This is a genomic window from Desulfosporosinus burensis, assembly GCF_054657535.1.
On record NZ_BAAHYN010000024.1, the window covers coordinates 1 to 47,204 of the forward strand.

Annotated in this window: 41 protein-coding genes, 7 tRNA genes, 1 pseudogene and 2 other annotated features; of the genes and pseudogenes, 3 read left to right on the forward strand and 46 right to left on the reverse strand. The window is 43.3% G+C overall.

From position 1 onward, the window contains the following. Positions 1-415: 415 nt before the first annotated feature. Positions 416-1,681: a tyrosine--tRNA ligase gene (gene tyrS, locus ACYQ3Q_RS26785; RefSeq protein ID WP_459931472.1), complete on the reverse strand. Its 1,266-nt coding sequence runs from the start codon at positions 1,679-1,681 to the stop codon at positions 416-418. Between the two features lie 488 nt (positions 1,682-2,169). On the opposite strand from tyrS, the gene ACYQ3Q_RS26790 reads away from it, so the two are divergent. Further along, positions 2,170-4,806 carry a transglycosylase domain-containing protein gene (locus ACYQ3Q_RS26790; protein WP_459931473.1) on the forward strand — a complete coding sequence of 879 codons (2,637 nt, stop codon included), beginning with the start codon at positions 2,170-2,172 and terminating at the stop codon, positions 4,804-4,806. Positions 4,807-4,904: 98 nt separating this feature from the next. Here ACYQ3Q_RS26790 and ACYQ3Q_RS26795 read toward each other — a convergent pair whose 3' ends face one another. The 23 genes from ACYQ3Q_RS26795 to ACYQ3Q_RS26905 form a co-directional block, all read right to left on the reverse strand. After that, entirely contained in the window at positions 4,905-7,268 is a 2,364-nt protein-coding gene (locus ACYQ3Q_RS26795) for an endonuclease MutS2 (protein WP_459931474.1), read from the reverse strand. 112 nt (positions 7,269-7,380) lie between these two features. Beyond that, the gene (locus ACYQ3Q_RS26800) at positions 7,381-9,945 is read right to left on the reverse strand and encodes a U32 family peptidase (protein ID WP_459931475.1); all 2,565 of its coding nucleotides are present in this window, start codon (positions 9,943-9,945) and stop codon (positions 7,381-7,383) included. A gap of 357 nt (positions 9,946-10,302) precedes the next feature. Then, positions 10,303-10,770 carry a response regulator transcription factor gene (locus tag ACYQ3Q_RS26805; protein WP_459931476.1) on the reverse strand — a complete coding sequence of 156 codons (468 nt, stop codon included), beginning with the start codon at positions 10,768-10,770 and terminating at the stop codon, positions 10,303-10,305. Positions 10,771-10,778: 8 nt separating this feature from the next. Continuing rightward, positions 10,779-12,038 (reverse strand): hypothetical protein, encoded by a 1,260-nt coding sequence (locus ACYQ3Q_RS26810; protein WP_459931477.1) that lies wholly within the window; start codon positions 12,036-12,038, stop codon positions 10,779-10,781. After that, a complete protein-coding gene (locus ACYQ3Q_RS26815; protein WP_459931478.1) occupies positions 12,019-12,642 on the reverse strand; it encodes a polyprenyl synthetase family protein in 624 nt (207 codons plus the stop codon). The genes ACYQ3Q_RS26810 and ACYQ3Q_RS26815 overlap by 20 nt, the downstream gene beginning before the upstream one ends. Positions 12,643-12,685: 43 nt before the next feature. Further along, positions 12,686-12,919 carry a hypothetical protein gene (locus ACYQ3Q_RS26820; protein ID WP_459931479.1) on the reverse strand — a complete coding sequence of 78 codons (234 nt, stop codon included), beginning with the start codon at positions 12,917-12,919 and terminating at the stop codon, positions 12,686-12,688. 6 nt (positions 12,920-12,925) lie between these two features. Then, positions 12,926-13,120, reverse strand: a complete 195-nt coding sequence (locus ACYQ3Q_RS26825) for a hypothetical protein (RefSeq protein ID WP_459931480.1) — start codon at positions 13,118-13,120, stop codon at positions 12,926-12,928. A gap of 66 nt (positions 13,121-13,186) precedes the next feature. Further along, positions 13,187-13,330, reverse strand: coding sequence for a hypothetical protein (locus ACYQ3Q_RS26830; RefSeq protein WP_459931481.1), 144 nt, complete (start codon positions 13,328-13,330; stop codon positions 13,187-13,189). A 369-nt stretch (positions 13,331-13,699) separates the two neighbouring features. Next, a complete protein-coding gene (locus tag ACYQ3Q_RS26835; RefSeq protein ID WP_459931482.1) occupies positions 13,700-14,374 on the reverse strand; it encodes a uracil-DNA glycosylase in 675 nt (224 codons plus the stop codon). A 163-nt stretch (positions 14,375-14,537) separates the two neighbouring features. Beyond that, positions 14,538-15,785 carry a benzoate/H(+) symporter BenE family transporter gene (locus tag ACYQ3Q_RS26840; RefSeq protein ID WP_459931483.1) on the reverse strand — a complete coding sequence of 416 codons (1,248 nt, stop codon included), beginning with the start codon at positions 15,783-15,785 and terminating at the stop codon, positions 14,538-14,540. A 300-nt stretch (positions 15,786-16,085) separates the two neighbouring features. Then, positions 16,086-16,637: a helix-turn-helix domain-containing protein gene (locus tag ACYQ3Q_RS26845; protein WP_459931484.1), complete on the reverse strand. Its 552-nt coding sequence runs from the start codon at positions 16,635-16,637 to the stop codon at positions 16,086-16,088. Between the two features lie 15 nt (positions 16,638-16,652). Beyond that, positions 16,653-16,910 carry a cell division protein ZapA gene (locus tag ACYQ3Q_RS26850; RefSeq protein WP_459931485.1) on the reverse strand — a complete coding sequence of 86 codons (258 nt, stop codon included), beginning with the start codon at positions 16,908-16,910 and terminating at the stop codon, positions 16,653-16,655. Positions 16,911-16,938: 28 nt separating this feature from the next. Beyond that, complete coding sequence (locus ACYQ3Q_RS26855; RefSeq protein WP_459931486.1) at positions 16,939-17,142, reverse strand: hypothetical protein; 204 nt, start codon at positions 17,140-17,142, stop codon at positions 16,939-16,941. Positions 17,143-17,191: 49 nt separating this feature from the next. Further along, positions 17,192-19,597 (reverse strand): phenylalanine--tRNA ligase subunit beta, encoded by a 2,406-nt coding sequence (gene pheT, locus ACYQ3Q_RS26860; RefSeq protein WP_459931487.1) that lies wholly within the window; start codon positions 19,595-19,597, stop codon positions 17,192-17,194. Positions 19,598-19,609: 12 nt separating this feature from the next. After that, entirely contained in the window at positions 19,610-20,632 is a 1,023-nt protein-coding gene (pheS, locus tag ACYQ3Q_RS26865; protein ID WP_459931488.1) for a phenylalanine--tRNA ligase subunit alpha, read from the reverse strand. A 415-nt stretch (positions 20,633-21,047) separates the two neighbouring features. Then, positions 21,048-21,842, reverse strand: a complete 795-nt coding sequence (locus ACYQ3Q_RS26870; RefSeq protein ID WP_459931489.1) for a TrmH family RNA methyltransferase — start codon at positions 21,840-21,842, stop codon at positions 21,048-21,050. 81 nt (positions 21,843-21,923) lie between these two features. Beyond that, positions 21,924-22,283: a 50S ribosomal protein L20 gene (gene rplT, locus ACYQ3Q_RS26875; protein WP_034144089.1), complete on the reverse strand. Its 360-nt coding sequence runs from the start codon at positions 22,281-22,283 to the stop codon at positions 21,924-21,926. 28 nt (positions 22,284-22,311) lie between these two features. Next, a complete protein-coding gene (rpmI, locus tag ACYQ3Q_RS26880; protein WP_034144088.1) occupies positions 22,312-22,509 on the reverse strand; it encodes a 50S ribosomal protein L35 in 198 nt (65 codons plus the stop codon). Positions 22,510-22,530: 21 nt separating this feature from the next. Next, complete coding sequence (gene infC, locus ACYQ3Q_RS26885) at positions 22,531-23,046, reverse strand: translation initiation factor IF-3 (protein WP_459931509.1); 516 nt, start codon at positions 23,044-23,046, stop codon at positions 22,531-22,533. Between the two features lie 29 nt (positions 23,047-23,075). Then, positions 23,076-23,207: a sequence feature (ribosomal protein L20 leader region), on the reverse strand. A 164-nt stretch (positions 23,208-23,371) separates the two neighbouring features. Then, a complete protein-coding gene (gene thrS, locus ACYQ3Q_RS26890; protein WP_459931490.1) occupies positions 23,372-25,294 on the reverse strand; it encodes a threonine--tRNA ligase in 1,923 nt (640 codons plus the stop codon). Positions 25,295-25,342: 48 nt separating this feature from the next. Further along, positions 25,343-25,566 (reverse strand) — a binding site (T-box leader). A gap of 47 nt (positions 25,567-25,613) precedes the next feature. Next, positions 25,614-26,486: a sporulation protein YtxC gene (gene ytxC / locus ACYQ3Q_RS26895; RefSeq protein WP_459931491.1), complete on the reverse strand. Its 873-nt coding sequence runs from the start codon at positions 26,484-26,486 to the stop codon at positions 25,614-25,616. A 405-nt stretch (positions 26,487-26,891) separates the two neighbouring features. Next, the gene (gene speE / locus ACYQ3Q_RS26900; RefSeq protein ID WP_459931492.1) at positions 26,892-27,746 is read right to left on the reverse strand and encodes a polyamine aminopropyltransferase; all 855 of its coding nucleotides are present in this window, start codon (positions 27,744-27,746) and stop codon (positions 26,892-26,894) included. A 3-nt stretch (positions 27,747-27,749) separates the two neighbouring features. Beyond that, positions 27,750-29,201 (reverse strand): aminotransferase class I/II-fold pyridoxal phosphate-dependent enzyme, encoded by a 1,452-nt coding sequence (locus tag ACYQ3Q_RS26905; protein ID WP_459931493.1) that lies wholly within the window; start codon positions 29,199-29,201, stop codon positions 27,750-27,752. 245 nt (positions 29,202-29,446) lie between these two features. On the opposite strand from ACYQ3Q_RS26905, the gene ACYQ3Q_RS26910 reads away from it, so the two are divergent. Together ACYQ3Q_RS26910 and ACYQ3Q_RS26915 are read left to right on the forward strand one after the other, a co-directional pair. Next, complete coding sequence (locus tag ACYQ3Q_RS26910; RefSeq protein ID WP_459931494.1) at positions 29,447-29,659, forward strand: hypothetical protein; 213 nt, start codon at positions 29,447-29,449, stop codon at positions 29,657-29,659. A 262-nt stretch (positions 29,660-29,921) separates the two neighbouring features. Next, a complete protein-coding gene (locus tag ACYQ3Q_RS26915) occupies positions 29,922-30,437 on the forward strand; it encodes a hypothetical protein (RefSeq protein ID WP_459931495.1) in 516 nt (171 codons plus the stop codon). A 317-nt stretch (positions 30,438-30,754) separates the two neighbouring features. Here the strand turns inward: ACYQ3Q_RS26915 and ACYQ3Q_RS26920 are convergent. The 22 genes and pseudogenes from ACYQ3Q_RS26920 to ACYQ3Q_RS27025 all read right to left on the reverse strand — a co-directional run. Then, positions 30,755-31,183 (reverse strand): annotated as a pseudogene (locus ACYQ3Q_RS26920) (DUF3231 family protein); the annotation flags it as partial. Positions 31,184-31,869: 686 nt separating this feature from the next. Then, positions 31,870-31,946: transfer RNA gene (locus ACYQ3Q_RS26925), tRNA-Val, on the reverse strand. 4 nt (positions 31,947-31,950) lie between these two features. Continuing rightward, a tRNA-Leu gene (locus ACYQ3Q_RS26930) sits at positions 31,951-32,037 on the reverse strand. Positions 32,038-32,045: 8 nt separating this feature from the next. After that, positions 32,046-32,120 (reverse strand) — tRNA-Cys (locus ACYQ3Q_RS26935). 10 nt (positions 32,121-32,130) lie between these two features. Then, positions 32,131-32,205 (reverse strand) — tRNA-Gly (locus ACYQ3Q_RS26940). 1 nt (position 32,206) lies between these two features. After that, positions 32,207-32,282 (reverse strand) — tRNA-Phe (locus tag ACYQ3Q_RS26945). Positions 32,283-32,290: 8 nt separating this feature from the next. After that, positions 32,291-32,366 (reverse strand) — tRNA-Asp (locus ACYQ3Q_RS26950). Positions 32,367-32,484: 118 nt separating this feature from the next. Beyond that, positions 32,485-32,560 (reverse strand) — tRNA-Val (locus tag ACYQ3Q_RS26955). A 222-nt stretch (positions 32,561-32,782) separates the two neighbouring features. Then, positions 32,783-34,063, reverse strand: coding sequence for a glycosyltransferase family 2 protein (locus ACYQ3Q_RS26960; protein ID WP_459931496.1), 1,281 nt, complete (start codon positions 34,061-34,063; stop codon positions 32,783-32,785). Between the two features lie 322 nt (positions 34,064-34,385). Further along, complete coding sequence (locus ACYQ3Q_RS26965; RefSeq protein ID WP_459931497.1) at positions 34,386-34,658, reverse strand: hypothetical protein; 273 nt, start codon at positions 34,656-34,658, stop codon at positions 34,386-34,388. 661 nt (positions 34,659-35,319) lie between these two features. Next, positions 35,320-36,150 (reverse strand): methyl-accepting chemotaxis protein, encoded by an 831-nt coding sequence (locus ACYQ3Q_RS26970; RefSeq protein ID WP_459931510.1) that lies wholly within the window; start codon positions 36,148-36,150, stop codon positions 35,320-35,322. Between the two features lie 433 nt (positions 36,151-36,583). Beyond that, a complete protein-coding gene (locus ACYQ3Q_RS26975; protein ID WP_459931498.1) occupies positions 36,584-37,123 on the reverse strand; it encodes a carbonic anhydrase in 540 nt (179 codons plus the stop codon). An 87-nt stretch (positions 37,124-37,210) separates the two neighbouring features. Next, positions 37,211-38,437, reverse strand: a complete 1,227-nt coding sequence (larC, locus tag ACYQ3Q_RS26980) for a nickel pincer cofactor biosynthesis protein LarC (protein ID WP_459931499.1) — start codon at positions 38,435-38,437, stop codon at positions 37,211-37,213. After that, the gene (gene larB, locus ACYQ3Q_RS26985) at positions 38,434-39,195 is read right to left on the reverse strand and encodes a nickel pincer cofactor biosynthesis protein LarB (protein WP_459931500.1); all 762 of its coding nucleotides are present in this window, start codon (positions 39,193-39,195) and stop codon (positions 38,434-38,436) included. The genes larC and larB overlap by 4 nt, the downstream gene beginning before the upstream one ends. Then, complete coding sequence (gene larE / locus ACYQ3Q_RS26990; protein ID WP_459931501.1) at positions 39,192-40,016, reverse strand: ATP-dependent sacrificial sulfur transferase LarE; 825 nt, start codon at positions 40,014-40,016, stop codon at positions 39,192-39,194. The genes larB and larE overlap by 4 nt, the downstream gene beginning before the upstream one ends. Positions 40,017-40,405: 389 nt before the next feature. Further along, positions 40,406-40,972, reverse strand: coding sequence for a UbiX family flavin prenyltransferase (locus tag ACYQ3Q_RS26995; protein ID WP_459931502.1), 567 nt, complete (start codon positions 40,970-40,972; stop codon positions 40,406-40,408). 66 nt (positions 40,973-41,038) lie between these two features. Next, a complete protein-coding gene (locus tag ACYQ3Q_RS27000) occupies positions 41,039-42,382 on the reverse strand; it encodes a UbiD family decarboxylase (protein ID WP_459931503.1) in 1,344 nt (447 codons plus the stop codon). Positions 42,383-42,457: 75 nt separating this feature from the next. After that, positions 42,458-43,891 (reverse strand): hypothetical protein, encoded by a 1,434-nt coding sequence (locus ACYQ3Q_RS27005; RefSeq protein ID WP_459931504.1) that lies wholly within the window; start codon positions 43,889-43,891, stop codon positions 42,458-42,460. After that, positions 43,891-44,511: a 4Fe-4S binding protein gene (locus ACYQ3Q_RS27010; RefSeq protein WP_459931505.1), complete on the reverse strand. Its 621-nt coding sequence runs from the start codon at positions 44,509-44,511 to the stop codon at positions 43,891-43,893. Before ACYQ3Q_RS27010 ends, ACYQ3Q_RS27005 begins: the two co-directional genes overlap by 1 nt. Before the next feature lie 18 nt (positions 44,512-44,529). Further along, entirely contained in the window at positions 44,530-45,534 is a 1,005-nt protein-coding gene (gene dmpG, locus ACYQ3Q_RS27015; RefSeq protein ID WP_459931506.1) for a 4-hydroxy-2-oxovalerate aldolase, read from the reverse strand. After that, positions 45,531-46,406: an acetaldehyde dehydrogenase (acetylating) gene (locus ACYQ3Q_RS27020; RefSeq protein WP_459931507.1), complete on the reverse strand. Its 876-nt coding sequence runs from the start codon at positions 46,404-46,406 to the stop codon at positions 45,531-45,533. Before ACYQ3Q_RS27020 ends, dmpG begins: the two co-directional genes overlap by 4 nt. 27 nt (positions 46,407-46,433) lie before the next feature. Then, positions 46,434-47,204, reverse strand: a 771-nt coding sequence (locus ACYQ3Q_RS27025; protein WP_459931508.1) for a 2-keto-4-pentenoate hydratase, incomplete at its 5' end; no start/stop codon positions are given.

Sequence of the window (47,204 nt, forward strand, 5' to 3'; positions counted from 1 at the left end):
TAACTTGAAGAAGATGATTCGCTCATGATTTATTTTGAAACTCTCTCGAGTTTCTCTCATTGGCTGTCCTTGTTGTTTAGTTTTCAAAGACCATTAATTTTTCTCAGCCGTTTGCGGCCGGATTTACATCTTAGCATTTTCAACTCTCGTTGTCAATAACTAATTATGTCGGCCATTCATTTAACTTTACTAAGCAAGATTCGCTTTACCTCGTTAATTTTGCGGCACTTGGATATATTAACATTTGATAACTGCCTTGTCAACCGTTTTTTTGTATACTGTATCAAGAAATCGGGAATCCCTACGAAATTTGTTTTTTTGATTGCTAGCAACATTAGACAGGTACCTGAACGACTATCGACTATTTACTAGTTGTTTAAGGTACCTGTCTAATTTCTGCCTTGTAAAAAAGGTTTTACTGAACTTTAATCAGATAATAGTTTTTCTTTCCGCGGCGAGTGACAAGATATTTTCCATCTAAACGTTCCAGTTCGGAAACGCTTGTCTCTACATTTGTATGTCGAATATCATTGATATAGATGGCACCGTTCTCTATTGCCTCTCTAGCTTGACGTTTGGAAGACACTGCCCCCACTTGGACTAACATATCAACCAGGCTGGTTTGAGGATCTTCGATAGTTGTCGAAGGCACATCGCTAAAACCTTCTTCCACTTCAGCAGAAGTTAGCTTCCCTAAACCTCCTCCGAAAAGTGCACTTGAGATTTTTTCTGCCCGCTCAAGCGCTTCTTGTCCGTGAACCAACTTTGTCATATCGATAGCCAAAGCCCGTTGTGCGCTCCGCTTCTCAGGCTCTTTTTCTACGGCTTGTGCTAGTTCCTCAATTTCAGTCATTGTTAGGAAGGTAAAGTATTTCAAGAACTTAACAACGTCTTGGTCATCTGTGTTAAGCCAAAATTGATAGAACTTATAGGGAGACATCTTTTCGGGATCCAGCCAAACTGCTCCTGATTCCGTCTTGCCAAACTTAGTTCCATCACTTTTCGTGACGAGTGGTAAAGTTAGCCCGTAAGTCTCTTTTTCTTGATTAATTGCAGTCCGTCTAATTAGATCGATTCCAGCGGTGATATTACCCCATTGGTCACTTCCACCAATCTGCATCTCACATCCGTACATTTCGTTCAGTTTTAGGTAATCGTAGGATTGCAAAATCATATAACTGAATTCTGTGAAGGATATCCCTTTAGTCATGCGCGATTCTACCGCATCCTTGGCCAGCATGGCACCCAAGGGAAAGTTCTTGCCAATATCTCGCAGGAACTCAATGACTTGAAGCGACCCTAACCAATCATAGTTATTAGCAAGGATTGCTGGGTTTTCGCCAACTTCAAAGTCTAAAAAACGACCTAGTTGATTCTTGATCTTTTGAGCCCACTCTTCCACTATTTCTTTAGGGTTTAATGTGCGCTCAGCGGCCTTACCACTTGGATCCCCGATTAGACCCGTTCCTCCTCCCACCAAGGCAATCGATTTATGTCCTGCAAGTTGAAACCTCTTTAGGACTAAAATGGGCAGCAAGTGTCCAATATGCAAGCTGTCTGCAGTTGGGTCAAATCCACAGTATAATGTCATCGGGCCCGTTGCTAATCTTATGCGTAATGCTGTTTCGTCCGTGTGTTGATAAATTAGCCCCCGATCTTGTAGCTCCTTAAAAATATCCATACAAAATATCCCCCTTTGTTAATCTGAATCCACGTGATCGGTATTTTCAATTCCTCATTGCAGGGTTAGAAACGAGGAAAAGTCCCCCAACCCACCCAAGGTTGAGGGACGAAAATACTTCCGCGGTACCACCCACATTGAATCCGTATAAGAACGGATACCAGCTTCACCAGCGATAACGAGCTGATCCGAGAGTTTTTGACTCTAGTCCTGAGGTGTAACTCTTGGTTTCTGGGTCGATTTGCACCTTACACCGACTCTCTACTACCGTACGCCAAGTTCCTTCTCAATCATTCCATTATTTTAATGCACTTGTGTAATTGACTATATTATACAGTTTCTCCTGCAAACCCGCAACTATCTTGAACCTAAAGAGTCTTGATTTAACTCATACTTATTTAGAATTTCCTTGTCGCTATAAAAGTATGATATAATTTCATAGATTAGACAGTTACAGGGCCTCATTTTTTACTTTAGGAGGTTTCATTATGCCATCGTCTCAAAGACCAAAGGGTTCAAGGCGCCCTAAACACTCATCAAGGTTACGGGTTGCTTTCAAGTTATTGACAATCTTTATAGCTCTCTTCACACTTGGCTTAGCAATTTTCGTTGGTATCGCCGTAGCCGGTACTCCTAAATGGGACCCCGTCTTACTAGGTGACAAAAAACAAACATCTTATGTATATGACAAGGACGGCACCGAATTTGCCCTGTTGCATGGATATGAGAATCGTCAAACTGTTGAGTATTCTGAAATTCCTGATCTTGTTAAGAATACGTTCATTGCGGTGGAGGATAAGCGCTTTAACGAGCACATTGGTGTTGACCCGATTCGGATTATCGGCTCTGCTTTGAATGATATTCGTTCAAGAAGTGCTAAAGAAGGGGCTAGTACCATTACCATTCAACTTGCCAAAAATGCCTTTATCGAAGATCCTACAGCCAAAAAATTATCTCGAAAGATTCAAGAAGCAGTTCTTGCCATCCAACTGGAACGCGAATACACCAAAGAAGAAATCCTAACCTTTTATCTCAATAAAATCTTTCTTGGTGAATCGTCGTTTGGAATCCAAGCTGCTGCCAAAACTTATTTTGGCGCAGATCTTAAGGATCTAAAGCCTGCTGAAGTCGCTCTTTTGGCCGGGTTACCCCAGGCTCCCAGTCAATACAATCCTTATATTCATCCTGATTCTGCCAAAACCAGGCGTACCACTGTGCTCGGAGTAATGCGGGATGCTGGAATTATCTCCGCTGAAGAGTATAACACGGAGAAAGATGCCCCCTTCACCTACGTTGAGGAAATGAAGAAAAACCGCGGTGGGGCTCAAAAAGCTGCAGTAACCAATGCGAGCTACAAATTCCCCTATTTTGTTGATTATGTTATTGAAGAATTGGAAACCACTTACAGTTTAACTCCTGAACAAATCTTTAGTGGTGGTTTACGCATTTATACTACGGTTGATCCAAAAATCCAAGGGGCTGCTGAAGCGGCTTTTGCTAACCCAGCCAATTTCCCCAAAAGCATGGACAATACAAAAGTTGAAGGGTCCATCACAATCATAGAGCCTTCGACAGGTGCCATTCAGGCCATGGTCGGTGGGCGAGACTATACTCCCCGAGGACTGAACAGAGCTTGGCAATCCAAGCGCCAACCCGGATCAACGATTAAGCCCTTGGTTGTCTATGGACCAGCCCTCGAGAAAGGTGGATATTTCCCTGGTAGCGTTCTTGACGATATGCCAGTAACCTACAGTGGTGGCAATGGCAAGTCTTGGGCACCTACTAACTTTGATACTGAGTCTAAAGGTTGGAAAGGCCTTATTCCCATGCGTTATGCCGTTGAACAATCTGTGAACATCTATGCTGTCAAACTCCTGAACCTTATCGGGGTCGATTACGGTTGGTCGTTTGGTAAAAATAATCTTGGACTCCCGCTTGAACCGGAAGATCGAGTCTTGAGTCTAGCCTTAGGGACTACTCATGTAACCACGCTGGACATGGCAACCGCCTATGGGGTTTATGCTAATAACGGAGTGAAGGTGACTGATCACGCAGTCCTAAAAGTCTTAGATGCTAAAGGAAATACAGTGATCACGCCGAAAATTACAAAAAACCGAGTCATGAAGGAAACGACTGCCTATCTTGTCAATAGTATGTTACGAAGTGTTGTGACCAACGGAACAGGCGTCAGCGCTCAAATTGGGAACTGGGCTGTTGCAGGTAAAACTGGCACCACTTCTTTGGATCCTGCTAAATATGGCAATAAATCCGGTAATCCTGACGCGTGGTTTGCTGGATATACTCCGAACTACGCTGGGGTTGTTTGGATGGGCTACGATTCCGACCCAGATGGGCAGCATTATTTGCGCAGTGTCTATGGCGGGAGCTATCCTGCTCAGATCTGGAAGAGCGTTATGTCGGCAGCTCTTAAGGATCTCCCCGTTAAATCAAAGTTTGAACAGCCTTCAGGGATTATTAGTGGCACGTTTGATAAGAAGTCGGGACTCCTTCCCAGTAGTTTGACCCCCTCGGAATTCGTCGCTACGGAAATAGCAGCCCAAGGAGATTTTCCCACGCGGATTAGTGACGTCTGGTTTCAAAAAGATGTCGACGCTGATTTTCCGACTATGTTAGCAACCCCAAGTTCGAAGAATACTTTAACCAAGACATTCTTGAATTTACCCGATCGTGATGCCTCGTGGACATGGCCCTCTAATGAGATCCCCTACAAACCGCCTACAGAGATAGCACCTGAGCCAGTTACCGATTCAATCCTTGATCCTGATCCTTTAGCACCTCCACAAGATACGATACCCCAGGAGACATTGCTTCCTGCGCCCGTACTTGGACAAGTAAGTTACGATCCCAAGACCTCAAAGGTGACCATCCCTATCATTAACTGGTCAGGAAATGAGGTATATTCTACAATTGTCTATATTCAACGTCCTGGTCAACCTGTCGGAAGCATTCCAATTAAGATTTCAAAGGGATCCCTTTCCTTTTCACTAGCGATAAACGATGAAGCTCCTAGTCCAGGTTCTTACTTCTTCCGTGCCTCCTTTAAAAAGTCAAAAGAATCAGAGGCTGGACCGTCTTCGAATAGCGTGAAATTAATACTCACTTAATATTAAGGCCTTAACACGTGGCTATAACAAAACAACACTGTATCTCCAAAAGATACAGTGTTGTTTTTGTGTTTAATTAAATATTAATTTAGGGTTTATTACTTCAACTCAACAACTGTGACTCCTGAGTCCCCTTCTCCATATTCCCCGATCCTGAAACTGCGAACATGCGGGTGCCCTCTCAAGAAATCCTGAATCCCCGCGCGCATAGCCCCTGTACCCTTGCCGTGAATGACGTAAATTAGACCGATGCCTCCGAGAACGGCGTCATCAAGATACTTGTCTAAGGCTTCTGTACCCTCCTCAACAAGCATTCCTCTTAGATCAATTTCACTACGGATGTCCTCCGCCTTTCGAAGTCCAATCCCCATTTTTCTTGAATATTTGGGTGTGGTCTTCTTCTCCTCCTGAGCTAATTTCAATTCTGACAGTGGCACCATTACTTTCATGATCCCCGCTTGAACTAAGACATCGCCATTGGCATTAGGGAGTTTAATAACTTGCCCTTTCTGCCTAAGCTTCGTGAGCTGCACGGTCTGCCCAAGCATGATCTGATCAGCTGTCAATTCGCTTCCTGAGCGTTTCACTGGCCGGCCTTGATCCAGTTTCGCTGAAGCCCGGCGGAATCCTTGACGGGCCTTTTCAATATCCTGTTGCTGTTTAGTCTCTTTCTTTAGAGCCGCTTTTAACTCTTCGATTAAAGCCTCTGCTTCACGTTTCGCCCCCCGAATGATTTCGCTGGCTTCATCCTTAGCCAAGGCTAACAAGAGTTCGTATTCTTCATCTAAACGGATCGTCTTTTCTTCTAAAGCCTTACTTTGGTTTTCGACCGCTTGCCGACCCGTAGCAGCTTTTTGCTTTTCTAACTCAATTTCTCGGTGGGTTTCTCCTAAATTTTCAATGAGATCGGCCACCTGCATTTCCCGCTCCGTCACAAAAGTGTTAGCTTTTTCGAGGACTTGCTCTCTCAAACCCAGCCTTCCAGCAATCGTAAACGCATTGCTTTTACCGGGTATCCCGATTAATAGCTTATACGTGGGACGTAAAGTCTCCGTATCAAACTCCACTGAAGCATTCTTAACCCGTGGGGTTTCGTAAGCAAACGTCTTTAATGCCCCATAGTGAGTCGTCGATACCGTTCGGCAACCTCGTTCATGCAGTTCCGCCAAAATTCCCATCGCCAAGGCTGCCCCTTCTGTTGGGTCGGTCCCAGCCCCCACTTCATCGAGCAAGACCAAGGAACGTCCGTCTGAGCAGTTAATTATTTCGACGATATTCTTCATGTGCCCTGAGAAAGTGCTTAAAGATTGCTCGACACTTTGTTCGTCCCCAATGTCCGCAAAGATCTGGGTAAATACCCCCATGCGAGAGTCACTTTCCGCGGGAATGTGGAGACCAGATTGATTCATGGCCGCCATAAGGCCGACTACTTTTAGGGCCACCGTTTTTCCCCCAGTGTTTGGCCCGGTAATCACTAACGTATCGAAATCAAGCCCCAATTCCAAGGAAAGCGGAACAACTTTTCCACCGATTAACGGATGTCTTGCCTGAACTAATTTCATTTGTTGCCCTGAGAGCAATTCTGGAGCGCCAGCGTTCATCGCCACACTTAAATGCGCTTTGGCAACCACTAAATCTAGTTGAGACAAAACTTCGTGAATATCCGCAACCGCATCCGCCCGTACCTCAATTTGAGCAGAAAGCATTTGGAGAATTCGCTGGACTTCGCGTTGCTCTTTTAGGATGACTTCACGAAGCTCATTACCCAACTGAACGACAGGCATAGGTTCGATAAACAACGTTGCTCCGCTCGCCGATTGATCGTGGACAATACCGGGAAACGCCGTGCGGTATTCCTGCTTGACCGGTACAACGTAACGATCCGAACGTTGTGTAATAATAGGGTCTTGGAGCATCTTCTGATAGCTTGAGTTGCGTAAAGTCCCTTCCAAACTTTCTCGAATGCGGTGCTGCAGGCGGTTTACCGCTCGCCTAAAGTCCGCTAGTTCCGAGGAAGCATTATCCGCAACCTTGCCATCTTCCGAGATGCAACGGGAGATCTCATCCTCAAGATCCTTTTGTGGTTCGATCGGTAAGGTAATATCCCATAATCTAGGGAATTGCTCTCTGGATTCCATAAGGAGTTGTTTTATTTTCCGTCCTACTCCTAATGTATCACGAATCTCAAGTAGTTCTTCTCCATGTATTACTCCACCGCGTAGACAGCGCTCGATATAGGGACGGATTTCTTTGGCTCCTCGAACTGAAAAAAGAGGATTTCCGCGCAAGAGATCCTTTCCCTCGTCCGTTTCTTGTAACCCCAAGCGAACCAATTCCAAATCAACAAAGGGTTTTAAACCAATAGCCAGTTCTTTGGCCCTTGGTAAGATACAATAATCCGCCAAACGTGACAATACTTTTGGAAAATCCAGTTTACTTAGAACTTTATCTTCAATTCCCATAGCTCCTCCTCTATTCATTCAAACCCCATAATAAATATAGAAAACTCGTATTAATCAATTATTCAGGTGCAGACGATCCAACGAATGCTCAGGCCATCTTAGCGCTATGAACCTATAACACTCCCCGGAAGAAATGCCCTTTTGTGAAACCTTCTGGGAAAAGAGCACCTAACTCATTCATCCCTTCATCTGACGTCACTGCGCCCCTTTTGCCTCCCTGTAAGATATCCCAAGCCTCACTAAATAGACGTACAATCTGTCGAACTTGGCTGGGGGATTGCCGAGTCAATTGAAGACGGACGGTCGAAACCCCCATACGCCGAATCTGAGCAAGTTCTTCATAAAGATTAAGAATCTTAACATTGAAAAGATGCATCCGACACTCCTGGTCTGTCTCCACGGGGAAATCATAACGCATACGATCGCGTAGGTAATGCGGTTCTTTCACGCACGTTCCAGCACAGTGTTCTCCTTTTTTTCCACCTAGCGTAGCCCCTACCGGACAGTATTCGCTCACCATCATTTCGAGATCTCCGAACGAGATCACTTCCACCCCTGGCCATTTAGCTAAAGGAGCAAGTTGTTCGTGGTGCAGTTCTGGGGAAAGCGTCACCTTTTTTGCACCGAGACGCAAAAAATGAGCTAAGCTGGCTTCGTTGAATACATTTAAAGAGTAATCTACTTCAAATTCCCAATCCGGATCTATCCCCTTCAGGATCTCCAGTTCTCCTAGGTTGGCAACCATCACTTTCGGTTTTTCCGCCCATTCCTTCGCTTTTTTTAGAGCTGCTAAAAGATGTTTACTCTGATCCTGATTTAAGATGCGGGGTAACCGCCATACACAATCAATTCCCTGCTTACGGCACCTCTCAAAACTATTACGAATTTCTTCCAGCGTAAACCCTCGCCGAGAACGCCAATGCTCTCCACCAATGAGAACTCGTTTGGCTCCTGCTTGAATGGCAGCTTGCAGTGTTTCCTGATCGCTCACAGCCACCGAAACTTGGGGAACGACACTCTCGCTAGTTTGTAAGCCTGCCCTTTCCTCTGCTTGACGATGTTTCCAGCGTTCTACCCTTTGACGATAGGTTTGTCGATCAAGCATTTGCCTAGGGCTGTCCTGTAATAATTCTTCAACCACCAAGCGACGCATTTCATTTAAGTCACTGACTGGAAGCATGATGCCCTCATCGATTTCTAACTCCAGCTTATCGAGCCAAAAGGGAGTTGTCCCCAATCGCCCTAACTGTTGGAAAGCGTAGTCCCACGTTAGTGGTCTTTTCAAGGCCTTTTGAGCAGGGTTCGTCGAATAAACGGTAACGTTATGCTCGCTGTCTATAACCTCTAAACGCAATTTTTCCCCAATATTCCCCGAAAGACGCAGGTTCAACGGGTTTTTGCGTTGCTCTCGCCCCTCTTGAAAGCTTAGCCGAGCCTTTTCCATGAGTAAGGCGTCATTGGTCTTGAAAACTCGGTCCCCTGGCTGTGCAACTCCCGAAAATTCTATCTGGACAGTTTCCCCCGGTAATCCTTCAATGACCTCTGTTTGATCCTTCCAGATCAGGCCAACGGTTACCCCTTCTCGCCCACGCCCTGTCCAGAATTCGATTCCATCCCCAGGGTGCAAAGCAGCCTCTAGTTTGAGCGATAATCGCCCGGCATCTAAGCGTGCCACTCGGCCGAGACGTGTCCCCCGGTTGTTCGGACGGCTATAGCTCATAAGTTCTGCGCCGAGGTTTTGCCTAAAATACCCGCTTGTAAACTCTCGATTAAACACCTGCAATAATTCCTGATGCTCACCTGGGGTTAGCAAGGGAGTCACTGCGCTACCTTCTCGCTGGTCTCCGATCCGATCTATTGCTTGCCGGTAGAGACGAATGACAGTCGCTACATACTCTGGTCGTTTCATTCTACCCTCAACTTTAAGAGAATGAACTCCGACTTGCTTTAACTCTGCCAATTCCTCAGCCAAATTCAAATCCCGAGGGCTTAATAAGTGTTCTCCGGTGTTTTTCTGGACTAAAAGGTTCTCTTTTCCTTCATTTAAGAGCTGATACGTCATCCTGCAGGGTTGAGCACACGTGCCGCGGTTTCCGCTCCGCCCTCCAATAAAGCTCGACATCAGACATTGTCCTGAATAGCCGATACAAAGTGCGCCATGCACAAACACTTCAAGATCTAGTGGCGTCTTTCCAGCAATCTCTTGCATTTCAGTCGCCGAGGTCTCCCTTGCCAAGACTACTCGGCTAAAGCCAAGCGACTCGAGATGTTGAACTCCCCAGCTTGTATTCACCGTCATTTGTGTGCTAGCATGGGTTTCCATTTCCGGAAGAATCGTATGAATTAATTCCGCGACCCCAACATCTTGCAAGATCACGGCATCGACACCTATTTCATGTAAGGCGTAAAGATAGTTCAACAGTTCCTGAAACTCCTGGTCTGCAATAAGGATATTTACTGTGACATACACCTTAACTTGCCGTTCATGAGCATAACGAACGGCCTTTTGCAGCTCTTCTATCTCAAAATTTGCAGCACTTGCCCTAGCACTAAAGCTTTTCCCTCCGAGATAAACCGCATCTGCGCCGTTTTCTACTGCCGCCTTAAAGGCTTCGTAACTACCTGCAGGAGCCAAAAGCTCTAGCGGTCGGGATTGTTCTTTTATTATTTCATCCATGTCATTACTTCCTCTGTTTCTACATTGTGAACATATTTAAATAACCATCTGCCAAAGGCTGGACAACAACTTCATTATAATTGTTTAATTTTGATTTGTACAATTGGTCTTTCTGTAGCTCAGAGTGACTTTAAGACATCGCGTTGTGGCCAATTTCCGCAATAATGTTGGCGTTACGCCACGTGAGTTTAGAAACACACCATTTTAATCACAACACCATGATTTGGGAGCAGTTGCTACCTGAAGCATCTTAATCCTAGCGATGAGAATGATCTCTTTGCTTTTTATATATGCAAAGGGATCATTCTCACCTATTAGGTAAGAATCCCTTGTATTCTAGAGTTTTTTTGCGTTTTTCTATCTATTATTGAAAGGCCAAACTTCCCTATCAACATATGCCCAATTTAAGACAGCTTCCAAACGGGTGCTTACCCCAAATTTATGTAGAATATTACTAACGTGAAAATCCACAGTTCGTACATTAATACCTAAAGCCAAGGCAATTTCTTTGTTATGTAAGCCTCTTGAAACTAATTCTATTATTTCTATTTCTCTTTTGGTCAGTAGTTTACGTAGCGTTTCTACAGGCTTCACTGGGAAATGTAAGTTATTATTCTTATTTACCGGTTGAAGGAAAGCCTCTAACCCTTGCGAAAAATTGACTCCACCTTGATAAACATTTAATATTCCCTGAATCATCTCCTTGACTGAACAGTCTTTCAGTAGAAACCCATTGGCGCCCTTACTTATCGACTTAGTAACATAGCCTTGTGGATTTTGTCCGGTCAGCATAAGAATCTTTACTTTGAATTGAAGCTTTTTCATTTTATCTATTAAATCAGTCCCACAGGTATCTGAACTCGTTCTCTAAAACCTTGCTTTCCTTCAAATAAAGCAAGGTTTTTTAATAGCATACTTATTATAACTCGCATAAAGTAAATGCAAGCCATGAACAGCATGGTTAAAGATAGCGAAACAAGATATACCTCTAGATTTAAGGTCTTTACTAATTTGAAAAAGTAAAATACATACGAGAGAATAAAACTAATAACTACTCCTGAAATAAAAAATGAAATTATTGTCTCAAATAGCCGACGACTATCCGGTAAATATCGATTGACTATGACATAATACCAAGCGACTGGCACAACGGAGAGAAATAAAGAACTGAAATCGAAGTACCTCATCGGGTGAAAACCAAATAAAAGAGGAACTGCCGTCAAAATGACAAACGGAAAGAAGCCTATTACCATGCCCAAAAAAAGTATACCCGCCTGGTTCTTTTCCGGGTTATCTTTGGGCAGCATTATTAGCGAACCAAGATTTCCGAGTACTAAAAGTAGGGCTATCATATCAGTCAATAATATTATTTTCATCAATAAACTACTTGCATTGTTGATGATCCCAATGGATTGTAAAACAGTCAAAGTCATTAGGACAATAGCTGTTATGGCAAACGTATGAATGCTTAACCTGTTTGCCCTGTTTCTATTCTCTTTTGGAAAAACCGAGATCAGATTAATAAGAAATACAGGGACTAAAGACATGCTTATATAGCATAACTCCTTGGCAAAAAACAAACAGCGACCTGAAGCAGAAGAAAAAACTATTACCAAGCCGATAATCCAGTTCAACCAAAATATAGCACGTGCTTGAGCCAAAAAAGGGCGTTTAAGCCATGTCATAAATCCCAACAGCCAGAAAACAAAACCTAAAATATGTAGAGGAATTTCTTTTAATTTATTTTGCCAATTTGAACGTGTGGGCAATTTAATATAGTAATCTATTGGCTGATTAAATCTGCGGACTTCTATAGACGAAGCCCCTTCCGCTACCCTCCATTTTTTAAATAAAGGGTAATTGCTTGGAACATCCTCATTGATTTTTATGACTATGTCCCCGACTCTTACCCCTGCTTGGTACCCCTCGCCCTCAGGATCACTAACCGTCACAAGCCATTGTCCTTTATCATTCTCAAAGTCAAGACCAATGCAAGGTTGATTGATAGTAATAATAAAATATACAAATCCTATTACTATGAAAACGACGCTCGCAATATAATATGCCTGCCGTCTAAACACTTTCTTCCACAAGTTTAATCATCTTCTCCTTGCCTTTTTCCAGAACTGGTATCGCTAAAATTATCTCCATAGCCTTTTGCCGAAATATTTCGTACATAACTTTGCAGTAATGGGCAACCCCTTCATCGATGGCTATTTGTTTTAGATAGTCTCGTTCTTCGTTTCCGAACCTGTGTAACCCTTGGCCTTGCATCTGAGTTAGTTCCTTGAACCGCTCGGGCTGCCCTTTTAGAATACTTAAAAGATAGACATAAGGCAGGGTTTTCGTTCTATTAAGGAAATCCTTTTTCTTTTCGAAATCTAAGAAATCGTTTAAATCGTTTCTGATTTGGCTCATTACCCCAAAGTTTATTCCAAACTGGTCTAATTGGAAGATTAGCGCTTTCGACCCACCGCCTAAGGTTGCCCCAATTTTACAGGCACAGGCCATTAAACTTCCCGATTTTCGCTTAACTAACTCAAAATATTGCTCTAGAGAAATTTGCTCCCGACTATTATACTGGAACTCCTGGAATTGACCCTCTATAGCACTTATTCCCGTACGATTTAAGATTGAGCTAACTCCTCTAAAGAGTCTATCATCTTGAATATTTGCTACTGCCTCATTGCTCAGCATAAGTAGACAAATGGCTAAGTTGATAGCGTTAGCATTGGAGAGTTTACGCCAGGGCAAATAGCTCCATTGCTATTGCCCCTGGCAGCGCAACTTTAGGTACCCTGCTTACACATTCACAACTCAATAAAGTTAAGTTTGCCCACGGAAATAATTCACCAGTCTTGCCTTCAGCGTTAAGCGTGGACTTGATCAGGTGTAACATTTCTGCATTCAGGTGAGCTCTAATAAGAATTTCATTTATTTCTGTGGAAATAGTTTGATCAAGCTGAAGGCTCATCTCCTTTTACCACGTAAACAAAGGTTGTATACCAATCGTTAGCGTATCCCCAGATACCTCGTACTTGGAAAATACGTTTTGAATGATCGTGAATTCATGAGTCTTAAGTTCTGTTGAAGGTAGCCCGTTTTCTAACGACAACAAACTTTTCGGGTTCTTGACTAGGCCGTTGACCAGTTCCGCAATACTATCATAGCTCATTTTTCATAACACCCTTTCTTATTCTGTTAACTAACAACATTTACTCATTTTCCTAATTTTTTAAGGTTAAAGGATTTTAGATATTTCAATTATTTCTTCTTTAACTATCTCTAATGGCAGTGCAACATCCCTTACTAAAGAGTGAACCTCAGATATGGCGTATTTATCATTCGATAGGCACCCCTCCTTCGGTTTCTTCGTTTTCTCCATTATTATTCATTTATCCTTATAACTTCCTTTTCCTGCTGTGAAATTTAACTTATACTGTCGTACCATGACAAAAGAATGCTTTATTGAAGAAAATCGACTGTGAGGGCTCCTTTCTTCTTCCCCTATCACCAGTAAGGTACAGATTTGCATTAGAAATCTCCTTAAAAGTTGCCGAAATTCCAAATCTCGATCCAAAGTCCATAAGCTCTTTGTCGATGCAAAAATCTATTTGACCCCTAAATTCTGCTCCCAATTCTCTCAGTAATTGTATTTTCGGTTAAAAACCAAACCCCTCAGATGCCTTCTTTTCGCTCTGAGGGGTTGTCATATGTGCCATTTATTTTATTGTACACTGCCTTCTTTATTACTTCATAGGTTTTCAATTTGCCAGTCTATGGGGTTTTTTTCCATAGAAATTAAATAATTGTTGGTTTTAGAAAAGGGTTTACTCCCCAGAAAACCGCGAGACGCCGAGAGCGGACTAGGGTGGGGGGATTTTATGATAGTGTGGCTCGGGTTAGTTATTATGCCTGACTTGGAAAGAGCATTGTTTCCCCATAATATAAAGACGATCGGATCCTGACGTTCGTTTAACAAGGTAATCACTTTGTCTGTAAATAACTCCCATCCCATATTCCGATGCGAGTTTGCCTGTCCAGCAATCACGGTCAGTGCTGTGTTTAATAATAGTACTCCTTGATCTGCCCACTTTTTTAAATAGCCATTATTCGGAATAAAGCAATTCAAATCACTCTTAAGTTCTTTGAAAATATTTAGCAAGGATGGCGGCGGAGCTATTCCTGGTTTTACCGAAAAACTTAGTCCATGAGCCTGATTAGGTCCATGATAGGGGTCTTGTCCTAAAATAACTACCTTAATATCTTTATAAGCGGTGTAATGAAGGGCATTAAATATATCATGCATATCCGGGTAAATTGTCTTGGTCTTGTATTCCGTTATCAAAAACTGCCTTAATTTTTGATAGTATTCTTTGCTGAACTCATCATATAATAGGCTTTGCCAGTCATTATTAAAAATAATCATCTTATCACCCAGATAAATTATATCATATTTAGGTAAAGGAACTAGCCCCCAGTCTCAATTCTTCTATTCAATCATTACTTCGCTAAATCAATGGCTTGAAATACTGAGTACTTCTTCAAGGGTATCCCATCTCCTCTTTAGTTGAACGAGTTGACTTAACCTCTCAACCTACTCTCCGATGTTTTCCTCGCATTTGTAGAAAAATCTTTGAAGAGAACATTTTCCTTAGATCTCCCGATAGCATATAATCAGTAACTATACCCGCAATTAATCCCCAAAAAGGTGATCCGACTCCGGCAATTGAAATGCCCGATAAAGTAACCAGAAAAGTAATCAACGCAGCTTCCTTTTTTTCGTCTTCTTGCATCGCTGAGGTAAGACTTGAACCTATCGACCCAAATAGCGCTAATCCCGTTATTACAATAATCAATTCGCTAGGGAAGATTGCAAAAACAGAAACAATAGTTGCACCAAAAATGCCAAATATAAGATAAAAAAGACCCGCAGAAATTCCAGCAATATATCGTCTATTTGGATCAAGATGGGCCTCCTTCCCGGTACAGATCGCAGCTATTAAGGCTGACAAATTGATACCATGGGCTCCAAACGGAGCGAAGAGGATTGATGCAGCCCCGGTAGTAATAATGAGTGGATTTGCTGGAGTATTGTATCCATCAGCCCTTAGCACCCCAAGGCCCGTTGCATTTTGCGAGGCCATCGTTACAATACAGAGTGGTATTCCTAACCCTATTAGCGAACTAAGTGAAAATGTAGGCTTAGTAAAGATGGGTTGGACAAGAAAAACGCTGACCCCTCCTAAGTTTACTATGCCTAGACTATAGGAAATCAGGAGACCTAGGAGTAAACTTGTAACGACCGCATAGCGTGGAAACCAGCGCTTGGATACCAGATAACCCAATATCATGGGTATCGCTAACATAGGCAACTGTTTTAAGGAAACAAAGACATCTACCCCAAATTTAAGTAGAATCCCGGCGAGCATTGCAGTAATGATTGCGTAAGGGATCCGTTTCATAAAGGAAGAAAAAAGACCTGTAAATCCAAGTATCGTAATAAGTATCCCGGAAAAAATGAATGCGCCAATTGAGTCTGAATAGGCATAAGCACTCCAACCTGAGATTAACATTACAGCCCCTGGTGTTGACCAGGCAGTAATCACAGGTGCCTTGAATCGAATACTTAAAATAATGGATGTCAGTCCACTAGCAATAGAAATCGCCCATATCCACGATGATAGCTGTAAATTGCTTAAGTCTGCGACCTTTGCCGCTTGGAAAATCAGCAGTACAGGTCCAGCAAAGCCAACAGTAACAGCAATTAGCCCCGCGACAACGGCGGAGATCGAAGAATCTGATTTTATTTTTTTTAGAAATACTATAAAAGAACTCATTCTTGAACATACCTTTCTAATAGTTGTATCATTGAGCGTTATAACGCACATTTGTGTAAAGTATACCACGTATGCGTTATAACGCTCAATAGTTTAGAAACAAAATCTTGCAATCTTTTTATTAAGGAAACGATCAAAGATTTTGACCGGCGGCAAGTCGATTATACTTTTTCCCATGAAAATAGCGTTTTTTCATTGATCAGTGCCACTTTTAGAGGCAGGGGGGTCTGACTAGTGCATAAAAAACACGACTTAACAGGTTGTTAGTCGTGTTTTAATCCATATCTACAGCCAAATTTTTTAGGAAAAATAGTAAATTAAATGCTGAAAACTGGTGAGTTGATCGGAAAGATTGCGGTAAATATGTTCTTTATTGGCCAGATAACGGATAGCATCCCCTTTATTTAACACATAAACATTATCTCCGATATCTATTTGTAGGACTCCTTCGATAAGGCAAATATATTCTTCAACCCCCTCGTCATGCGGGGGTGATCTATGGGTACAGCCTGGTTCAAGGTCAATGATAAACACTTCAAAGCCTCTATTGCTATCGAACATGAATTGTGGATAGATTCTCATTTGCCCATTTTCTTCAATAATTGGTTTAATATCTGAATGATGTATAAAAAGAGTCTCTTTACCTTCCACCCCATTTGCTAATAGCGAGGAAAATGAGACTTTCAGACCTGTCGCGATTTTCCAAAGAGTGTTAATTGTAGGAGTAGATTCTCCTCTTTCGATCTGCCCTAACATTGCTTTGCTGACACTTGTTAACTCGGCGACTTTGTCTAAACTCAGTCGCCGTTTTTTCCTAACACTATTTAAGTTTTTTCCAATAGTAAATCTCATTTTCGGTACTCCATGCTACTCAGTTTTTTCTCCAAGTAGCTGCATTAAGGTCTCTTGTTCCTCTTTCAGTTTTGCAAGGTCATCGGCTAGATTCAGGGCAGTCAAAATTGCAACCTGGTGTGCACTTAAGCGAGGTAGCCTTTGCGCAATCAGACGCATCTTGTTATCGACATCATGCGCTAACCCTAGGATATATGATGCTGTCCCATCACCGCGGACCACATGCTTTTCCCCAAAAATCTCAACGCTGATTTTGACTGATTCATGTGCCACAAATTCCCCTCGCTCTCTTTTTGTCCAACTAGTCAGAAAGCATAACTTTCTGGAAAGTATCTTCTCGGTCATCACGGCACCTTGCCATCCATGGCGGTGCTCTAATCTCAACCATCCTTGGTTGAGTCTTGGCTACAGGGACACTCGGCCGTCCATGGCCAGCGGTCCCTTCTCGCCATCCTTGGCTACAGGGACACTCGGCCGTCCATGGCCAGCGGTCCCTTCTCGCCATCCTTGGCTACAGGGACACTCGGCCGTCCATGGCCAGCGCATCTATTTCTTTATTTTCGCCACTCCGCGCCAAACTCCTGCTGAATCCCTTCTAAGATGCGCGAATTCAGTAGGTTTACTTCCTCATCCGTTAGAGTCCGTTCTAAGGATTGGTAACGTAATGAGAACGCTAAGCTTTTGTGATCGTCAGGGATAGGCTTTCCAGTATAGACATCAAAGATCTTGACTTGTTGCAATAATTCCCCACCGAGCTTGCGTATCTTAGCCATTACCGCTTCAGCTGAAATTTCCATAGACACGACTACAGCCAAATCTCTTTGTATCGCTGGGAAACGCGGGATGGAGTAAGCACGAACGGTTTGCCTCATCTGCTCGATCATTGGAGTCAACTCTAATTCAAAGACGACCACCCGCTCAAGCCCCCACTCCTTTTCCAGAGATGGATGCAGTTCACCAAGGAATCCTAGGCATTGATTCTTCAAATAGATATCGGCTGAGCGCCCAGGGTGCAGCAAATTTTTACTTTTTGCTAAACGATACTCCAATTTAAGTCCGAATCCCAAGGCCATTTCTTCTACGATACCCTTGAGATAGTAAAAATCCTTATTGACTGACTGATTAAGCCAATGCCTTCCGCTCTTACCCACCGCAACTCCGGCCACACGCAATTCTTCTCGTGGAAGCTCCCGCAAGGGTTGTTCTTCTCCCCAATACGTATTCCCTATCTCAAAAATACTTACTTCCATGTTGCGGCGTGCTACATTGCGAGCTGCTACATCAAGGAGTCCCGGTACTAAAGAGGTGCGCATGACACTGAGTTCATCCCGCAAGGGATTAAGCAATGGAATTGAATGTTGGGCACTTCCCCATTGTGCATCCGATTCTGCGCGAGTAAAGGTATAAGTCAGTACCTCATCCATTCCAGATTGAACTAGGGTTCTTCGCAAGCGGCGGCGGAATTCCTGCTCTGGGGTTCTACTGCCTTGAGTCAGATCTCCTTGAGGAAGGGTCGTTGGGATTTTGTCATAACCGATTAAGCGGGCCACTTCTTCCATAAGATCTTCTTCGATCTCAATGTCCGAGCGGTAAGCTGGAATCTCGACCTGGAATAATCCTTTTTGTTGCTTATACTCAAAGTTCAAATCCTCCAGGACTTGACGTATCTCATCTGTCTTAAGTATCACACCTAGCACGGTTGAAGCATGCTCTGCTGAGAGGCTAACTTGACGGCTAGAGGGAAGCTTCTTCACTTCATCGACGAAGGCAACAGGACGTCCAGCCCCTAATTCAAGGAGTAAATCACAAACTCGGCCGAGTGTAGCCACCATTCCGTGCGCATTAAGACCCTTTTCAAAGCGATTAGAGGCCTCCGACCTAAGTCCTAGTCGACGACTGGTGCGGCGAATGCTGACCTGAGAAAAATGAGCCGCTTCGATCATCAGCCGCTTTGTATCCTTCGTCACCTCACTATCTAAGCCACCCATGACGCCAGCCAAGCCCAAAGGAACATGGTCGTCTGCAATAAGCAAGGTGTCTGTTTGAAGGTTCCGCTCCACTCCATCTAAGGTGACGATTTTTTCCCCCGGATACGCACATCGGACGTGAACATCCCCCTGTATCTTATCTCGGTCGAAAGCATGCAGTGGTTGTCCCATTTCCATCATGCAGTAATTCGTAATATCGACAATATTATTAATGGGACGAACTCCAGCAGCCTTCAACCGTCTCTGCATCCATTCTGGAGAAGGTTCTATATGAACATCTTCAACCACTAGACCTGCATATCGCCAGCATAACTCTTCATCTTCGATGATAATCCGTAGATCCGTAGCCGTTGGCAAGGACAGTTCTTGATGATGGTCCGCCCATTTCGGCAAATGGGGCTTTTTCCTGGTAAGAGAAGCGACTTCACGAGCAACATTGATCATAGCTAAACAATCTGGTCGGTTGGGATATAGTTCCAAGTCCAAGACACTATCTTCACGTCCTAAATAACTGCCAAAGTTCTCTCCGACGGGCGCCTCAGGTGACAAAATAAGAATCCCGTCCACACTGCGCTCTAATCCTACTGTCTTATCCAGCAAAAGCTCTTCACGGGAACATAGCATACCCAGGGAGACAACCCCTCTAAGTTTTGACTTCCGAATAGTAAGCTCATTGGGAAGGGTTGCTCCCACCATAGCAACAGGAATCCGATCTCCTACTAATAAATTCTGCGCTCCAGTGACGATCGTCACCGATTCTTGACCCACATTAACGTCACATACTAAAAGTCGATCGGCATCCGGATGCTTCGTAAGACTGACTAGTTCTCCGATCACCACTTTTTCGAAACCTTTATTTAGATTCTCGACACCCTCTACTTCAATCCCACCACGGGTTAGGGTTTCCGCTAATTGTTCGGCACTCTGATCGACATCCACCAGCTCACGCAACCACTCCATACTGACTTTCATGACATTTCCCCCTTAAAACTGCTGCAAAAAGCGCAAATCATTATCAAATAAGAGTCTCATATCTTCAATCCCAAACTTCAGCATGGCAATACGCTCAACTCCCATACCAAAGGCAAAACCCGTCACTTCTTTTGGATCGTATCCGCCTGCTTCTAAAACCTTTGGATGAACCATTCCCGACCCCAAGACTTCAATCCAGCCGGTCCCTTTACAGAGACGGCATCCTACTCCCGCGCAAAGCATACAGGAAACATCCACTTCTGCACTGGGCTCTGTAAACGGGAAAAAGCTGGGTCTTAAACGAATCTCTCTAGATTCTCCAAACATTTGGCGAGAGAAATTTAAGAGAATCCCCTTAAGGTCTGACATGCGAATCCCATGATCCACTACAAGTCCTTCTACCTGGTGGAACATCGGAGAATGGGTTGCATCATCATCATTTCGATAGACTTTTCCCGGAGCAATGATTTTCACTGGAAGATGAGGAAAGAGCTTCTCCATCGTTCGAACCTGAACTGGAGAGGTTTGAGTGCGAAGCAAAATTTCTTCGGTAATATAGAAGGAATCCTGCATTTCACGAGCTGGATGTTCCTTCGGTAGATTAAGGGCTTCAAAGTTATAATAGTCCGACTCAATTTCGGGTCCTTCAGCAATTTGGAATCCCATACCTAAAAAGATATCTTCAATTTCTTCCATTACTTGGGTCAGAGGGTGATGATGTCCACGCGGAATACGCATTCCCGGTAATGTTATGTCGATGCGCTCCGAAGTCAACCTTTTCTCTAAGACCAAGGCTTCGAGCTCCGCACTACGCTCCTCCCAAGCTTGTTCTAAACGACTACGTACTTCATTAACCACTTGCCCCATAATCGGCCGTTCCTCAGGACTTAAGCTCCCCATTTGACGCAACATTGCAGTTAAAGTACCCTTTTTCCCGAGAATTTTCACTTTGAGCTCTTGGAGCGCTTCCGAACTCTCCAGCTCCTTCAGTACCCGTAACGTTTCCTCTCCAATGCGCTGTATTTCCTTTTTCAAGTTTAACCACCCTTTCCATTCAGACGCATTCCAACCCGATACATTCGGTGTCGTCGCCTTCGTTATATTGTTATTTTTAAAAAAGTCTTTAGATTTAGCTAAATAAAAAACACCCGCCCCTGCGAAAGGGACGAGAGTTCATTCTCGCGGTACCACCCTAGTTTGACCAAACCGGCCACACTTAAGTTCCTGTTAACGGAGGAGACCGGGTCTACCTACAAATCAGCAGACCACTCCCAGGTGAATTTTAACCTCTTCACATGATGAAGGAGGTGGATATCTTCTTAGCTGGCTCACAGTCTAGGCCACGCCTCCCTGAAAAGAAAAGACTCCATTTTAACCTGATCATCGTATTGTTATATGTAAATTTACGAAGAGAACGTTCACAGAAAATTATAGCATTCTCTACAGAGTTTTACAAGAAATCCCTTTGGCGTACAATTTCGTAGAGTAAGATACCCGTAGCCATGGCTACATTAAGGGACTCCACATTTTGAGCCATCGGTATCGTAACACGCTGAACATCCTCCGTTTTAAAGGATCGCGAAGGACCCTTGCCCTCATTCCCAACAATCAGCGCCAGTGGACCCTCTGATAAGGTGGTGCGGTAAACCGCTTCTCCCTGGATATCCCCCATGAAGACACTCAAACCGTGTTGATGACAAAATTCTAAGATATCTCCCGGTTGGCTTGAAGGCAGGATAATTAGCGAAAAAATAGCCCCCATCGTGCTGCGCAATACTTTAGAATTATAGACATCTACCGTCCCTGGGGTCATACAGACATAACGGACTCCTGCCGCCAACGCTGTACGCAAAATTGTGCCCAGATTTCCCGGATCCTGAATACCATCAATAATTAGCAAGACTGTTTGCTGGTCAATGGTTACCTCTGACCACGAGTGATTGGTTTGGCGTACAACCGCTAAAATCCCTTGCGGTTCTTCTGTCGCACTCATCTTGCGCAGAACCCGCTCATCCACTTCCTCAAAAGGGATACTTCGATCCCGTAACCCTTTTAGCAGAGACTGCCCGTCTAGTGGCTCACGGTCTAAACAAACATAGACCTTTTTGATCAGAGCATTTCTAGAAACTGCCTCCTCGACAAAGCGCCATCCTTCGACCACGAACAACTGAGCTTCTTCGCGAGCTTTACGTCGCTGTAAGGAGACAACATATTTTACCTGTTCATTCTGTAAAGACTCAATCATCCATGCACCTCCAGGAGCGAGTCAAGAAAGTTATACTTTCTGCCTAGTCCAAAAAGAGGATGCCTTCGCACCCTCTCTGTTTTAAGCCTTGATTTGTACCTTAGCGACATTGACAATTTCCGTAAACGCTGCAGCATCGCTGATTGCGAGTTCCGCCAGCATCTTGCGATTGACTGTAACTCCGGCTTTCTTCAAGCCGTCCATCATGCGACTATAGGATAAACCATTTATGCGGGCAGCTGCGTTGATTCTGGCGATCCAGAGCTTACGGAAGTTACCTTTGTTATCTTTTCTATGAGCATAGGAATAAGCTAAGGATTTTAGGACTTGTTCATTAGCTGGGCGGTAGAGTTTACTTTTTGCTCCACGGTATCCTTTAGCTAATTTTAATATTTTCTTGTGGCGAGCATGTTTGGTCATGCCTTTTTTTACACGGGCCATGTCAAAGACCTCCTTTTAACTCCAGTTTTTATAGATAAGCAATTAAATTTGCAATTCGTTTGGCATCAGATTTATGCATCACCGTAGATTTGCGCAAATTGCGTTTTGCCTTCGGCGACTTCTTCTCTAACATGTGGCTAGTGTATCCATGCATACGGATAATTTTGCCGGTTCCTGTTTTCTTAAAGCGCTTTGCTGCGCCTCGGTGGGTTTTCATTTTTGGCATTTCGTAATCCCCCTTTTGCTATTAATCGTGTTTGATTGAAGCTAAAATCATGATCATGTTTCGACCCTCAAGTTTTGCTTCGCGCTCAACCGTAGACTCGGCCTTACAAAACTCGGCGAGTCTCACGCATAAGGCTTTTCCAAGTTCCGGGTGGGTAACTTCCCTTCCACGGAACATGATCGTTACCTTTACTTTATCCCCCTCCAACAAAAAGCGTTGGGCGTTGCGGGCTTTGGTTTCGAAGTCGTGGTCCTCAATATTGGGACGCAACTTGACTTCTTTGATTTCCATGCTTTTTTGTTTTTTACGAGCTTCTTTGTCCCGTTTGGCTTGCTCGTATTTGTACTTGCCATAGTCCATTAGTTTGCAGACTGGGGGTTTGGCCGTCGGTGCAATCTCAACAAGATCTAACGATTTCTCGATTGCGAGGGTCAAGGCATCTCTAGTCGCCATGATCCCCAGTTGTTCCCCTTCTTCTCCGACGAGACGAACATCCCGAACCCGGATTTCGTCATTGAGTCTTAAGTCCTTGCTAATAAGAAACCACCTCCAAAATATTTATCAGCTCAAAACAAAAAAGACGGATGAATTACCACCCGTCTTCTATACAATCACGAGCAAAAATTAAGCTCAGGACCAGAAGATACCTTAACGACGAACGTCGTAAGGTGAGAAGCGGATGGCTTCTACTTGACTTAAACATCTTACATCAAAAGCTCTCTCCTGTCAATATAGTTATCTTTGGCATTTATTTACAAGTTACATCCAGATCTATTATCTTGACATCGGTTAATGATGCATGACCACACAATGGACATGCATCATCCTGCCATGTAATCCCTCAAATGCTTTTTTCTTAGGATTAGCCTTTTACAAGAAGTTTCTTACTCTTAATTTCTTCCAGGATTAACGTACTAAAGGCCTCAACCGCCATTTTTTCTCCGGCATCCCCCTGACCGTATCTGCGCACGGCCACCATATCAGAGTCAGCTTCCTGGTCCCCGACGACTAACGTATACGGAATCTTTTCAGTTTGAGCCTCTCGAATCTTATAGCTGATCTTTTCTTTGCGATCATCCGTTTCCACCCGAATATCCAGTTCATTGAGACGCGAAGCTAGGGATTTGGCATACTCATGGTGCCGCTCACTGATCGGCAGAATTCGAACCTGAGTTGGTGCCAGCCAGACAGGAAAGGCCCCTGCATAGTGCTCTGTCAGAAGTGCAATGAAGCGTTCGATACTTCCATACACAACCCGGTGAATCATGACTGGGCGATGCTTTTGACCGTCTTCACCGATATAGGATAAGTCAAACTTCTCAGGCATTTGAAAATCAAGTTGAATCGTTCCACACTGCCAGGTCCGATCGAGGCAATCCTTGACATGAAAATCGATTTTAGGTCCATAGAACGCTCCATCACCCGGATTAATCTTGTATTCGATTCCCTTATCTTCTAAGGCATCTTGAAGCGCCTTGGTGGCGGTTTCCCAATCCTCATCTGAACCCATGGAATCTTCAGGCCGGGTCGACAATTCCACTTTATACTCAAAACCAAACACTTTATAGAAATAGTCAACTAGTTCTATAACCCCAATGAGTTCTTCATTGATTTGAGAAGGAAGCATGAAAATATGCGCATCATCCTGAGTAAAGTTTCGAACACGTAGTAAGCCGTGGAGTGCACCCGAAAGTTCATGGCGATGTACAAGGCCCAGTTCCCCGACACGAAGCGGGAGGTCACGATAACTGCGCATTTTTGTCTTATACATGATCATGCCACCTGGACAGTTCATGGGTTTTACGCAAAAGTCCTGGTCATCAATTTCTGTGAAATACATGTTTTCCTTATAATGATTCCAGTGACCGGATTGTTCCCACATCGAACGATTCAGAATAATTGGGGTCTTAATCTCCTGGTACCCGCGTCGACGGTGTTCCTGTCGCCAAAAATCCTCCAGCGCATTGCGTAAGATCATGCCTTTAGGATGGAAAAATGGAAAACCGGGGCCCTCTTCGTGTAGGCTAAAGAGATCAAGCTCTAGACCGAGCTTACGATGGTCACGTCGCTTGGCTTCTTCCAACTTGAACAAGTGGTCTTCCAGATCTGCTGGTTTAGCAAATACGGTTCCATAGATGCGTTGAAGCATTTTATTCTTTTCACTCCCGCGCCAATAAGCACCCGCTAAGCTCATCAGCTTAAAGGCCTTAATATTAGCCGTGGAGGGAAGATGTGGCCCTGCACAAAGGTCTGTGAAGTTCCCTTGAGTGTACATTGAAATCGTAGCATCCTCAGGAAGGCCCTCAATGAGTTCAACCTTATATTTCTCTCCCAATGCACCAAAGTGAGAAAGTGCCTCAGCTCGGGTGACTTCTCTCCGTTGGAAAGAATGCTTTTCCTTGATAAGACGGTTCATTTCCTTCTCTATACTTACCAGATCCTCAGGAGTAAACACATGTTCAGAGTCAAAGTCATAGTAATACCCCTTGGCAATCGCAGGTCCAATTCCAAATTTTGTCCCTGGAAAAAGATTCCCTACGGCCTCGGCCATTAAATGGGCTGTGGAATGCCTTAAAACGTCTAACCCTTCGTCACTATCTATGGTTATGATCTCCACCGCCGCATCTTCCGTAAGTGGATAGGAAAGGTCCTTCGTCTTATCATTGACTTTCCCGGCTACCGCAACTTTCGCCAGTCCCCGAGAGATAGAAGATGCGAGTTCTACTATTGTCGTTCCTGGTTCAACCTCGCGAATTGAGCCGTCTTTTAAGGTGACCTTAAGCATTGATTTCACTCCTTAGTAAATTATTAAAAATAAAAAACTCTCGTCCCTGACAGGGACGAGAGTTCTACTCCCGTGGTTCCACCCAATTGAAAGGTTTAATATCGCACCTCTCACTCGATTTCCCTTAACGCGGGGTACGGCAGAGCTTACTAAAGTTCAGCCCAACACTCAAGGGTGGTTTTCTCCTGTGCGTCCGTGAGGAAAGCTTACAGCCTAGGCATTCCATCTCTTCCACGGTAGTTTCAGGATACTCTCCCTTTCAACGATTTTGACTAGATTTAACGAACTGACTTATTATAACAAGCCAATCTCATTTTTGTCAAAACTTTTCACATAGGGAACAACCTTGACAATCACAGACTCGATCTCCAAAAACACTCCGGATTGTTTGCAAGGTATCTTTGTAACCATCATAACGTATGTGCAGCGTAATTTGACGAGGTGCAACGGCTATTAAGGCACTGACCAATAGATCTTCATACCCTAGCTCATGAATATTGTCAAGCTGATAGTCTTCAAGGAACTGATGGGTTACTTGAACTCCTTCATTGTTATAGAGATGAAACTTACCTTTTGGTGTCATTCCGACATGTAAAAATTCCAGACGAGGTCTTTGACTCTCTACGAAGTGCTTTAACAGTTGGATAAATTCTAAATACTCTTTTTCAATAACGTACTCATCAATAGCATACTCCACTGCTTTGGATACTTCGTTTTTATACTCTTGTGCACGAAACCGTAAAAAACCCTCTATGTCAAAAACTGCGCTCTGATCTAAGCAACTTAAAATCTGGGTAACTAGGATTGTTTTACGGTTAACGCGATAACCACGAACTTGCCCTAGTCCTTGATTCAAATAGTCCACAGCCTTGTTGAGTATTATTTGCCAATTGGTTTCTTTTAAGTATTGCTTTTTTTTAAGTATTTGAACGATGTGGTCTCTTTCCCAATGCTGCAAAATCGTTTCTGCCAAGGCATTCGCTAAATAATAACGATGGATTTTTTGTACCATTCGCTCATTTTCAGTTTCATCCAACGAATTCTCTTGGAACTGACACTTAATGATCCAGCGTTTTCCCTGCTTATGTTCCACGATTTGAAAGGGGAGTTTTTCACGGTCGCGCAGTTCGAGTAAACGTGCACAGATGCTCTCCCGGTAGTATTGCGTTCCTAATTGCACGGAATGTTCCACTGGCACCCCTCCATAGTAAAGTATATGACCTTTTCTAAGGCATATTTCGGTTCGGCCAATCTATCAGCACTTTTTATTTTCGAAATACTTGGCACATTCCTTAATATTTCCAGAAACGCAATGTTTCATTCTTTTGCTATATGTACTGAATAATAAGCAAAGGGGTGCCTTCCGGCACCCCTTTGCTTATACTTTCTCAACTTAGCACAAAAGCCTCCCTGTTAAGGGAGACTTTCAGCTAATATATTATTTATTATTTACACTCTACATTTAGAACCATAGACGGTCACCAAGCCTTTTCACGACAATACCTATACCTCTTTTAAAAATGACGCTAACCTCTGGATAAGTTCAACTAGATTTCAGCAGGAGTAGAACTCCGCCTGAAGTAAGTTTCTATTTCTATTATTCCCCTGCATTTACCAGTAAATCTAGTACGTAGTTAGGCAGAGCAAAGCTTCCTCTATGAATCTCAGTGTTATAGTACTTTGTTTTCAATCCGAGACTGTTCCAAGCCTGGTCGTCAAGATCTGTCAGTGGATCATAAGTTTTAGAGGCAAAACCAAACAGCCAGTGACCTGAAGGATAAGTTGGAATGTGTGCTTGATAAACCCTACAAACCGGGAAATAGTCCTGAATACGCTTATGAGCTCTTTGCATGGACTTAGCATACTCATTATAATAGGGGCTTTCATGCTGGTTAACCAGGATGCCATCCTCTTTTAAAGCCTTAGAGCAGTTGCCATAAAATTCTTTAGTAAACAGCCCTTCCCCTGGTCCGAAGGGATCGGTCGAATCAACGATAATTAAATCATACTCGTTTGCTTTGGAGCGAACAAATTTTAGTCCGTCTTCAAAATACAGGTTTACTCTTGGGTCATCCAACTTGCAGGCGGTCTGGGGCAAATATTCTCTACACACATCCACAACCATTTTATCTATTTCCACCATGTCAATATTTTCAATGGTACTATAGCGCGTCAGTTCTCTTACCGTTCCGCCATCGCCTGCGCCGATCACCAAGACATTCTTAATCTTTGGGTTAGTGGCCATAGGCACATGAACAATCATATCATGATAAATAAATTCGTCCTTTTCAGTAACCATCATTAAGCCGTCCAGGGTAAAAAAGGTACCGAATTCTTTAGAGATAAAGACGTCGATTCTCTGGAACTCGCTCTGACCTGTATAAAGGGGCTTATCCACTTTAATGGAAAAGCGAACGTTGTCTGTGTGCGGTTCGGTATACCATAATTCCATTGTTTATTCCTCCACTACTCTGATGTTTTCAATGGTCATATCTTCTGTTCCTGTCAGGAAACAGCCTTTGGCCTTAGCATAGGCGATATAGTCAATGATTTCCTCAGTTATCTGCTCTCCTGGGGCTAAAATAGGAATACCTGGCGGATAAGCCATAACAAACTCTCCACTTATACACCCTGTGCTGGCTTCGATAGCCACTGAACGCTGATCGGTATAGAAGGCTCGCTGGGGGGCCATCACTACCTCTGGATTAATATATTCATGATCAAGCATTCCCGTTTTGTCCCTGATATATATTCTTTTTATTTCAGACAAAGAAGATACAAGACGTTCCAAGGCCAAGGCACGATCCCCAACTGAAATGATGGCTAAAATATTACCGATATCTCCAAATTCGATTTGAATTCCGTAATCATCACGAAGAATGTCATAAACCTCAATTCCTGCCAAGCCAATTTCTCTGGTATGGACAGAAAGTTTAGTTTGATCAAAATCAAACACCGAATTTCCATTAATAAGTTCTGTAGAAAAAGCATAGTATCCACCAATTTTATTGATCTCTTCTCGTGCATAGTTGGCAAGAGAAGAGGCTTTTGCGAAAATGCTTTTACCATCTAGTGCTAGGTTGCGTCTAGAAATATCTAGCGAAGAAAGCAGCAGATATGAGCCGCTAGTAGTTTGGGTCAGGTTAATCGTTTGCCGCACATGACCTGTGCTAAGGCGAGCATTTTTTAACAAAAATGAGCTTTGAGTCAACGACCCACCTGTTTTATGCATGCTGACTGCAGACATATCGGCTCCTGCTGCCATTGCGCTGATTGGCATATCCGCTCCGAAGTAGAAATGGGTTCCATGCGCCTCATCAGCCAGAACAAACATATTATGTCGATGAGCAAGCTCAGTAATGGCCTTTAAGTCGGAGCAAATACCGTAATAGGTAGGATTATTGACAAAGATTGCTTTGGCATCTGGATTTCTATCGATGGCACTTTTCACCTCGTCAATATACATGCCTAATGGTATCCCCAACTTATTATTGACACCGGGATTCACATAAACGGGAATTGCCCCACTGATGATAAGGGCATTAATGGCACTTCTGTGAACATTACGTGGCATAATAATTTTGTCGCCCTGTTTGCATACACTCATAATCATCGCCTGAACGGCTGATGTGGTGCCGTTGACCATAAAAAAGGCGTGATGTGCGCCAAAAGCATCTGCGGCCAGTTCCTCGGCTTCTTTTATTACAGAGACGGGATGTGCGAGATTATCTAGCGGCTTCATAGAATTAACATCAACCGAAAGGCATTTCTCACCTAAAAATTCTGTGAGCTCGGGGTTTCCTCTACCTTGCTTATGTCCCGGCACGTCAAACGGTACCACCCGCATAGATTTGTATTTTAGCAATGCTTCATAAATTGGTGCCTTGCCTTGCCAAAGTAAATGCATAAAAACCACCACCTTCCATTCCATAATCAGAGCCATTCATTCCACTATATATTTCGATCGTCTCCTTGCAGAGATCATTCATTAGTAGCACGTCTCGCTAAAAACAACCCTAATCAGTATATTAGACAATCGCAAAAATATCAACGAAATAGGCTTTAACCAACTTGTAACATAAAACTGCTAAGTGTTAAAGGAATTTTTGCTTCTTTCCAAGAATCTGATACTTTAGAGAGGGGGGAACTCTAGTGTATGTGCCTTTATGGTGGGGAAAACCATTAAACGTTTGGCTTGGGATTCTTCTTATGGTGTTGCTGACCTTGCAAGTCCTTTCTGGAAAGCGTTTAATAAAGCTTCCCTTTAGTTTTCACAGACGTAATGCCATTTTAATCGTTTTGGTTGCTGCTGCTCATGCCTTTTTCGGATTAGGTATTTGGTTTTTCAACTTACCCATAAAATAAATTTGAGGAGTTATTGTTATGAACACGACTCAATCTACAACTCCTTCCCCAGACAACTACCAACGAAATAGTCCAATTAAATGAAATACTCTCCTACGCCTAATCAGCGCAGGAGAGTATTTAAATGCTTTTCGCATCTACTAAAAAATGGCTCTTATCCTTGTTAATAGATCTATTTTAATTTTTAATAGATACAAATAAATTTTATAAAACTTGGGAAAATAGATTCTAACAATCTTTTCTAAAAAAGGAGCATTTCAAAGTGAATAAACAAATAATTGAGCAATTAAAACGAATATATAAATTAGAAAAATTCCAAATAAATTATTACATATCTCAAATATCTTCGACACAAGATAGTTTACTCGATAAGGCCTTATCCAAAATTATCGGAACTGACAAAGAGCATACTGATTTTTTTGTTAATATATTTACAGAAGCAAATATTGAAATACCGAAAATCGCAAGTACTATAGCGGATATTGCAGGTAGTATCGTCGGAGAATCTATGGAATTAACCGGTCAGGCTAATACGTTCAAAATAGGGGTTGTACTAGAAGAAAAAGTTTTAAGTGCTTATTATGAACTGATAAAAGAAAATGATTTAGAGTCAAAGCTTCAAGATAAATTAATCGACTTCAAGCTTGATAAAGAATTTCATATGTTATGGTTGCAACACTATGCCCAGCATTTAAAACATAGATCATCTCAAAATTATTTATTAACCGAAGGTATCGAAGAACACCCTACCGTTAATATTAACATGCGGTGGATTTAATTAGTAGGCCAAATTCTTCAAGGGAAAGATTTGAAAACGGCATCAAGTCGGGCATTATGTACATTGAACGACGATTTGGCTACAATCTGTAAAAATGCCCATTCCCTAATCCAAAAAACCCCGCAATCGTCTGCGGGGTCTAAGTTTTTGAGCTTGTGACGGATACATCTGAGTTCTCGACACTACTCAAACGATTGCTTGATAATGAAACGCCGCGTGGACCAAAATTTATCAGGTATCCTGTTCCCATGAGGTTAATGCTGGCACGAAAAATAGGTTGGTTTTTACATTAAAACTAATCCTCCTTTATTTTTAATCTAAGGCCTGTAGACGGGTGGTCTAATTAAATAATTCTTGATTTTACCGTATTCGAGATACTTATCAAATATCTTCATTTCTTCACCCATAAAAGACATGAACAAATCCCTGAGTTTCGGTGAAGTACTGTGAATAAAGGCCATGGTATGAACCGGTAAAAAGGCCTGAATGCCTCTTAGTATCCGTCTGTAAATCTGCCTGTCCGATATCAGCTCGGAATTTACCGTCTTTTGGGTTTGTTTTGGTGGCCTGAGAGGTAAAGGAATGCCATAGTTCAAAAGCACTTTTTCTAATAACTTGGTATGCTTAGTAAGAGTCTTGTTGCCAGAATTAAGGACTAACTTTAAATCATCATCTTTAACGAAGCTGTTTAAAAGATTGGTAACATATATGACGTTATATCTCTGCATCAAATGATTCCAGAGATGGTAAACCTCGCTAACATCATATGTTCAAAAATCTGTATGGTTTCTAAGGCATCCAACTTGGTGACTAAACATCCCAAATATAAAAAACTTCTACTACATTAATAATTCTTTGTTTTTCCCTGATTGACACGGCGTATTAAAATAGGTTGATTTTCCCATAAACAATTTACCTCCTCTGTTAATGTTCTATCCTACTTTAGCCTTTGATAACCATTTTATACTTATCATTTTTTCTACCCGTGGTAAAAATTTGTACATTAAGTTGCTTCCTATGTCTGGGCGGCAATGATCTTGCCAGGTCTTTCCCGTTCTAATATCTATTTAATAAACGCGTTGCCAAACTTGCCCGTTACTCACATATATTTGTATGTCGAGAAAACAATACGGCACCTAATCTGTTCCCGCTTGTTCTTCGTCTCGAGAATTAAAGGTAAATCGTTTTCCATGAAAAATAATCCCTAAAATAAATTAAAGCCATTGACCTAAATCAATGGCTTTAATCAATATTTCGTTACTGACTTTGACTGAATTTTTGACTAAATACTAGCGGAAACTTAGAGTTTCTTACGGGTTCTTATGAAAATTTTGCTCAACCCCCGAAATCCATAAGGCCCTGAATCCAGCTCGTAGGTTCGCTTGTACCAAGCCTTTCAGGACTTTATATACTTTCATAATTAGTGTTCATATGGTGGGTTTGAGAGGACTCGAACCTCCGACCCCCGCGATGTCAACGCGGTACTCTAACCAGCTGAGCTACAAACCCATATTGGTGCCGATGACCGGAATCGAACCGGTACGGATGTTACTCCGCGGGATTTTAAGTCCCGTGCGTCTGCCAGTTACGCCACATCGGCAAATTGATTGGAGGCGGCACTCAGATTTGAACTGAGGAATAGAGGTTTTGCAGACCTCTGCCTTACCACTTGGCTATGCCGCCAGAAGAATAATGGAGCGGGTGACGAGATTCGGACTCGCGACTTTCACCTTGGCAAGGTGACACTCTACCACTGAGTTACACCCGCATGGTGCCTCAGGACGGAATCGAACCGCCGACACGAGGATTTTCAGTCCTCTGCTCTACCGACTGAGCTACCGAGGCAAATATTATGGCGACCCCGATCGGACTTGAACCGACGATCTCCTGCGTGACAGGCAGGCATGTTAACCACTACACCACGGGGCCATGATTGAGGTTTGATACACGATGTTCGAAGTACGACACCGTTCTCTTACCTTTATAGTCCAAGCTTTAGCTCCACGGTTCTTTCGAACCTTGAATCTCAAACTTCGAACATCGAGTTTGGTGGGCGATGACGGGCTCGAACCGCCGACATCCTGCTTGTAAGGCAGGCGCTCTACCAACTGAGCTAATCACCCGAGACTGACGATTATCAGTATACACAAAAACTGACGTTGTGTCAAAGACTTTTTTATAGTTTATACCTGTTAAATAATGACACTCTAATTTTAGAGACATTAAAAAGCTTAGCATATTAATAAGATTATCATTCTCGTGAATGGCTCGCCGCTCATCGCTTAGGGCAGGTATGTGTTAACTCAACTGGCAATCACATTAAGGAAGAGAAACAGGTTAAACCATTAAGACGACGATACTTTTTTTTGTTTGTCAACAACTTCATCTATACTTATTGAGCGAGTGTGTTTAGTGTGAGACCATTGTTTGTCTTTACGATTGACAAATCCTAAAAAGACGATGGGTATCCAACTATAAATAAAGACTGGGTATAGAATGAGTCCTACATAGGCACGCCATGGTAAACGATCAAGCGCCAACGCTGCAATTGGGTATAAGTATTGGAAAGCGGATAAAATCTGCCATCCCGTCCAAGGCATTACTAAAGTAAATACTTGAGTATACTGATTTTGAAATACGGATATAAGATTTGTAAGCATAAAGAAAGTTGCTATCATAACTAGTGCCGGTTGAAAAAGGTGAATAGCGGCATCAATATACATGAATTCCCTTTCCCTTACACCCTTGATAATTAGAGGGAAGAAATAACGTCCCGCTACATCAACTTGACCTTGTGCCCATCGTTTCCTTTGATACCAAGATTGCATAAACGTTAATGGTTTCTCATCATAAACCACTGCATCATGCGCCCAAGTCGTCCTAATTCCGTGGGATAGCGCTTTCATGCTAAATTCTAAATCTTCCGTTAAGGAAGTCGCTCCCCACCCGAATTCCTTAAGAACACCCATCGAAATACACATACCTGTTCCTCCCAAAACGTTCGAGAGACGACCTGTATTGTACCTGGCAAGCTGGAGCAAACGATTGGTTACCCAGAATGCAATAGAGAATGTATTGGTCACCCATGTATCAAATGGGTTTTTTGAATCTAGGTAGCATTGGACAATTTTATGGCCTTGGCAAAGCTTGCTATTCATCTCAAAAAGGAAATTTTCCTTAACAAGATTATCTGCATCGAAAATGACTATTGCATCGTATTGACGCTCTATTCTAAATAAACGATGGAACATCCATTCTAGTGCATAACCCTTACCGCGTTTCTCCGTATTAAATCGCCGATGGACAATTGCTCCAGAATTCCTAGCAATTAAGGCCGTTTTATCCGTACAGTTATCAGCTACCACAAAGATATCATATAGTTTTCTTGGATAATCAAGTTGAAGTAAATTCTCCACTAAGGGTCCAATGACAGCTTCCTCGTTATGTGCAGCAACAACTATAGCAAAGCTCTTCTCTGGCTTAAGTATCTTCTCCTCTTGTTTCCGGTACAAACCAAACATAGAAAGGATAAAGTAATAGAAGGTTAAAAAAATGATAATAACTTGTATCGGAACCATAATGACATTAAATACTTGCGTACCTGTAATGCCAGACAAAAAATCCACAAACTCAGCCCCTTTCTAACGCATTAAATTCTAACATAGGTATCGATCCTATGCAAGAATTTTAAAGCGACATTATATACAGTTTGTCCACCTATTTACATTTATTTGCTCTTTATCTATCTTAGAACTAAAATTACCATTTTAGCCAAAGAAGTTTAGAGATAAGCCCTTAATCTGTGGTGATAATGACCAATGTCGAGTTTATGTTTCTATATCATAATCATAATCATAATCTTAAGATTATGATTATGATTAACTCTCTAATGCTGATTACAGCACGTTCAATTAGATCTGACTATGCTATCAAGGATCTGTATATGTACTAGTGTCGTTCGGAAAACTTATGGAGAAAAAAGACAATGAGCGAAGCGCTAAAAATAATAAATAGAAAACTGGCTTTTATTCCAAAGCTAATTGAGTACCAATAGATCTCTCCGACTCTTGATCCGGTAACCCATGGAACTAATGACCGAAAGATACGAGCAATCCCACTTCCTATTACAATAAACAATAATAGAGCTGATATTATTACTAGCATGCCCATAACACCTGTTGGAGTATCCAGTTTCCAACGACGCACAAGGTTTCGTTTCATCCACTGAAACTCCACAAATAAACTTCTGGTCCACTTATTCCACATCTTCCTCACCTCATACCCATATTATGAAAAAGTTGATAAAGAGACACACCTATCAAGAAAAAAGTATAAAAACCATTATACTTGGTTAAAATCGTGTGCAAGGGGGTGGTATATTTATGCCAATACAGGCACCTGATGGAAAGTTTGTGCATTGTTCTTATTGTAACCAGAAGTTTCGCTTCGAATATGACGCCAGTAAACATGAAAAAGAAAACCATGCTAATCAATAGTAATTAGATGAGAGGACAGGTTCTTGTGTCTAAATCTATAAATAATCGATAATCAAGTCCACGATGCTAACTATCCTAATATTTTTCAGCATTCGTTCGTGAGGACGGGATTTAAAAGCTAGGGGGTAGCCCAAGGGACGCCCTGTTTGCCTTCAAAACAATAAGTTTACTACACAAAGAGACTACCTTAATCATGGTAGTCTCTTTGCTTCTTACCTGGCGATACGATAGTCACGATAGTCTCCGGTGGAGATTATCGCCGAGCCACCTACCCAAAAGAAACACTTCGTGGCGAAGGAAAGACTATCGCCACATGGCGACTCATAACGGCATTCGGTATCGCCTCAGCTTTTTTCAGACGGATTCATCTATCACTGCGCAGACTTTTAGATTGTTTTGCTAACGTCGTATAAACCCATAGCACTATTTACTACTTCAGCCATAGCTGATTCTATGTCATGTGTTATCTGCGCCTGGTTCTGAGTAGTCGCAACATTTTGGCTGATCTGATTCTCTACATTATTGATGCTCTTCTGGCTACTTAGTATTGCCTGCCTAATGTTCTTCACTGCATCAACACTTTTCTGAGATAGCTTTTTCACTTCTTCAGCCACCACTGCGAACCCGCGCCCATGTTCACCAGCCCTGGCCGCCTCTATCGCTGCATTAAGCGCTAACAAATTGGTCTGTGAAGCAATGTTTTTAACAAGCTCGTTCATTTCTTCGATGATTTTTAGTCCATCTATTAATGCTTTAATAGCACTCTCTAAATCTGACATGGATTCCACACTCTTGTCCGCGTACACTGTCATTTCTTGCAAGGATGCAGCAATTTCCTCCGAACTGGCGGAGAGATTGTCCGCAATTTCGATGATCAATTCCGGCTTCTCTCTGCTTCTCGCTACCGCAATACAGCCAATAACTTTGCCATCTTCAATAGCAGGGAGAGCAATCGTTCGAAATGTAAACCCATACACCTCTTTCGGAACGAGTTTATCCACCGGTTTGCCTGTCACCACACATTGCTTACCACCGCTGCCCTCCACCAGTCTGTCACCTATTTTTGCCTTGTAGGTCACAAAACTTTTTGGGGTATACATCGAATCAAAGTTTTGCGTATTTGTCGTAAACAATACGGCATCTTCTCCTAAAAGGTAAGGAATGACTTCCTCCAAGGTTTTAAATGCTTCCAGTTGCGCTCTGGTGACATAATACATCAAGATTACGTCGCCTCCCTAAAGTAATAATGGTCTCGGCATTCGCCGAGTCAGATGGCACAAAGCTTTGCTTGAACTATCGATATTGATGTCCTCCCACCTTTTTGCTATAAGGATTTCATTTTTTTGTCTCCAATAGGAAATTGACGAACAAAATATTCTTGCGGAACATGTCTTAAACACTTGACTTTTGCAAAATATGCCTAAAATTGCAACGGTAAGGATTTATTTTCCTTCAATACGAATTGGAGTGATTTGCTTGACACCTGTTTATAAAGTACCGCACGCAACGTATCAGAATTCTGTTTTCAACATCTCAGACAAAACTATTCTGACGGAATCTTCGTCATCGTCAACGATGACTGCCCCTGGTTGCGAAACTTTGGATGACCGATCTGTCTACAATCACGACACTTCCTTCCATGCACTTAAATCATTCTTTAATAAGATAAAATTTATTATCTTCTATATTGTAAAAGAGTGGTGCAACTAAAATTTTCGGATATCTTAATCTTAATCGTGCCGCCTCACTTAAAACAAAATCTATTTCATTGCCAATTTCATACATTGGAGCAAAATTCATATAATGCTCCTCTGCATATTTCTTGTTCCATCCTGCATTTTCAACTAACCCTTCAATAAATTTTTCTTTTTTAGAATAAAGATTTACCATACCACAATTATTATGGCCTAGCAGAGCTATCGCTTTTACACCACCAATAGCAATAGCATACGATACTTTAAACTCGCTGTAACGTAAATTCCCCCCGCCACTGCGAATTATATACGCAAAATTATCTGGAATGCGAAGATGTTTTCGATTATCCATACACATTCCTATTAATAGCTGTGCTTTGGAATATGAATCAAATGAACGATGAAGATTATGATATTCTAAAAGAAATCCAACCGGAGTTTCTCTATATTCTGGAGAAATATCTTCTTTAGTTGATACGTCAATTAATTTATCCATTATCATTATTCCTTTCCAAACGAATCCGAGTTCCACTCCAAATTAGTTTCCCACTAGATGTGCTTTACCATAAACGAACCATACTTGCTAGCTATGATCCTTTTGTTCTAATTGTTGGTAAGCTGCGTATTTGATAATATCGTAAACTTCTTTAAGCGGTATCTGTTGCTCTTCTGCTAATTTACGGCAATCCTCATATTCTGGAGCCACATTACGCAGGCTATCCTGATAACGGGCAACTTTCACCTTAGCTTGACCTAGCCTGGTCTGCACCGTCTTTATTTCATAAGGCAGCATATACTTGGTCACAGGGTAAACCCTAACCCCGATGGACGTTGTCTCGGAAAATATTTGCTGGTAGAATGTTTCTAATTGATGGGTATGGATCAATAAACTTAATACTATAGCTGGGCGGTTTTTTTTCATCTGGATTTTTCGCAAGAAAACATCCATCGCCCCGGCTTTAAGGAATTTGTTAATCAGGTAATCATAAAACTCCGGGTTCATGTCATCTATATTGGCTTCCATCATCAGGGCTTCTCCTTGGTGGACATCACCCTTGCCGCCGTAACGAATATGCCCGTCGGAACCAACCTGATCCAGTTTCTCACCAATGGTTAAACGCAGCAAGTTTGGAATGACTAAATCATGCTCACCTGCCCCATAACCGATGTTATCAACCCGCATCGGCGGCATATTGCCAAAATTTTGACAATACGTTGTAATAATTGCCGCTCCAGTTGGAGTAACTAATTCTTTTTCTACATCCCGGGAGTAAATGGGAACCCCTTGCAATAGTTCCAGAGTCGCTGGTGCTGGAACTGGCATTATCCCGTGGGCACATTTAGTAAAGCCTGTTCCGGTATGCACTGGTGAGGCATATACTTCCTCAATCCCCAGCCGCCACAAACCAATAACAGAACCAACGATATCAATGATGGCATCCATCGCTCCGACTTCATGAAAATGAATCCGGTCAATAGATGTTTGATGTACTTTGGCTTCAGCTTCAGCCAAGCGAGCAAAAACCTGGATACTTTTTTCCTTAACAACTTCCGGCAGCGTACTATTACTAATTATTTCTTGAACATGCCGCAGATGCCGGTGTACATGGCCTTCTTCCGTTAAAACGTGTACCTTGGTCCCACTAATGCCTTGTTTAATCACTTTCTCCACTTGTAATTGATAACCAGTTAAAGGAAGCTTGGCTAAATCTGTTTGCAGTTGCTCCCAATCTAAACCGGCATCAACTAAAGCCCCTAAGGTCATATCCCCACTTATCCCTGCAAAACAATGGAAGTAAGCGATTTTCATGCTCCAGCCTCCCCTAATCTATTGATTAAACTAGCCTGATAACCTGCACCGAAACCATTATCGATATTAACCACACTGACACCACTGGCACAGCTGTTCAACATGGCCAGCAAAGCGGCTATCCCACCGAAACTAGCACCATAACCAACACTAGTGGGCACAGCAATCACTGGTTTGTCCACTAACCCTCCAACTACACTGGCGAGGGCTCCTTCCATTCCAGCAACAACGATTAAGACCCGTGCAGCAAAAAGCTTATCCTTTTGGCTTAATAAGCGATGAATACCGGCTACTCCGGTGTCATAAAGCCGTTCCACCCGATTGCCCATCACCTCAGCGGTAATAGCCGCTTCTTCAGCTACAGGTAAGTCTGAGGTTCCCGCACTCAGCACTAAGATATGTCCTCGTTTTTTCTGTTCACCCCTTCGTATCACAATTAAGCGAGCTAAATCATAATACTCAACGTTAGGAATCCGTGCGGCGACGGCTTCATAAACATCATAATTAGCCCTAGTGGCTAAAATGTTATTATCTGACCCTTCAGCTAGCTTTTCGGCGATGGTAACGATCTGTTCAGTAGTTTTGCCTGCACTATAGATAACTTCAGGAAATCCCTGCCTGAGCTGGCGATGATGGTCGATTTTGGCAAAACCTAAATCTTCAAAGGGCAAATCTTTCAATTTATCTAACCCAGCATCAACACTAATTTCGTTATGCTTGATTCCTATGAGCAAATCACGCAGGCTTTTTTCGTTCATACTTTTTTGTCCTCTTCCTTTAAAGTCTCATTCATACTCCCAGTCCGGTAACCTTGCAGGTCCATGGTAACATAAGTAAAACCACAAGCTTTTAGCTCTTCAACGACTTGGTCTACTTTTTCTACCATAAGCAAGAATTGATCTCGGGGGATCTCGATCCGGGCAATTTCACCATGGTGACGTAATCGAAACTGTTGAAAACCCAAGGAACGCAACAACATTTCTCCTCGATCTACTTGGTTCAACTTTTCTTTCGTTATTCTAGAGCTATACGGAAAACGGGAACTAAGGCAAGCAAAGGAAGGTTTGTTCCATGTCGATAAACCCATTTCTTTGGAAAAACAACGAATTTCCTCTTTAGTGATGCCTGCTTCTTTTAGTGGACTGCGTACGCCCAATTCCTTTGCTGCTTTCATTCCCGGTCTATGGTCATTTAAGTCATCGAAGTTAGAACCATCAAGAACGTAATTTATTCCCTCATCCTTGGCGACAATTAATAATTTGGAGAATAGTTCATTCTTACAGTAATAGCACCGGTTAGGCGGATTATCCGCAAACCCTTCAATATCCAATTCTTCCGAAACGATTAGTTTATGTCTAGCCCCTAATTCGCGAGCAAGTTTTTGAGCTTCCGCCTGCTCCTGAGCAGGATAAGTTGAGGAAGTAGCTGTAACTGCTAAGGCTTTTTCACCAAGTACTTCCAGCGCAACTTTAAGCAGAAAAGTACTGTCAACTCCACCTGAAAAAGCAATAACGACACTTTCCATATCTCTTAAATTTTTACGCAGTGTTTTCAACTTTTCCCTATTGACTAATTCCACAAGTTACCATCCTTTATTTCCACGATAAAAGTATTTGAAACTTAGATAACGCGTGATACCAAATAATAGATTTCTCAGAACCGCCCCAACTGCCATTTCCATTCCCGCCCAACAATGAACAGCATGTCCAGGTTGGTTAGCACCCCCGTTACTTTACCATTACTGTTACCCGCCGTTACCTTTACCTAACCCAATTGCTGTATATTCACGGCGCAAAACAACTCGCCTAATTTGACAAGTCGTAAGTCCAATTATGGTCTTGTTTAGGAAGTAGCGGGCGACAGTCGCCGCCCGCTAACATTTACCATAGATACTTTACTTAAAGGGACTGGAATACTGCCAGTCGCTCGACTCCAAGGCGTTCTAAAAAGGCGCCCTGTAATTACTTTTTATGTTAAGACGCCTTCCCAACGCTTGTACAGAGTGTGTTCTATGCCCAACTGATCTAGTACGCGCCCGACAACATGCCTTACTAAATCGTCAATACTTTGGGGATGATGATAGAAACCTGGGGATGCAGGCAAGATAATGCCCCCAGCCCGAGCAAGCCGTAACATGTTCTCCAAGTGAATGATATTATAAGGCATCTCGCGCGGGACAACTACCAGCGGTCGCCTCTCTTTTAACATCACTTGGGCAGCCCGAGCAAGCAGATTATCCCCTATACCGTTGGCTAGTAAACCTAAAGTATTCATTGAACATGGAATAACCACCATTCCATCATTACGAAATGAACCACTAGCTAACGATGAAAAGAGGTCGTCTATGGCGTGAACATGAATTCCTGAAGAAAAGGCCTTTATCTCCACCCCACATTCATATGCCAGTACTTTCTCGCCTATCTGGGTTAAAATGACCTCCACATCCCAACCCATTGCGGCCAATGTTTCTATGAGGGTGTAGGCATAGATAGAGCCGCTTGCACCTGTAATTCCTACAACTATACGTTTCGTCACACTCTACCCCTCCTAATGATTATTTCCCACCCAATCTACTATCCACAATCCTTTTGGCGAATTTCTTTAGGAACAATAATCTTCGAGCTTAATTTTGTCTTCCCCTGGAATACGAATTCGCTCAAAGCGTCCTACTGGAGCATCTGAAGGCACGGTCGCATCAATACCCATTTTATCGCTTATCCCATCATCAGAAGAAGGATCCAGTTTATTGCCTAATGCCCTTTCAACGATAAAGACATCACGTCCGGCCTGACAACGAGTAGCTACAGCCCACTCCACATCTTCAGGATTGAAAATATCCACATCTTTGTCCACCACTACTACATGCTTGATTTCCTGACTACTGCCAAAAGCAGCAAACATCGCATTTTTGGCCTCACCCTCATTTTGTTTGTCGATAGAAATAGCCAGATGATAGCGGCAAGTACCTCCAGGAGTAAGGTGAACACTTCTGGTATTCGGCACTGCGTTTCTAATTATTTGTATCAAGCCTCCTTCTCGAGGAACTGATCCCAGAAGCAAGTGTTCCTTGGTTGCCGGTACAATGGTCTGGAAGATAGGGTCCATTCGAGAAGTCATTGCCGTCAGTTCAATAACCGGTTTCGGCGAAGCTGGGCCATAATATTTGGGATATTCGCCAAAAGGACCTTCCATTTCTCGGACAGCGGGCAGGAGATGGCCTTCTAAAACTATTTCAGCCTGGGCAGGTACTTCAAGGTCAACAGTCTCCCCTTTCACTAACTCTAGGGGTTGTCCATATAGAGCACTGGCAATAGTATACTCATCATAACCAGGCGATGTCAAAGCCTGGGAAGCTAACAATAATATGGGGTCTAAACCAATAGCTATCGCAACTTCCAGGGGTTTTCCTTCTGCTTCAGCCATCCTGTGAAAATGGGAGAGATGCCGGGGCAAGATCAAGATTCCCAAGCGATTAGGACCTAAAACATGGAGCCTGTGGATCGAGAGATTACGTACGCCAGTCTTTGGATCCTTGGCGATTAGCACTCCAGCGGAAATATATGGCCCGCCGTCTTTTTCGTGATGGACGGGTATGGGTAATGTGCCCAGGTCAACATCATGGGTAACCCTTTCCTTTACTGGCGCAGCCCCGGCTTCCACTATGGTGCATTCCATTGGATTGGCTTGAGCCCAGGCAAAATGCTCAGCCACTCTATCGACAGATACTCCCATGGCCCGTGCCAGGAGTTCCCTGCTGCCACCTATACCTGTTACCACGGGTACTTTCGAATCACCCGGCTTATCAAACTGTACCGCAAAGCGTCCATCCGCTTTTTTACCCACAGCTGCCAGTTCGTAAGAAAGATTCACTTTTTTATCAACATGTTTTAACATACCATCAGTATTCAAAACCTGTAACCACTGTCTTAAAGATCTAGCTCTCATTTGTCACCATCCTATTTATTATTAAGCTTCCACTTTCTTACTGGTTATACTAGAAATGAATAAAGGGCAGCATCTCTATTTAGGACGTACTAATCCAATTCCTCTCTGCCGCAGCCATTTCGGCAATAAGATTTCATCGACTTTAGCGCTGACAGCGGGAGCTTTCTGCAACAGTTCCTCGGCCAAAGATTCGCTGACATTAATACCACCGACAGCCCCATCAAAAATAACGACCTTTCTCGTCCCTGTGGTCTTATAGGCAAATTCCATAGCCGACTCCGTGCTCTCAGCCACCATGGCATGGTCCATATAGGTAAGATTTTGCGGATCGCGATTAAAAAGTTCGGCTTGTTCCTGTCCGACAACAATCGTCGGAATGTGCTCACTAAAAAAAGCCGTCGGATAACCGGTCCAGGCATAATTTTGTACACACATTTTAATGGCCCGATTAACTGTGGGAATATCATCAAGCAAAGGACGACCCTGTTTACCGTAAAATGCCTCTGTATACCAGGTATAAGCTGGTAAAGGTAAGTCGAGATCATAAAGATCAGTGTTAGCGCCCACAACATTGGCATAGATGACGCCCGCTGAGAAAACGTAAACGACTGGGCAAGGAAAATCCAAAGCACAAATATAGTCCTCAAGTTCTCCGAATAAGGTCATTATTTTGCCGTAGTAACGTAAACCGGTTTGAGTGACCCTGTCATTAAGCGCATACAGATCACTATCAACATCCACCCCGATGATCCCGTTGGGCGCCACTGTAAGAAAAGAAGCAAAGGCAAATTTACTTTGCACGAAGGTTGAATCGAAAATAGCGCGGGCCGTAAAGTTCGCTGCTCTCGGTCCGAGGTTTTGGTGATACGTAGAACGAGTCTCGATTCGGGCATAAGACATGCCAAAAGGCTTTACAGCCCGATCAACTTGGCGATGGAAATGAACCTCACGGACATCGCTGTTATGAGCATGGATGATCCAGTCCGCATCATAAACTTTTTTAAGTCCGAATAAGGTTCCTACCTCCGTCTCGATAGGAATCCCTTGATCAATGGGAGCGACCCCAATAGCTTTGCCATCGAAATAAACGTCCAGGCCGTGGCGCTTGATATACTCCTCCGTCTCGCGGAAACGAAGTCCCACACCCGCCCGCAGGCGAACGTTGCGACAACCCGTGCGTGCCTCAACAACATCTTTAATAGCTTTGAGCATTTCCGCATAGGGTTCACCACCCATTAGGGTGAAACCGTGATGAGAAGCAAGGATATTCACAGAGTGTTCTGGTTTAATTTTGCTCATATCGACGTTTTGCAAAGCGGCTTCAGAAGCTTGGCGAATCACTGACACCCCCGCAGCACAGGGGAAAATCACTTCCGGAAGATCCGGGAAAAGATCGGTCAGCATGACCGAAGTCATTCCAGGCAGCTCACTGACACGGGTTTTAACTAAGTCTGGATCAATCCCATATTGGGATGAACGCGGCGGTACCGGCTTGATTGGAGGTCGCATTAAGATTCACTCCTTCCTTGCAGCGGGGCGGCAACTACTCGATCTAAAAGTTTGATGTCTTCATCGAAATAAAATCCCCGACTCGCATATTTTTGTTTTACTTCCTCTGAAATATCCCACACTGTCACTGTCTTACCATACCACTGCCATCCACCTTCTGGCGGTTGGGGTTTGACACCGGCTGCCTCGAGAAGACGTAACAAGGGTTGAATACATTCAACTTTACAGCCGGTACGAGCGCCCGTCAGTAAGGAAAGTTTTTCCGGGGAATCGGCTCCTAGTATAATCGCAGCCGCAATTTCTTCCGCCCGAGTCGCTGTACAATAGCAAATCAACTGTTCGGGATTAAATTTAGCCTTCCGGCAGAGATCTTCAATCAAAGCATAATCAACACTGCTGACATCAACCTTAACAACAAATGGTTGTTCACTTTTTACCATACTTATTGCATAAACTGGGCAACGTTGCTCACAAGCGTTACAACCACGGCACATTTCATTGTCAACAATTGCTAACCGGTCCTCTATTTTGATGGCTAGTACCGGACAAACTTTCACACACGTTTTACAGCCAATGCACTTTTCTTTGTCAATGACTGCCAGTAAATTAACGGTCTTCATAATACCTTACGCTCCTTTTTATTGGTTCGCCAACTGATACGCCACATCAACAATCATGTCTTCCTGACCGCCTACCATTCGCCTCCTTCCTAGTTCTGTCAAGATGTCCCGGGGGTCGAGGTTAAATCGTTCAGCCGCCCGGTAAGTGTGTAAGAGAAAACTTGAATACACACCGGCATAACCCAGCATAAATGGGGCGTTGCGCACTACCTGCGGCCGGTGCATCATGGGCTCAACCAAATCTTCAGCTACATCCATGATTTTGTATAAATCCACGCCCGTCTGATAACCGACTTTATTCAAAACCCCCACGAGCGCTTCAATTTGGGTATTTCCCGCCCCGGCCCCCAAGCCTCGGCAAGTCCCATCCAGGAAGGTTGCCCCAACTTCCAAGGCTGCGAGGGAATTAGCTGTGGCCAAGGTCAAATTGTTGTGGGCGTGAAACCCGACGGGTATCCCAACTGCTTGGACTACAGCACCAACCCGGGCTCTAACATCGTCCGGCAGCATGGCCCCGGCCGAATCGGCCACATAGATGAAATCTGCGCCATACGACTCAAACAGTTTGGCCTGCTCAACGACTTTTTCCGGTGGAGCCATGTGGCTCATCATCAAGAAACCAAATGCCTGCATTCCCAGGCTCTTAGCCATCCGTATATGTTGCTCAGCAGTATCCGCCTCTGTCACATGGGTAGCAACCCGTACCGCCTTAGCTCCGCAAGCCTCAGCCCGTTTCAGATCCTCAATAGTGCCGATCCCGGGAATCAATAAAACAGTTAAAATTCCATTTTTGATGACCTCTGCTGCCGCTTTGATCAATTCCTCCTCATCCGTGGCAGACCTGCCATAATTAAACGAAGAGCCCGCTAAGCCGTCCCCGTGAGACACCTCGATATATTCAATCCCAGCCGCATCAAGTCCGCCGGCAACTTCCGCCACTTGTTCCACGCTGTACTGATGGCTTACTGCGTGACTGCCGTCTCGCAATGTTGTGTCCACCAGATGAATCTTACCCATGCTCATGCGATCACGTCCTTTCTAATTAATTTTTGGGCAAGCTTTTCCGCGAAGGATACGGCTGCCGAAGTGATGATATCAAGGTTTCCTGAATATTTGGGCAGAAAATCGCCGGCCCCTTCTACCTGAATGATGATGGTGACTTTGTGACCATCAATGATGGGCGGAACACGAAGTCTATAACCTGGCACGTATTTTTGAATCTCGTTCACCATCATTTGAACAGCGGCTGTAATAGCTTTTTCGTCAGGATTCTCCACTTCTACATAAATAGTGTTCGCCATCATCACAGGGGGTTCAGCAGGATTTAACACGATGATCGCCTTCCCTCGCTTGGCCCCCCCAACTTTAACCAAGGCCTTAGAGGTAGTTTCCGTAAATTCATCAATATTTTGACGGGTTCCCGGACCAGCGCTTTTACTAGATAGACTGGCGACAATCTCGGCATAGGTGACGGAAGCTACCTTGTTAATGGCATAAACAATTGGAACCGTTGCCTGTCCGGCACACGTCACCATGTTAACATTAGGTTCCTCCAACAATTCTTCTAAATTAACACAGGGAACACAATAGGGACCGATCGAAGCAGGTGTCAAATCAATTGATATTTTACCCGCTTCCTTGAGTAGTGGAGCATGCATAAGGTGTGGCTTTGCCCCGGTTGCGTCAAAAACGATTTTAATATCCGGGTCTTGGAGAACCGCATTAACCCCTTCAATCGAAGTGTTAATTCCCATTTTCCGAGCCCTTTGAATCCCCTCAGATTCCACAATACCAGTCAGCACACCCATTTCCAGGTTCTTACTTTTAAGGATCTTAAACATCAAGTCGGTACCAATATTTCCTGGTCCAATTACAGCTACCTTAATTTTATCCACCAATTACATCTCCTCAAATGACATTCTTTAAATGAATTTTAAATTCAAACTGCCCAACCCGTCGAAAGACAGCGTAAAGACATCCCCCGACTCAGCCACTTCGGCCGCTGTCACTGCCCCCGATAAAATAATCTCTCCTGCTTCCAGTGCGATATCAAATTCAGCCAGCTTATTGGCCAGCCAGGCAACCGCAGCCGCGGGATGACCCCAAACCTCCGCACCGGCCCCACTGCTGACCATTTCTCCATTCTTCTCCAACACCATGCCGATTAGGCGCAAATCAAGATCTTGTACTGGAACTAAGCGGCTGCCTAAGACCAGGCGGGCACTGGAGCCATTGTCGGCGATAGTGTCCGCTAGTTTTATCTTCCAATCACGGATCCGGCTGTCAACTATCTCAAAGGCTGGCATGACTCCTTCTGTTGCACGGAATACGTCAGCTATGGTTACCCCAGGGCCCTTAAGGGTATCCTTTAAGACAAAAGCCAGTTCCCCTTCCACCTTGGGCAAGAGAAGTTCCTGACGCTGGCATGATTCTCCCTCTAAGAGCAACATATTGTCAAACAGGTGTCCATAGTCGGGCTCATTAACTCCTAACAGTTTCTGCATGCCCTTACTGGTTAAACCAATTTTCTTACCGATCACCTTTCGGCCCTGAGCTAGCTTCATAGTGATACCCTCTAGTTGAATACGATAGGCATCCTCTACCGTTAACCCTGGGTATGTCTCTGTCAGTGTGTCAATGGGCACCCTGACACTTTCAGCCTGTAGTAGTTTAGCGGCAATGTCCCTATTATT

Bases quoted from the DNA above. Each gene is read 5' to 3' on its own strand.
- tyrS (WP_459931472.1), bottom strand. From the start codon at position 1,681: ATGGATATTTTTAAGGAGCTACAAGATCGGGGGCTAATTTATCAACAC.
- ACYQ3Q_RS26790 (WP_459931473.1), top strand. From the start codon at position 2,170: ATGCCATCGTCTCAAAGACCAAAGGGTTCAAGGCGCCCTAAACACTCA.
- ACYQ3Q_RS26795 (WP_459931474.1), bottom strand. From the start codon at position 7,268: ATGGGAATTGAAGATAAAGTTCTAAGTAAACTGGATTTTCCAAAAGTA.
- ACYQ3Q_RS26800 (WP_459931475.1), bottom strand. From the start codon at position 9,945: ATGGATGAAATAATAAAAGAACAATCCCGACCGCTAGAGCTTTTGGCT.
- ACYQ3Q_RS26805 (WP_459931476.1), bottom strand. From the start codon at position 10,770: ATGAAAAAGCTTCAATTCAAAGTAAAGATTCTTATGCTGACCGGACAA.
- ACYQ3Q_RS26815 (WP_459931478.1), bottom strand. From the start codon at position 12,642: ATGCTGAGCAATGAGGCAGTAGCAAATATTCAAGATGATAGACTCTTT.
- ACYQ3Q_RS26820 (WP_459931479.1), bottom strand. From the start codon at position 12,919: ATGAGCCTTCAGCTTGATCAAACTATTTCCACAGAAATAAATGAAATT.
- ACYQ3Q_RS26825 (WP_459931480.1), bottom strand. From the start codon at position 13,120: ATGAGCTATGATAGTATTGCGGAACTGGTCAACGGCCTAGTCAAGAAC.
- ACYQ3Q_RS26830 (WP_459931481.1), bottom strand. From the start codon at position 13,330: ATGGAGAAAACGAAGAAACCGAAGGAGGGGTGCCTATCGAATGATAAA.
- ACYQ3Q_RS26835 (WP_459931482.1), bottom strand. From the start codon at position 14,374: ATGATTATTTTTAATAATGACTGGCAAAGCCTATTATATGATGAGTTC.
- ACYQ3Q_RS26840 (WP_459931483.1), bottom strand. From the start codon at position 15,785: ATGAGTTCTTTTATAGTATTTCTAAAAAAAATAAAATCAGATTCTTCG.
- ACYQ3Q_RS26845 (WP_459931484.1), bottom strand. From the start codon at position 16,637: ATGAGATTTACTATTGGAAAAAACTTAAATAGTGTTAGGAAAAAACGG.
- ACYQ3Q_RS26855 (WP_459931486.1), bottom strand. From the start codon at position 17,142: ATGGCGAGAAGGGACCGCTGGCCATGGACGGCCGAGTGTCCCTGTAGC.
- pheT (WP_459931487.1), bottom strand. From the start codon at position 19,597: ATGAAAGTCAGTATGGAGTGGTTGCGTGAGCTGGTGGATGTCGATCAG.
- ACYQ3Q_RS26870 (WP_459931489.1), bottom strand. From the start codon at position 21,842: ATGATTGAGTCTTTACAGAATGAACAGGTAAAATATGTTGTCTCCTTA.
- rplT (WP_034144089.1), bottom strand. From the start codon at position 22,283: ATGGCCCGTGTAAAAAAAGGCATGACCAAACATGCTCGCCACAAGAAA.
- rpmI (WP_034144088.1), bottom strand. From the start codon at position 22,509: ATGCCAAAAATGAAAACCCACCGAGGCGCAGCAAAGCGCTTTAAGAAA.
- thrS (WP_459931490.1), bottom strand. From the start codon at position 25,294: ATGCTTAAGGTCACCTTAAAAGACGGCTCAATTCGCGAGGTTGAACCA.
- speE (WP_459931492.1), bottom strand. From the start codon at position 27,746: ATGGAATTATGGTATACCGAACCGCACACAGACAACGTTCGCTTTTCC.
- ACYQ3Q_RS26905 (WP_459931493.1), bottom strand. From the start codon at position 29,201: ATGCATTTACTTTGGCAAGGCAAGGCACCAATTTATGAAGCATTGCTA.
- ACYQ3Q_RS26965 (WP_459931497.1), bottom strand. From the start codon at position 34,658: ATGAAACGAAACCTTGTGCGTCGTTGGAAACTGGATACTCCAACAGGT.
- ACYQ3Q_RS26970 (WP_459931510.1), bottom strand. From the start codon at position 36,150: ATGTATTATGTCACCAGAGCGCAACTGGAAGCATTTAAAACCTTGGAG.
- ACYQ3Q_RS26975 (WP_459931498.1), bottom strand. From the start codon at position 37,123: ATGGATAAATTAATTGACGTATCAACTAAAGAAGATATTTCTCCAGAA.
- larC (WP_459931499.1), bottom strand. From the start codon at position 38,437: ATGAAAATCGCTTACTTCCATTGTTTTGCAGGGATAAGTGGGGATATG.
- larB (WP_459931500.1), bottom strand. From the start codon at position 39,195: ATGAACGAAAAAAGCCTGCGTGATTTGCTCATAGGAATCAAGCATAAC.
- ACYQ3Q_RS27000 (WP_459931503.1), bottom strand. From the start codon at position 42,382: ATGAGAGCTAGATCTTTAAGACAGTGGTTACAGGTTTTGAATACTGAT.
- ACYQ3Q_RS27005 (WP_459931504.1), bottom strand. From the start codon at position 43,891: ATGCGACCTCCAATCAAGCCGGTACCGCCGCGTTCATCCCAATATGGG.
- ACYQ3Q_RS27010 (WP_459931505.1), bottom strand. From the start codon at position 44,511: ATGAAGACCGTTAATTTACTGGCAGTCATTGACAAAGAAAAGTGCATT.
- dmpG (WP_459931506.1), bottom strand. From the start codon at position 45,534: ATGAGCATGGGTAAGATTCATCTGGTGGACACAACATTGCGAGACGGC.